The organism is Rhizobium sp. BK049, assembly GCF_014193135.1.
GTDB lineage: Bacteria > Pseudomonadota > Alphaproteobacteria > Rhizobiales > Rhizobiaceae > Rhizobium.
Genome location: NZ_JACHYV010000007.1, coordinates 166072 through 221381 on the forward strand (window position 1 = coordinate 166072; position 55310 = coordinate 221381).

Here is a 55310-nt window from a genome sequence, read left to right on the forward strand (position 1 = left end):
AAGCGTGAAGGTCACCGATGATTTCGCCGGAATGCGCTTCACCGACTATCTATCGCTGCTGAAGATCGAAGGCCGATGGGTGATCGTCAGCAAACTCTATCATTTGCACACATGAAAAGACCGGCCGCTCGCGCGACCAGTCCAATCTATCTTCTCTCAGCTTCTGAGGACGCCGCCGGTGAATTTCGCGACGCTGGCCACTATCTTCTGCGTCAGCGCCTCGAAATCCTCGTCCGTCAGCGTGCGCTCGACCGGCTGGATCTGAACCTCGATCGCTACCGACTTCTTGCCCTCGCCGACCGATGCGCCCTCGAAGATGTCGAAGACGGTGACGCCGGTGACGAGCTTACGGTCGGCGCCGGTCGCAGCCTTGACGATCGCGCCTGATTCCACCGTCTTGTCGACGACGAAGGCGAAGTCGCGCTTGACGGCCTGGAAAGGCGACAGATCGAGCGCCGGCTTGGTGCGGGTCGCCTTCTTTTTCGGCTCCGCCATGGCATCGAGATAGACTTCGAAGCCGCAGAGAGCACCGGAGACATCGAGGGCTTCCAGCGTCAGCGGATGGAATTCACCGAAATAGCCGAGCACGATCTTCGGCCCCATCTTGATCGTGCCGGAGCGGCCGGGATGGTACCATTCGGGGCCGCCCTGCTCGATCTGGATATTGCCCATCGGCAGGCCGCAGGCTTCGATGACGGCGAGCGCATCGGCCTTGGCGTCGAAGACGTCGACCGGCTTGCCGCCGCCCTTGGCGGCGTTCGACCACATGCGGCCGGCGCCTGATAGTGAGGCCGTGCCGCGGCGGATGCCGCCGGCGACGCGGCGCTGGCCTTCCGGCCGGTCGTTTTCATAAGTGCCGGAGACTTCGAAGATGGCGACGTCGGCGTAACCCTTATCGGCATTTCGCTGAGCCGCGGTCAGCAGGCCCGGCAGCAAAGACGGGCGCATGTCCGACATTTCGGCGGCGATCGGATTGGCAAGCTTGAGCGCGGGCGAACCGCCGCCGAACAGCTTTGCCTGATCCTCTGGAATGAAGGACCAGGTCACGGCCTCCAGCATTCCGCGCGCGGCGAGCGCCCGCTTCGCCGTGCGGGTGCGGATCTGCAGCGTCGTCAGGATCCGGCCATTGACGGCGGCATGGCTTTCGAGCGGCGCCGGCTTGATATTGTCGACGCCGTGGATGCGCATGACCTCCTCGACGAGATCGGCCTTGCCGTCGACATCAGGACGCCAGGAGGGAACGGCGACGGAGACCCTCTCGCCGGAGCCTGAGACCGTGAAGCCGAGACGCGTCAGGATCGTGTTGCTTTCCTCATTCGAGACTTCGAGGCCTGTCAGGCGCTTGACCTCCGAATAGGGGAAATCGACAACCTTCGGTTCGTAGCCGCGATAGCCGGCAATCTCGGCCCTGGTAGCGGTGCCGCCGCAGAGTTCCAGCACCAGTTCGGTCGTGCGTTCGAGACCGGGAACCATATATTCCGGATCGACGCCGCGTTCGAATCGGTAGCGTGCGTCCGTGATGATGCCGAGGCTGCGGCCCGACTTGGCAATGTTCATCGGGTCCCAGAGAGCGGATTCGATCAGCACGTCGACGGTGTTGTCGTCGCAGCCGGAATGTTCGCCGCCCATGATGCCGCCGATCGATTCGATGCCGTCCTCGTCTGATATGACGACATTGTTCGGGCCGAGCTTGTATTCGCGCTGGTCGAGCGCCAGTACGGTCTCACCTTCCCTCGCGCGGCGGACGGTGAGATTGCCCTTGATCTTGGCGGCATCGAAGACATGGATCGGCCGGCCCTGATCGAAAGTCATGTAATTGGTGACGTCAACCAGCGCGTTGATCGGGCGCAGGCCGATGGCTGTGAGCCGTTGCTGCATCCAGCGCGGGCTCGGGCCATTCCTGACGCCGCGCACAAGCCGTAACGCGAAACCGGGGCAGAGCCTGGGATCATCGAGATCGAGGGTCAACTTGACCGGCGTCTCGCCTTCGACGGCAAAGGACGGCGCGGGGCGCATCTTCAGCCTGCCGAGACCAGAGGCGGCAAGATCGCGGGCAATGCCGTGGATGGAGGTGCAATCCGGCCGGTTCGGCGTCAGGTTGATCTCGATGACCGGATCGTCGAGATTGATATAGGCGGCGTAACTCTGGCCGACCGGCGCATCCTCGGGCAGTTCGATGATGCCGTCATGACTGTCGGAGATCTGCAGCTCCTTTTCGGAGCACATCATGCCGCGGCTTTCGACGCCGCGAATATTGCCGACGGCAAGCGTGACGTCGATGCCGGGAACGTAGGTTCCGGGTGCGGCGAAGGCACCGACGAGGCCGGCGCGCGCATTCGGGGCGCCGCAGACGACCTGTACCGGCGCGCCGGATCCGGTATCGACCATCAGCACCTTCAGGCGATCGGCCTGCGGATGTTTTTCCGCCGAGAGGACCTTGGCGATGACGAAGGGCTTGAACGCCGCCTTGTCGTCGACATCTTCAACTTCCAACCCGATCTCGGTGAGGCGGGCGCAGATTTCATCCAGCGTGGCATCCGTTTCGAGATGCTCTTTCAGCCAGGAGAGCGTGAATTTCATCGTCCCAAATCTCCGTTCAAGCGCTCAGACCGCCGAACAGTGTCGGCATGTCGAGCGGGCGGAAGCCGTAATGCGTCATCCAGCGGACGTCGGCATTGAAGAAGTCGCGCAGGTCGGGCATGCCGTATTTCAGCATGGCGATGCGATCGAGACCCATGCCCCAGGCAAAACCCTGATATTCGTCCGGATCTAGCCCGCCATAGCGCAGCACGTTCGGGTGGACCATGCCGCAGCCGAGAATCTCCATCCAGTCGGTGCCTTCGCCGAACTTGACGATCGGGCCGGAGCGGTCGCACTGGATATCGACCTCGAAGGAGGGCTCGGTGAAGGGGAAGAAGGACGGGCGGAAACGCATCGTCACGCTTTCGACCTCGAAGAAGGCCTTGCAGAATTCTTCCAGCACCCAGCGGATGTTGGCGACATTGGCCTTCTTGTCGATGACGAGGCCTTCGACCTGATGGAACATCGGCGAATGGGTGGCGTCGCTATCCTGACGATATGTCTTGCCGGGAATGATGATGCGGATCGGCGGCTGCTGCGCTTCCATGGTGCGCACCTGCACCGGCGAGGTATGGGTGCGCAGCACCTTGCGCTCGCCGTTCTCATCCGGATTGAAGAAGAAGGTGTCGTGCATCTCGCGGGCCGGATGGCCTTCGGGAAAATTCAGCGCGGTGAAATTGTAGTAGTCGGTCTCGATATCGGGACCTTCGGCGATCGAGAAACCCATGTCGGCGAAGATCGCGGTGATCTCGTCGACGATCTGGCTGATCGGATGGATGCGGCCGCGCTCGGCGGGCGAGGAGCGCACCGGAAGGCTGACATCGACCGTCTCGGCCTTAAGACGGGCATTGACCGCCGCCATCTTCAGCACCGATTTGCGCTCAGCAATGGCGTCCGTCACCTCGTTCTTCAAGGCGTTGATCGCCGCGCCGCGGGTCTGGCGTTCCTCCGGCGTCATGGTGCCGAGCGTCTTCAAGAGCTCGGAGACAGAGCCCTTTTTGCCGAGGGCGGACACGCGCACGGCCTCGAGCGCGGGCTCATCACCGGCGGCGGAAATTTCGGCAAGCAAGGTGGATTTAAGCTGGTCGATATCTGACATCGTCTTCTTTCCGTCCAGATCAGGCGGCGTTCGAGAGGCGGGCTGGAGAGGCCGGCGCAAGGAGTATAGAGAAAGAAAAACCCGCGCTAGCCCAAACCAGCGCGGGTTTCCCAAAATTCAATAGAGCATAGAGCCTGGGAAGCGCTGGCAGCGCATGTCCCGTGTGGGCGAAGCCCGCTCGAAAGGTACATGCGCCACTTTAAGCAGTTGAGCCAGCTTTGCGCGTTCTTACGAACGCGCGCGGCTCAACGAACCGCGCCTTCAAACTCGTTCGCCGTGCCGGTGTCCTTGAGATATTCAAGGGCCTTCTTAGCGGCAGCAACCAGGGCGCCGAATGCTTCCGGCTCATGGATCGCCATGTCGGAGAGAACCTTGCGGTCGACTTCGATGCCTGCCTTGTTCAGGCCGTCGATGAAGCGGCCATAGGTCAGGCCGAATTCGCGGACGGCAGCGTTGATGCGCTGGATCCAGAGTGCGCGGAAATTGCGCTTGTTGACCTTGCGGTCGCGGTAGGCGTACTGCTTGGCGCGATCGACGGCGGCCTTGGCGGTACGGATGGTGTTCTTGCGGCGGCCGTAGAAGCCCTTCGCCTGTTTCAGAACCTTCTTATGCTTGGCGTGGGCTGCGACGCCTCTCTTTACACGTGCCATTTCATGATCTCCTTAATCTAACGCGTTACCGGAATAGTCTCAGAGACCGTTCGGCAGATAGTTCTTCACGACCTTGCGGCCATCGGGTTCTGCGAGAACCATCGTGCCGCGTGCATCGCGAATGAACTTGTTCGTGCGCTTGATCATGCCATGGCGCTTGCCAGCGGCAGCCGCCTTGACCTTGCCGGATGCGGTGATCTTGAACCGCTTCTTGGCAGCGGACTTCGTCTTCATCTTGGGCATTTTGCTACTCCTTCTGTCCTCCCTGCGCGCTTCATCAAAAAGCCCTCCTCGCGAAGTCCGGTTCTCCGGCCGTCGCAACAAGGTGCGGGAGCGTTTGTTGTTGATCTGCGGCATCAGCGACGAACCGTTCCGCAAGCATTCGAAACTGCCACGGCATGCCCTGCCGGTCAGTTCGGACGCGCGCTTATAACCGCAGCGTCACGAAAGTGCAACGGGGCCGCGGAGGAATCTTCGGCTATGCATGTCGCGCGGAAGTGTGCGGCGGTTCCGGGATAACGACATGCATAAAACAAAGGGGCCGAAGATAGGGTGGCCGAACGCACAAAAGCCGCCCTTGCGGACGGCCTTGGGCAAAAAGTGACTGGCGCTTACTTCGGCGCCAGCACCATCATCATCTGGCGGCCTTCGAGCTTGGGCTCGGCTTCCACCTTGGCGATCTCGGTCGTATCCGCCTTGACCTGCTGCAAAAGCTTCATGCCGAGTTCCTGGTGAGCCATTTCGCGGCCGCGGAATTTCAGCGTCACCTTGACCTTGTCGCCTTCGTCGAAGAAGCGGCCCATCGCCTTCATCTTCACCTCATAATCATGGGTGTCGATGTTCGGGCGCATCTTGATTTCTTTGACTTCGACGATCTTCTGCTTCTTGCGCGCCTCGGCAGCCTTCTTCTGGTTGGCATATTTCAGCTTGCCCAGATCGAGGATCTTACACACCGGCGGTTCGGCATTTGGGGAAATTTCGACAAGATCGAGGCCGGCTTCTTCCGCCATTCTCAAGGCCTGGTCGGTGGGCACGACGCCCATATTCTGTCCGTCAGCCGCGATCAGCTGAACTTTGGGAATGCGGATTTCACGATTCGAGCGCGGTCCGTCCTTCACGGGCGCATCGGTCTTAAAAGGTCTGCGAATGGTCGTATTCTCCTCGCGTTGTTTCAGAACGTTGCAGCCGCGCGCTCCGGATCATCAGGGGCGCAAACCTATCTCGTTATCGCTGCAACGGAGTCAATATCACCCTATAGCGGAAAAATCACCCGCTGTCAGCCTGCCAAGAATCTGTTTTATAGGCCAAAACAACAGGAGTTTCGCCGATGTCCGATCCGATGGCCAATACCCAACCCCAGTTCATGACGGTCGGTGAAGGCGAGGCGGCGCGTGAAATCGCCATGCTCGTCCGCCCCGCCCAAGCCGGCAATACCGTCCCGTCTCTCGTTTGGCTATCCGGCTACCGTTCGGACATGAGCGGCACCAAAGCCCTGGAGTTCGACGGGCTGGCGGGCGAACTCGGGGCCGCCTGCATCCGCTTCGACTATTCAGGCCACGGTCTTTCCGGCGGCAGCTTCCGCGACGGCACGATCTCGCGCTGGCTGGAGGAAGCGCTTGCCGTCATTCGTCATCTTGCGCCAGACAGGATCATTCTCGTCGGTTCCTCGATGGGAGCCTGGATCGCGCTCCGGCTGGCGCAGGAACTCGCCCGACGGGGTGGTCCGAAGCTCGCCGGTATGGTGCTGATCGCGCCGGCGCCCGATTTCACGTCGGAACTGATCGAGCCGAACCTTAAGGCCAAGGAGCGCAAGTCGCTGGCGGAGCGCGGCTATTTCGAAGAGCGCTCGCAATACAGCCCCGAACCGAACATCTATACGCAGGCACTGATCGAGGACGGGCGCAAGAACCGGGTGCTCGACGGCATGATCGAGACGGGCTGCCCGGTGCATATCCTTCAGGGCATGAAAGATCCCGACGTGCCGCATGCGCACGCAATGAAGCTTCTGGAGCACCTTCCCGCCGACGACGTGGTGCTGACCTTCATCCGCGATGGCGACCACCGCCTTTCCCGCCCGGGCGATATCGCCCTTCTGCTCAGCGCCGTCAAAGGCATCATTCGTTCATCAACAAATATGCAGATGCCCATTTGAACAGCACCGACCGAGAAATTCCCCTAACGCAAGCCGCCAACCCGTTGCATTTTAACCATGTTGGCGCGTCGCAACGCTCTCCCAAGAAGTAACGATTGACTCTTCTCGGCCCTCTCCATTAACAATTTGTTAATAATTTAAGGGGCGATCGAGGAAAGGGCGGGCGTGCGATTCAAGGGTATCTTTGTGGCCATGACGGCCGTGTTTGCGATGGCGACTGCCGCCATCCCAGCTCCAAGCAGAAATGCTTCCATGGTAACAGGCAACGCCACCTCTCAGCCGATCGGCCATTATGATTTCTGTCAGACCCACAGCAGTGAGTGCGGCGCGAACCGCAATGCGGGTCCGGTCGAGATGACGCCTGCGAAGTGGTCGCTCGTCCGCTCGGTCAACGCTACGGTCAACAGCACGATCAAACCGATGACCGACAAGGAAATCTACGGCAAGGACGAGGTCTGGGCCTATCCGACGACCGCCGGCGACTGCGAGGATTTCGCGCTCTTGAAGCGCCGCATGCTGATCCAGCGCGGCTTTTCGGCCGCCGACCTGCTGATGACCGTCGTGCGCAAGCCTGACGGTGAAGGCCACGCCGTCCTGACGCTGCGCGCAGCCGACGGCGACTTCGTGCTCGACAATCTCGCAGCCGACGTGAAGCCCTGGTTTGCGACGCCCTACACCTTCGTCAAGCGCCAGTCGAGCTACAATGCCGGCCGTTGGGTCACCATCGAGAACGGCCGCGACCTTCTGGTCGGCGCTCTTCGCTAAGAATTTTCAAGGGGGATGCGGGGGAAAAGGCCGGCGAAAGCCGGCCTTTTGCTTTTTGGAGATTGGAGACGCGTCGTCGTTAGCTTTCGCAGTCCTCGTCCTTCGAGGTCCGTGCTGTGCACCTCATTGAGGGCTGATCGTCTGCGTGCCGCCGGAGATGAGGTGTTGATATGCCGCACCGTCTCCCGGCCCTTCGCTTTGGCTCAGGGCGTTCGTCGCTGCAATCGATTCACTGGATCGATTGCTCGGCTTCGCCGACCGCTCCTCACCCATTCCCAATCAAAATACCGGCGGCGAGTACCAGGCCGCCGCCGAGCACGACCTGGAAGGCGGCGCGCAGGAAGGGGGTTTCCATGTAGCGGTTCTGGATGAAGGCGATTGCCCAGAGCTCGAAGAAGACGATGATGGCGGCAGTGATCGTTGCCGTCCAGAAATGCGGGATCAGATAGGGCAGCGCATGGCCGAGGCCGCCGAGCGCCGTCATGATGCCGCAGGCAAGGCCACGTTTGACCGGCGAGCCCCGGCCGGAGATTTTCCCGTCGTCATGGGCGGCTTCGGTGAAGCCCATCGAGATGCCGGCGCCGACGGAGGCGGAAAGACCGACGAGGAAGGTCTGCCATGTATCCTGGGTAGCGAAGGCTGCGGCAAAGATCGGCGCCAGCGTCGAAACCGAGCCGTCCATCAAGCCGGCAAGGCCCGGCTGCACATAGGTCAGCACGAATTGCCGGTGCGCCGTCTCGTCCTCGTCGCGCCTGATATCCTCAGGCGTATGTTTGTCGCCAAGCATGCGGGCGATGTCTTCGTGCCCCTGTTCGGCGAGTGCGAGGTCGCCGAGCAGCTCACGCGTCGAGGCGTCGGTGGTGCGCTTTGCCGCCTCGACATAAAATCGATAGGCCTGCTCCTCCATCGCCTCGGTCTCCTGCCGCATCGCATCGAGCGACAGGTTGGCTCGCAGCCAGTCCGGCTTGCGTTCGTAAAAGCCCTGCACATGCTCGCGCCGAATCAGCGGGATGCGCTCGCCGAAACGTTGACGATGGATTTCGAACAGCGATTTGCGGTGCGTATCCTCGACCTCGGCCATATCTTCAAAGACCTTGGCCGAAGCCGGAAATTCAGGGCGCAGCTTGTCGGCATAGGCGAGATAGATGCGGGCGTCATCTTCCTCGGAGGCAATCGCAAGGGCGAGAATCTCCTGCTCGGAGAGCGAATCAAAGGATCGTTTCGGCGACCTGAAAAAACGCGCCAGCATAAAGTTCTCCAAAAAATTTAGAATAATTCTAAACCTAGGCAAGGAAGCGATGGTGGTCAAGTGGCCGAGGCGGACCGGCTGACAGATTGCCGCAATCCGCACGAGCGGCTTTGGTTCGCTGAGGTAAAGACTTATATGAGAGACGCCGCATCATGCGGCGCCGGGGTTTATGATGAACAATGACATTCAGGGCCGCCCTGCCCATGTCGCAGCGATCCGCGAAAAGGCGGAGGCCGAGATGCGGACGATAGGGGTCGACGAGGCCTTTATCGGCAGGCTGGTCGAGACTTTCTACGGGCGCGTGCTGGAACATCCCGATCTCGGCCCGGTATTCGATGCGCGGCTTTCCGGCCGCTGGCCGGAGCATATAGAGAAGATGAAGAGCTTCTGGTCGGCCGTTGCCTTCCGCAGCGGCGCCTATGGCGGCAAGCCGGTGCAGGCGCATACCGGCGTTCAGAACCTGACGCCCGATCTCTTTCCGAAGTGGCTGTCGCTGTTCGCCGCAACGCTTGACGAGATCGCCCCCTCGTCGGAAGCCAAGGTCTGGTTCATGGCGACCGCCGAGCGGATTGCCAAAAGCCTGACGCTGTCGCTGTTCTACAATCCCGCTCTCGACGATCCGGCGAAAAAGGCGGGCTGATCACTGCCGAGCGGAAAAGGTCGCGCCAACACTTGCGGCGACCACCAAGGCAGTTCCGGCCATCTGCAGCAGCGTCATCGGCTGGGCCAGAATGACGAAACCGGCGAGTGCCGCGATGGCCGGCTCGAGGCTCATGAGAATGCCGAAAGATGCCGTCGGCATGCGCCGCAAGGCGATCAGCTCCAGCGTGTAGGGAAGCAGCGGCACGAGAACGGCAAGGCCGACCATTTCAACAAGGCCGTAAGCATCGAGCTTCGGGATGGCGCCGGCGATGCCGAAGGGTGTCGCGACAAGAGCGGCGGCCATCAGCGATATGGAAAGCCCCTCCAGCCCCTTGAAGCTCGCGCCGATCTTTTTTGTCAGGACGATATAGATCGCCCATCCGGTTCCGGCGCCGAGTGCAAAAAGAATGCCCTCGATATTGCCGACCCAGCCTTCACCGTCATGAGCAAGCGCCAGAACGCCAAATGCTGCAATGAGAGGCCAGAGGAGACGCCGGCTGAGGCCATAGCCGATGGTCGCAACGAAAAGCGGGCCGAGAAAATCGATCGCTACGGCAAGACCGAGGGGAATGCGCGCGATCGCCGCGAAGAAGCTCATGGTCATCAGCGCTGTCGCCGCGCCGAGGACCAGAGCGCTCGTCCATTGCGCCCTTGTGTAGCTGAAGACGCGCGGCCGCACGACAAGGGCGAGAATGATGGCCGCAAAAGCCAGGCGCAGCCAAGAGGCGCCGGCCGGCCCATAGGTTGAGATGGCTGAGGATGAGAGTGCGGCGCCGAACTGGATCGACGACATGGATAGGAGACACATTAGCCCGCCAGTCGCCACCCCGCCAAATGCTGTTGACGCCTCTGCGGTCAGCGTGCCCGCGCCGGCATTTGCTCTTTCTTCCATACCCGTCCCCTCGCCGATTGTGCGCTGTTCTTACGAAGACGGTCTGCGAGCGACAAATTCAAACTTCTGATCCGGCCAGTAAAAGGCCTTATGCAAGATCAGAGACGGCAGGCCAGGATGACCTCTTCGGCATCCTCCAAACTCATGTCGAACACCTTCCTGCCGATGTCGAAGCTGAAGCCGTTGCGGGCGAAGGCCGAAAGCTCTTTGGCCTTTCGCTTTTCGTCAAGCTCGACGCGGCGGAAGGGGCCGAAGGCGCGTTTGCGGGCAAATATCGCAGCAGCATAGAGATCGTCAGCCTCCTCAAGGGCGGCCCCTACCTTATCACCAGCGACGCCCTTGGCCGCAAGTTTCCGGGCGATGGCGCGCTTCGATCTGCCGCCGCGTAGCTGGGAACGCGTGCTGATCTCGGCATAGGCGCCATCATCGAGCGCCTTGTTGTCATAGGCGAACCTGACGGCGAAATCGGCAAGGGCCTTGAGTTGCGCCGCACCGATATCCTCGAACTTCTCCTTCGCCTTGCGGGTGATCGCGTCAAACAGCTGCTTTTCGGTCATCATCCGCCGCTCCAAGCGATAGATGGCGGAGTTGCGGGCCCAGCTCAGCATGCGAGGCGTCGGAATGTCGGATGGAACGATCTCGTCGGTCATATCAAGCAATCAGGCTTCCAGGCCCTTGAGGACATTGGCGACGTTGAGGCCAATTTCCGGCACGCCGTAACCGCCCTCCATGCAGGTGACGACGGGCAGGCCGGCGGCGGAGATCATCTCTCCCATGCGAATGAAGTCTTCCGACTTCAGCTGGAAAAAGGAGATCGGGTCGCGCTCGAAGGTATCGACGCCGAGCGCCACAACGATCGCCTCGGCGCCGAAAGCCTTGATGCGGGCGAGCGCATCGGCAAGGGCCGAAGACCAGACCTGCCAGGGCGTGTGCGGCGGCATCGGATAGTTGCGGTTGCTGCCCGTACCCTGCCCTTCTCCTTCCTCGTCGGCATGGCCGAGGAAATAGGGAAAGGCAAACATCGGATCGCCATGCAGCGAGGCGGTGAAGACATCGCCTCTGTGATAGAACAGGTCCTGCGTGCCGTTGCCGTGATGGAAATCGACATCGAGCACGGCGATCTTCTTCGCGCCGTGCTCGATGAGCCGCTGGGCCGCGACGCCCGCATTGTTGATGAAGCAATAGCCGCCGAAGAGATCGATGCCGGCATGATGGCCGGGCGGACGGCAAAGCGCAAAGGCGAACCGGTTGCCGGCATTCAGCCAATCCGCTCCGGTGATGGCGCAACGCATGGAGGCGATCGCCGCTTCATAAGAGCCCTTGGTTATGGAGGTGTCGGCGGCATTGGCATAATGGCCGATCGCTCCGACGATATTGTCCGGGACGCGATGGCTGGTGCGACGAACTGGGAAGGAATTGGCGATCGCTTCGCCTTCGAAACCGGCCGCCACCCAGCGATCCCAGACGGTGGCGAGAAAATCGAGATAGGCGGGGTCATGCACCTTTCGGGCCGCTTCCAGCCCATGCGCGTCCGGCGCTGCGACATCGGCAAAACCCGCTTCCTTGACCGCCGCCAGGATCCACTCGGCCCGAAACGGCGCCTCGAAGGGCGTCACCAGCTGGCCGGCATAGAGCTCGGTCCTGGCGTCACGCAGCTTATGGTCTTCGGAATAGATGACGCGCATTTCGGATCCGTCCTTGATTGGAATTCGAGATTTACATGGGTCGGCCGCGACAAAAAAGCCGGCGCGGCGCCCTTGATCGCCAAAGTGAATGACTTCACCCTTCGCGATGTTTTGAGTCCGAAGGAAACTGCCGCATGAAAGTGCTGATGGTCGATGTCGACGGCGTGCTCATCCATGGCCGCCCGGCCGACGGGCTGCCCCACTTCACCTATCTCGAGCGCGATCTCGGCCTGCGACCCGATCTGCTGCAGCAGGAGTTTTTCCAGGTTCACTGGGGCGCCATCATCATCGGCCGCGAAGCACTGGAGCCAACGCTCGCCGGCGTGCTCGCAAAGATCGCGCCCCATCTCAGCGCCGCGGCGCTGATCGACTACTGGTTCGAAAACGATTCCCGGCTCGACCGCAATCTGCTGGCGGATCTCGCCGCTCTCAGGCGAAGCGGTATCACTCTCTTCCTGGCGACGAACCAGGAGCACAGGCGGGCGCATTATCTGATGGAACAGCTGGGCCTTTGCGCCCACTTCGACGACATCATCTATTCGGCAGCACTCGGACACAGCAAACCGTCGCCTGATTTCTTCCGGCTGGCGACCGAACGCGCGGGGGTCCTGCCTGAGGAGATCGCCTTTGTCGACGATATGGCGGCCAACATCGAAGCAGCGCGGCAGTTCGGCTGGAACGCGACGCATTGGACGGCGGGCGTGACGCTTACCGGCGCGTTTCCAATATTCGCAAGGTGAGCATGGGCCACGCGGGCGCAATCAGGCGAGCCGCTTGTAGAACAGCGTGGTGTCGCAGAAGCCGCCTTCCGGCCACAGCGCATAATCCGGGATGACGCCGACGCGCTGCCAGCCGAGGCGCGGGTAGATGGCTTCGGCATCGCTGCCGGTTGCCGTGTCGAGCACGAGCAGGGTTTTACCGCGGGCGGCCGCTTCGCGTTCGGCAGCTTCCATCAACAGGCGTGCGAGACCCTTGCCGCGAGCGGAGCGATGCACCAGGAGCTTTTTCAGGTCGCCGCGATGCGGCTGGTTCGGCATCTGCGCGGCACCCACCTGCACCGTGCCGACGATCCGGCCATCGAGTTTGGCGACCAGCAGTAGACTGCTGCCGGCGGCGACTGCATCTGCAACGTCCAGCCAATAGGGCTCGGCATCTTCCGGTCCATAGGGCTGCATGAAGCCGACGGAAGCGCCGCCCGTGACGCAATCGGCCAGTACCTCCGAGAGGGCCGGAATTGCAGCGTGGGCCTCCTCAGCAGAAAGGATGCGAATGTCAGGCATGGTCTTCTCCTGAAATGAAGGTCGTCATCGGCCGCCGCGATCGAGCACGACGCAATAGCGCGCCGGGGCATTGCCGGGATTATGGAAGGAATGGCCCTCGCCGACGGGCATGAACAGGCAGTCGCCTGGACGCAGCCGGTAGACCGTCTCACCCGCAGTCATCTCCAGCTCGCCATCGAAGAGCCAGACATGCTGTGTCATGTCATGGGATGCCGCATGCGGTGGGAAGCTGACGCGGGCGCCGGGTGGAAATTCGACTTCGACGATATCGACGGCGGAGCCGGTGCCGGGCGCCGATATCGCGCGCCTGAGATAACCGGTTTCCGGATCGCGCCAGACCTGCTGTTCCTGCCGCCGCGCCAGCGGCGAGGCTTGCTGCCCCTCCTCTGCAAAGAAGGCTGAGAGCGACAGGCCGAGCGCGGCGCAGACCCTTGCCAGCAGCGAGGCGGTCGGGCTCGCCTCCGCCCGCTCTATGCGCGAAATCATCGCGCGGCTGACGCCAGACGCCTCGGAAAGCTCATCCAGCGTCAGGCCCTTTTCCAGCCGCAAGGTGCGAATGCGGCTGCCGATCGCCTGTTCGAGTTCCTGTTCCATCGCCGATCCAAGATTCTACTATAAGAGAAATATCTTATCTCATCATGGAATCAAGCGTCTTTTTGATGCGTCGTCGCGCTTGCCTTCACCGCCGTGCCGCCGATATATGGCAGCGGCGCTTGGAGAGCGGAGGACATCATGGACGGCAGCTTGCAGAACATCGAAATCACAGGAAACTTCACGGCCGCCGCCTGGGACCGGATCAAGCCTCTCATGGCCGAGATCGAGCGATTGCCGCTCCTGGAACGGCTTTCGGACGGCACGCTGCCGCCGGAGGTTTTCCGTCACTACATCCTGCAGGACGCAATCTATCTGAAGCATTATGCCCGGTGCCTCGCCATCGTCGCGGCAAAGGCGCCCGACAATGCGCAGGTGCTGCGCTTCCTCGGTTCGGCGCAGAAGGCGATCACCGTCGAACAGGGCCTGCATGCAGGCTTCCTCTCGCAATTCGGCATTTCGAGCGCAGATGTGACGGCCGCAGAGCCCTCGCCTTCCTGCTTCGCCTATACGAATTTCCTTCTGGCGACCGCCTATCATAGGTCCTATGCTGTTGCGCTTTCGGCCATCCTGCCCTGCTTCTGGATCTACATGCATGTCGGCGAAGGCATCAAAGGCAGACCCGCGATCGAAGGCAATGTTTATCAGGCCTGGATCAACACCTATGGCGATCCGCAATTCGCCGCCGGCGCCCGCGAGGTGATCGCACTGACCGATATCGCCGCCCGCGCCGCATCGGAGACGGAGCGCGCCGAAATGATGGCCGTTTTCGTGCGCGCCTCGCAATATGAATGGATGTTCTGGGATTCGGCCTGGCGGCTGGAGAGCTGGCCGGTCTGACGCACGCCGGGCAGACCCGCAAAATAGCGTAAACTCCCGATTAATTACCGCTTTGCGGCAGGGGGCGGCGCTGCTATATGGCGCGCATGAGCACCAATTCGACCACTCCGCTGTCCCATATCCGCAACTTTTCGATCGTGGCCCATATCGACCACGGCAAATCGACGCTGGCCGACCGCCTGATCCAGACGACGGGCGGACTTGCCGAGCGCGAAATGTCCGAGCAGGTGCTCGACAATATGGAGATCGAGCGCGAACGCGGCATCACCATCAAGGCCCAGACCGTGCGCCTGCACTATCAGGCAAACAATGGCGAGAAATACATTCTCAACCTGATCGACACGCCCGGCCACGTCGATTTCGCCTATGAAGTCTCGCGGTCGCTGTCGGCCTGTGAGGGCTCGCTGCTGGTCGTCGACGCCAGCCAGGGCGTGGAAGCGCAGACGCTCGCCAATGTCTACCAGGCGATCGACAACAACCACGAGCTCGTCACCGTGCTCAACAAGATCGACCTGCCGGCCGCAGAGCCCGACCGCATCAAGGAACAGATCGAGGAAGTGATCGGCATCGACGCTTCCGAGGCCGTGCTGATTTCGGCCAAGACCGGCCTCGGCATTCCCGACGTGCTGGAAGCGATCGTCCACAAGCTGCCGGCGCCGAAGAGCCCCGGCGGTGAAAAGGCGCCGCTGAAGGCGCTGCTCGTCGACAGTTGGTACGACACCTATCTCGGCGTCATGGTTCTCGTGCGCGTCATCGACGGCGTGCTGACCAAGGGCCAGACGATCCGCATGATGGGCACCGATGCGAAATACCAGGTCGAACGCGTCGGCGTGCTGACGCCGAAGATGGTCAATGTCGACAGCCTCGGCCCCGGCGAGATCGGCTTCATCACCGCCTCGATCAAGGAAGTGGCCGATACACGCGTCGGCGATACGATCACCGAAGACAAGCGCCCGACCGCCGAAGCCCTGCCGGGCTTCAAGCCGGCGCAGCCGGTCGTCTTCTGCGGCCTCTTCCCTGTCGATGCCGCCGATTTCGAAGACTTGCGCGCGGCCATGGGCAAGCTTCGCCTCAACGACGCGTCCTTCTCCTTCGAAATGGAATCGTCGGCAGCCCTCGGCTTCGGCTTCCGCTGCGGCTTCCTCGGCCTGCTGCACCTCGAAATCATCCAGGAGCGCCTGGAGCGCGAGTTCGACCTCGACCTCATCGCAACAGCGCCTTCCGTCGTCTATCAGCTGACGATGACCGACGGCAGCGAGCGCGAACTGCACAATCCGGCCGACATGCCCGATGTCGTCAAGATTGCCGAAATCCGCGAGCCGTGGATCAAGGCGACAATCATGACGCCGGACGATTATCTCGGCGGCATCCTGAAACTCTGCCAGGACCGCCGCGGCATCCAGACCGAGCTGACCTATGTCGGCACCCGGGCGATGGTGACCTATGAACTGCCGCTGAACGAAGTCGTCTTCGACTTCTACGACCGGCTGAAATCAATCTCCAAGGGCTATGCATCCTTCGATTATCACCTCGAAGGCTACCGTGCAGGCAACCTCGTGAAGATGTCGATCCTCGTCAATGGCGAGCCGGTCGATGCACTCTCGATGCTTGTGCATCGCATGGCAGCTGAAAAGCGCGGCCGCGACATGTGCGAGCGGCTGAAGGAGCTTATTCCGAAGCACATGTTCAAGATCCCAATCCAGGCGGCGATCGGCGGCAACGTGATTGCCCGCGAAACCATCTCGGCGCTGCGCAAGGACGTGACGGCCAAGTGCTATGGCGGCGACGCCACTCGCAAGCGCAAACTGCTCGACAAGCAGAAGGAAGGCAAGAAGCGTATGCGCCAGTTCGGCAAGGTGGAGATTCCGCAGGAAGCCTTCATCGCCGCGCTGAAGATGGGCGACGAATAGCGCTTCTCAATATATCTTATGCGCATATGATTTGCGCATAAGACCGAGGAGAGCGTTATGACTCAGCAGGCGAGAAAAGCAGCGAACCTGTTTCTGGATGAAGGCCTAGTCGCTCAGGCTCGCGAGCTCAAGATCAACATATCCAGGGCGGCGGAAGAAGGTATCGCGAAAGCGATAAAAGCGGAACGCGAGCGGCTGTGGCGGATCGAGAACGCCGAGGCGATCCGGCTCGAAACCGAATATGTCGAAAAACACGGCCTGCCGCTCGCCAAGTACCGTCAGTTTTAGAGCGGTTCAGTTTTTCATTAAAGCGCAGAACCGCTATAAGTCTTGTATTACGCAATTCCTGACGGAAACACTTTTCCTGGAATTGCTTCATGCCACGCTTTCACATCTATCGCCTGAAAAGTGGGAATGTCCTTGCCGTCGACCTTTAAGCCAATCTGCTTGACGATCTGCCTTCACGAGTTATGGTTCCTTTGCATCCAGTCCAGGAATTGACTTGGACGATCTCGCGACTGAACCCACGCTTTCTCATTGAGAATGAACCATACGTAATGGCCACCCAGCGCATGGCGTCTGTCCCGACCTCGGAAATTGGAGAAGCCGTCACAGATCTATCGGGCAAAGGCGATGCCATCATCTGTGCCATGGACTTTCTCTTGCAAGGCTTCTGAGCCCTATCCCCTGCTCATATATTCCTTCACCAACCCCTCATAGGCGTCCATCTCGGGTAGCGCTTCGTAACTATACACCGCGCCGGTTTCAGCAAACGACAGCTTCTCGCTCGTCCATGTCTCGATGAACGGCGTGAACCAGCTCGGGTTATCGAGCATGGTGACGCGCAGATTGACGAACCAGTCCATGCCTTCTGGCCGGGTGAACATCCAGCTCATGCAGTGCGGACAGAAAAAATGCCTGGTGGCGCCGTGCAGGCCGCCGATAACAGGCTCGCCCTTCGTAACCTCGAAACCTTCGCTGGGGATGGCGGCACTCAGCGAATAGGCGCTCGCCGTCATCTTCTGGCAGCCTGTGCAATGGCAGGCCATGGCCAGCAGCGGCGGAGCGCTGATCTTCAAGCGCACCCGGCCGCAGCGGCAGCCGCCTTGCATGGGCAAATTCGGTAATGTCATGATATCTCTCCCCTTCCGTCCTCTGATCTAGAGGAGGCGGCGTCATTGTCGAGGGAGCGCACCGGTGCAAATCTCAAAAGCGGTTTATCGGACGCGCGGGATTGCCGATCACCGTTGCGCCCGCCGGCACATCCTTGGTGACGACGGCGCCCGCACCCACGATCGCACCATCGCCGATCGTCACGCCGCCGAGGATGATGGCGCCACCGCCGACCCAGACATCGCTGCCGATTGAGACCGGTCGGGCGATCTCGATTCCCCTACTGCGAAGCGCCGAATCCTTGTGATGCTCGGCGCAATAAATCTGCACGCCCGGTCCGAACATGGTGCGATCGCCGATCGTCACGCTGCCGGAATCGAGGATGGCGCAGCCGGAGTTGATATAGACGCGCTCGCCGAGGGTGATGTTGATGCCGTAGGAACAATGAAACGGCGCTTCGATAAAGATATCGAGGGCGGCCCGTGCAAAAAGCACCCTGAGGGCGGGGGCTGCGGCGCCGCGCTCGTCCGGCGGCAGCGTATTGTGGGCGTGGACGGCGAGCCGCGCCTGCCGGCGAAGGTGATCGAGTTCGTCATCCAGGCAGCAATACCACTCACCCGCCGCCATCTTCTCGCGTTCGCTTGCCGTCATCGCATCGCTCTTCAAGCCGGGACCTGCGACCGCATCTCGACCTCTTGCCGTTCGATCTGCCCGACCCAGGCGCGGGCGATGGCAAGGCCGGCGGCATCGGCAGCACCAGCATGCCGCGCAGCCAGTTCGGCATAGCTTTCCAGCCAACCAGGCGCGATGCGTTCTATCGTGTCAGGGAATTCCGCCTTCCACTGCTCGACCACCCTTCTGTCGGCCTCGAAATGAAACTGCGTGCCGTAGACGGCGCGGCCGATACGGAAGGCCTGGTTCTCGGCGACAGGGCTGGTCGCGAGACGAACGGCGCCTTTCGGCAGGGAAAAGGTGTCGGCATGCCACTCGAAGATGGTGAATTCGCCGCCAAGCGCCGAGAGCAGCGGATCGGAGCGGCCTTCATCAGTGACGCAGATGCTGTGCCAGCCGAATTCGCGAGCGGCTCCGAGATGGTTGTCGGCGCCATAGGCGCGGGCAAGAATCTGGCTGCCGAGGCAGATGCCGAGCACGGCCTTGCCGACATCGCCGAAGCGGCGCGCGAGCCGGGCGAGCTCCGGCAGATAAGGATGCGTCTCGTCATCCAGCGCGCTCTGCTCGCCGCCGAGAACGACCAGCGCGTCATGACCAGATATGTCCGGCGGTAGGATGCCATCCCGCCAGACCCGAAACCACTCGATCTCAGCACCCGCCTCGTCGAGCGCCGTGGCAAGCGCGCCGAGGCCGGTATTGCGCATATTTTCGACGACTGCGACTCGCATAGGTTCTCCCCGGTGGTCGGCAGTTAGAAACCATGCCGAAGAACGGCGCGCAAGATGCTTGCGCATGCGCGATTGCGTCTGCACGCCGCAAGCGCTTAAATCACGCCAAACGAAAGGAAAACGCCATGACCGAAAAAGCCCGCGTCTCGATCCTCTACTGCACCCAGTGCAACTGGCTGCTGCGCGCCGCCTGGATGGCGCAGGAGCTGCTGAGCACCTTTTCCGACAGTCTCGGCGAGGTGGCGCTGATCCCCGGCACCGGCGGCAATTTCGAAATCCGCGTCAGCGGGGATCTCATCTGGGAGCGTAAGCGCGACGGCGGCTTTCCCGGGCCGAAGGAGCTGAAGCAACGCGTCCGCGACATCATCGAGCCCGGCCGCGATCTCGGCCATGTCGACCGCGTCTCGCACGAAAGCTGACCAAGCAGGCTCAGCGATAGGGCGAGCGGCAGACCCTGTAGACGCCTTCATAGGTGAGGAAGTGATCCGTCCGCGGATTATAGGAACGGTATTCATTGGTGCACCAGGCGATGTGCTTGTTCAGATCCCGTGCCGGCTGCACCTGGCGCACCGGCGGCGGCTCATAGGTCAGCTGCGGCCGTCCCGCCGCGCCCGGCAGGTAATAGGTCGGCCCCGCGCCGCGCGGACGATAATTCGGCTGGACATAAGCCGGGCGATGCCATTGCTGCGGCCCAAAACCGAAGCAGCCGCGAAAATCGCAGAGCGTCGATCCCGTGTTGACCGGCCCGAGACCCGGCTTCGGCGAATCAGCGCCGGCCATGAGAGGCGCGAAAACGGCAAAAAGGCCGGCGAGCAGAAGCGTGCGAGCAGCAGGCATGAGGCATTCCTTTCGAGACTCCCTCTATATAGGGCGCCCGGACCGGAGCGCTATGGCTCCCCTCCGGCCGCTCCCTCGCATGTGATCGGTTGTTTTTTGCAGACTGTCAGGAAAACTTCAAAAACCCAGTTGACAGTCACGAGCCACCCCCTTACATCGCTCTCCGTCGCCCAGATGGCGGAATTGGTAGACGCGCAGGTTTCAGGTACCTGTGCCGCGAGGCGTGGAGGTTCGAGTCCTCTTCTGGGCACCATTTCCTTTTGATCGCTGCCAAGATCAAACATTCAAATCTTTCCAAAATTGCGCACTTGGCCCTGTTGACAGAGGCCATCGACCTGCTTGTCTGGATACCGGTTCCAAGAGTCGGCGCAGGTTGAAGGCCTGTCACGCCGCCATGTGTGATGTCGTCTTGCCGCTACCCGATACGACTGACAAAGCGGTAATGCCGGCTTCCCTGGCGGCGCGAAGAAGCAATTCCCTCAATTCCTCCATCCCGGCCTCTCCCGCGACGGCATCATCGCAAGCCTTCACGGCCGCGACATATTCCTCTCCATCGTCGAATGGCCAATCGATTATCAGCACTTCGGCTGCGTCTCGGAGCGTCTTGACCACCCTACGCTGACCGCCAAGAAAGAGGACAAGAGGTGCAAAATTCGGTGATGCGTTCCATTGCATGACACTTTCTCCCCAAAGGTTAGAATATTAGTAATGAAGCAAGAAGCATGCCGGGGAGCGGAAGGCGCGTTCGTTGCCCGATAGAGCAGCGCTTCATGAATGATTTGGGCAAAAGATGAATGAGCGGTGCGGACGCGGTTCCATCGTTCAGCGCATGGCCTGCGGAAAACTCCGCCGCGTCTTGCAGCATCCCGCAAGCCTCCGGCGGCCAACTCTCAGCCTGCAACTGACCATCATCGCACCGCCGTTTGGTACGATTCTCACCGCACCGGCTGGTAATGGCGGCGGAGCGGAACCTTTTCGCCCATGGTAACGAAGCCGTCGCGGTCGCAGACATACATCAGCGTCGGCATGCCGCCGGAGCGGAAGATTTCGTCATAGCGGCGGCGGATCTGGACGGTCTCGGTGCGGCAATTATAGGATTCCTCTTCCTTCTTGTCCGGCTGCGCCTTGACGCCGGGAAGGCCCTTGTAGGGATAGAGGGGTTGAACAGTCGAATCCACGGATTTCGTCCAGTCGACAGCGAAGGCTGACGGGGCGAGGCCGGACAGGACGCCGAGCGATATCAGAAGCATCATCAACAGCCGCATGGGAATTCTCCTGCCGGCGACAAACCGCTTCTTCCGCATGTAGGAAAATCGACGGCCCGCATCAAGCCGCTGCGGCGGGCGATTTCCTGAAATAGCCTCTGATGATGGGGTGACCGAAAAGACCGGCGAGGATGGCAAAGGCAGCGCCCAGGAAGAACCCGGCGAGGAAGCCGCCGATGATGCCGGCGACCATCAGGATCTTCTTTCCAGGGCCATCGGCCTTGACCGGCGGCTCGGCCGGCGAGATGACGCGGATGTTGCTCTGGCTGAGGTTCTGCTCCTCGCTCGTCTGGCTCGAGCGCTTGAGCACCGTCTCGTAAATATCGCGCGCCGCCGTTGCCTTGCGCTGCAATTCGTTCAGCTCCACCTGCTTGTCCGAGGTCGTCGCCTGCAGCGCCTTCTGAACGGCGAGCTCCTTGGCGACGCTATCCTCGGCAGCCTTGGCCTGCTCGTATTCGCCCTTTGCCGAGGTGGCGAGGCGCTGCAATTCGCCCCTGATTTCGCCTGCTATGCTCTGCAGCGAGGAGCGCGCCGCCTGCAGGCGCGGATGACGCGTGCCCATCTGGCTTTCGAGGCTGCCGACGGCGGCGGCCTGGGCGGCATATTGCTGACGCAAGCTGACGAGCGGCGAGGTGACGCCGCCCTCCGCCTGGCTGCCGGCAACGATGTCTTCGACGCGCAGATTGGCAACGGCATCGGCGCGGGCCTTCGCCTGGATGGTCTTTTCCTGCGCCGTCACCAAGAGCGTGTTCAGTGAGACGAGGCGCTGGTCGGAGATCAGATTGCCTTCGGTCGCGGCCATGTCGTTGTCGGCCCGGAAGGTTTCGACCGCCTGCTCGGCCTCCAGCACCTTCTGACGCAGGTCGGCAAGGCGTCCGTCGAGCGTCGAGGAGGTGTTTTCGTAGAGGCCGTTCGAGGCGCTGTTTTCCTCCTCGGTAAAGGAGGTGACCACCTGGTTGGCAAGCTTCGCGGATTTCTCGGGGTCGTTCGTCGTCGCGGCGAGCGAAACGACATAGGTGCCGGTCTGGCGGGTGATGACAAGCGCCTTCTGCAGGGCGCCGATCACGGCCGCGCCATCCGTCCTGCCGCCGTTGAATTCCGGATCCTGGTCGAGCTTCATCGCCTCGACGACGCGGCGCAGCACATTGCCCGAGGTCAGGATCTGCACCTGGCTGTCGATCAGCGCCGAGATCATCTCCGGCGACGGGCCCGAAGATTGCGCGCCAGCCTCGGCTAGGCCGATCTGACGCGGATCGAAATAAAGGCTGCTGACGGCAGTGAATTTCTGGCCGATCAGCGGCGCCACCACGCCGCCCCCGACGGCTCCAAAAAGGGCCAACACAAACACCACCAGCCGACGGCTCCAGATCGCCGCGATGCTGGAGCGGAGGTCGAGAAGCGCGGCGGCGGGCGCGGATGTGTCCTGCAGCGGCACATTGGCCACAGGCGGTTCTAGGGCCGCAGGCGGTTCGGCGGCAGCGGCGGACGGCGGCTCGGATCGACGGATGTCTGCAACCCGTGCCGACGGTGGCACGAAAGGCGGTGGGGCTGGCTTGGGCTCGGGACGGGCGAAATCATCCGGACGAATAACGGGACTGCGCGGGCGCACGCCTTCCGACGCAGTCGGAGACGGCTCGTAACTGCGCCAGCCGGGCAGCCGGCTTACCCTGTTCCTGTCATATTGACTCATACGCGCACTCGTGTCCCGCCCAGCGTGAAAGACTGAAGCCGAGGTGCTGCGACTTTAGAAATTCTTAGCTAACGGACCGTTAAGATAGGCGCAGCGACGTCGATGTTGCGATTTGCCGTGATTGCGAGGATAGCTATGAGGACGACACGACATCTGGCGGCGCTGCTGCTTGCGGCCGCCCTTATGCCGTCGCCGGCCTTTGCGGCCGGCGCGCCGTGTTATCGCGGCGTCAATCTTTCCGGCGGCGAATATGGCGAGCGCGGCGCCATCTACGGTACGAACTACATCTATCCGAGCGAGCAGACGATCCGCTATTTCGCCGAAAAGGGCATGACGATCATTCGGCTGCCCTTCCGCTGGGAGCGGCTGCAGCCGGCGCTCGGCGGGCGGCTGGACGAGGACGAACTCAAGCGGATCAAGGATACGGTCGGCCTGATCCGAAAGCGGGCCATGGCCGTTCTGCTCGACCCACATAATTTCGGCTATTACGATAAGGCGCAGATCGGCACCGCGCCGGCGACGGACGCTGCTTTCGCCGACTTCTGGGCAAGGCTCGCGGTCGAATTCGCCAATCAGGACGGCATTCTCTTCGGCCTGATGAACGAGCCGCACGACATCAAGGCCACCGACTGGCTCGATGCCGCCAACGCGGCGATCCGCGCCATCCGCGCCGTCGGCGCTCGCAACCTTATTCTGGTGCCGGGTACCGCCTGGAGCGGCGCTCACAGCTGGGAAGAGGATGTGATCGGCGGTGCCAACGGTACTGTCATGCTCGGCGTGCGCGACCCGCTCGATTTCTACGCTTATGAGGTCCATCAATATCTCGACGTCGATTCGTCGGGAACCCATGCCACCTGCGAAGGCGCCGCCACCGCGGTCGAGGCCATCACCGGCGTCACCGCCTGGCTGAAGCGGAACCATAAACGCGGTTTTCTTGGCGAATTCGGCGGTTCCGCCGACAAGGACTGCATGAGCGGCCTGACCAAGATCTACGCGACCATGTCCGGCAATAGCGATGTCTGGCTCGGCTGGTCCTATTGGGCGGCGGGCGAATGGTGGCCGGCGGACGAACCTTTCAACGTTCAGCCGGGCAAGGGCCTTGAGCGACCGCAGATGCGGCTTCTCGCCGCGTCGGCGAAAGCGGACGCTGGCGCCTGCACCGCCGTCAAGCCCATGGGGAATTGAACGTGGCGACAGTCGATCAGAAGGCAGCGACTTTCACGGTGTCGGGCAACCGCCTCGACGCGGCCGGGGGCGCGTCTCGCGTCGATCATGCGGTGCTCTGGCTCGGCCTGTTTTCGATGCTCTATAACGGCATTCTTGCCTTCATCAACCACAACATCATGCCGCTGTCGATGACGCATGTCGCCGCCAGCGAAGGCCTGATTCTGGCAAGCGCGATCATCTACATCCTTCATAAGGGGATCTACGAGACGGATCTGCCGGGCTTCCTGTTCCTGCTGTTCACGCTTGTCGTGACCATCTATGTCAGCGTGCTCAACCGCATGCCGTTCGTCGATCATTTCCGCAACGTGCTGATCATCTTCTGCTTTACCGGCCTCGGCGGCTGGAGCAACGAGAGAACGATGAAGCTGGCCTTCCGCTGGGCAAGCCTTGCGGTGCTGATCTTCCTGATCTTCGAGATCATCAGCGTGCCCTTCTATGTCAGCATCGTGCATCCGTCCAATTATTTCGCCAATACGCGCGGGCTGCTGCCGCTGAGCTACAACACGACAGGCCTGTTCCAGAACGCTCTCGGCTTTCCCGAGCGCTTTTCCTTCGGCATTATCGACCATCGCTCGTCGTCGATTTTTCTCGAACAAGTGTCGCTTGCCAATTTTTGCGGCGTGATCGCTATCTACCTGATTTCCATGTGGGAAAGACTGGGGCGCTGGGACCGGCTGCTCTTCATCAGCACGGCGGTGCTGATCCTGGTGACGAACGATACGCGCACAATGCTGATCTTCTGTTTTGCCTGTATCGTCGGCTATTTCGTCTTTCCGAAGATCCCGAGGAATTTCAATCTGGCGCTAATGCCGCTGATCGTTGCAGCGGGGTTCGTCGTCTATACCCTCAAACCCAATGCGACGGGCGACAATTTCACCGGCCGCATCAACCTGACGATGAAGAAGATCATGGAGCTCGATCCTCTCGCCGTACTCGGGCTTTCGGTCGACAGGGTCGCCGAGTTCGCCGACAGCGGTTATGTCTATCTGATCTACGCGGCGACGATCTTCGGCGTCGTCGCGCTCTGGCTATTCGTCTGCCTCTTCCCAGCCGGCCGTACGGCGGCGCAGCGGCGATGCGCCCATTCACTTTCTCTTTTCATTTTTCTGAATATGATGATCGGGGGGACCGCCGTTTTCTCGATGAAGATTGCCGGCCTCTTGTGGTTCGTCGTCGGGTATATGCGCTTCCACGACAGCCCGCGCATCCGGCAGGGTCGTGCGGCAGATGTACTGAGTTGACCGTAGCGGCACGGTGGAAACCGGCGTCCGCGAGCCCGAGGAGCAAGACGCTTCGATGCTTGTCCAGCTTCAATATCTGCGCGCTGTTGCGGCGCTGATGGTCGTTTATTTCCATGCGATATTGCAGCTTGCCAAGGTCAATCCCGCCATCGACGCCACGGCTTTTCTTTATGGCGAAACGGGCGTCGACATCTTTTTCGTGCTGAGCGGTTTCGTCATGTGGCTGACGACGAGCGGGCGCGCGATCAGCCCCAGCGATTTCGCCCGCCGCCGCCTCAGGAGGATCGTCCCGCTCTATTGGCTGGCAACCTTGTTTTCGGCGGCCGTGGCGCTGGTGGCGCCTTCACTGCTGAAATCCACGGTGTTCGACCTTCCGCATCTCATCGCCTCGCTGATGTTCCTGCCATGGGCCAATGCCGCCGATCCAAGCACGATCACCCCTGTCGTCGTGCCGGGCTGGACGCTGAATTACGAAATGTTCTTCTATTTTGTGTTTGCGTTGCTGCTGCCGCTCTCGGAAGCCCGCCGGATTCCAGCGATGTTCGCCGTCTTTGCCGTGATCCTGATTGCCTGCCGGCTGCTGCCGGAAACGACGGCCACCCGGTTCTACGGTCAGCCCATCATGCTGGAGTTCCTCGCCGGCGTCGTGCTCGGCTGGCTTTACGGGCAGAAGGTCCTTCTGCCGAACCGCTGGGCATGGGCGGCACTGGCCACGGGTTTTGTGTTCCTCTTCGTCAACGAAGCGCTGATGCCGCCGGAGAGCCGGTTCTACGCCTGGGGAATCCCGGCGATCTTCATCATCTACGGGGCAGTTTCCATCGACTTTTCCCGGTTGCCGGTTCTGGCATGGCTGAACTATCTCGGCGACTGCTCCTACAGCATCTACATCACCCACGCCTTCACACTCGCTTTCCTGAGGGTGGCTTCGGACCGCCTGCCGATCGGCATCCTGCAGCAGCCGCTGCTCTTCGTGGTCCTGGCGCTGGTGCTTTCGTCGATCGGCGGCGCAATCGTCCATGAAATCACCACGCCGCGTCGGAAGGTGGCCGTGGCAGGCCGTCCGCCGGCCTAACCCATCGGATTCACTTCCTGTCCTTCACATCCTTGGTTTCCCGCCTCTCGATGTCGCAAATTGCTCATCAGCTTTCAGCGACATGCTTTAGTTTCATTCACTGAAGGCGAGAACACACATCCGTGCGGCGCTGGCGGCACAGCGTTTTGAGCAACATCTCCTAAGCTGATGTCGCGATGAGAGAACTTGCAGGAACGTGATGGTTTATCTTGCAATTTGTCGCATAAATGAAAGTGCGCCGGCCTATTCGCGGCACGGGCTTTGATCTAAGCACGGGCTGCGGCCTCCAAGAGGGAAAAGGGAGAGACATGAAAAGCTATGTATTGACGGTATCCTGCAAGTCGACGCGCGGCATCGTCGCAGCGATTTCGAGCTATCTGGCCGAGAAGGGCTGCAACATCATCGACTCCAGCCAGTTCGACGATCTCGATACCGGCAGGTTCTTCATGCGCGTCAGCTTCATTTCCGAGGAAGGACTTTCCGGTTCCGCAATCAGCGCCGATTTTGCCGCCGTCGCCGCGCCCTTCGAGATGGAATACGACTTCCACGACAGCGAGAGCCGCATGAAGGTGCTGTTGATGGTGTCGCGCTTCGGCCATTGCCTCAATGACCTACTCTACCGCTGGAAGATCGGCGCCCTGCCGATCGACATCGTCGGCGTCGTCTCCAACCATTTCGATTATCAGAAGGTCGTGGTCAATCATGACATCCCCTTCCACCACATCAAGGTGACGAAGGAGAACAAGCCGCAGGCCGAAGCCCAGCTCGTCGACCTCGTCGAGCAGACCGGCACCGAACTGATCGTGCTTGCCCGCTACATGCAGGTTCTCTCCGACCAGCTCTGCAAGCAGATGTCGGGCAAGATCATCAACATCCACCACTCCTTCCTGCCGAGCTTCAAGGGCGCCAATCCCTACAAGCAGGCCTACCAGCGCGGCGTCAAGCTGATCGGCGCAACCGCCCATTACGTCACCGCCGATCTCGACGAAGGTCCGATCATCGAGCAGGACACCGCCCGCATCACCCATGCGCAGTCGCCCGACGACTATGTCTCGATCGGCCGCGACGTCGAAAGCCAGGTGCTGGCGCGCGCCATCCACGCCCATATCCATCACCGCACCTTCATCAACGGCAATCGCACAGTCGTCTTCCCGGCCAGCCCCGGAAGCTACGCCTCAGAACGCATGGGGTGATTCGGCCGAGGCCGCGCCTCTCTTTTGCTGGCGGACAACAATCTCCCGTTGCCTGCCGGCGGCAAGTATTTGATTATCGCGCCTAAGGGGTAATCGAATCATGCTGCGGGAGGGGTGTCATGACCGACGAGGCGCTTGTTGATCGCATGACGCTGCCGCGTCCCGACGTTACCGTTGCTGACGCAGAAGAAATCCTTCTTGCCCATTATAGCCTATCCGGCATTCTCTCCGAACTCGGCAGCCAGCAGGATCGGAACTACCGCCTCGACAGTGATCGCGGCCGATACGTCCTGAAGATCTGCCACGCCGCCTACGAGGCCCGCGAGCTCGAGGCGCAGAATGCCGCGCTCCATCATCTCAAGAGCCGGCAGGACGCGCCACGTGTTCCGAAGGTGATCGCCACGAATGACGGGCGGGAAATTGTCGTCCTTACGGTGCGCGGGCGGGACTATCAGGTCCGGCTGCTGGAATATCTGGAAGGCCAGGGACTGACGGAGATGAGATATCTGGCGCCGGCGTCCGTCGCGGCGCTTGGCGCGCTCTGCGCGAGACTGGCGCAGGCGCTTGCCGATTTCGACCATCCCGGCCTCGACCGTAACCTGCAGTGGGATTTGCGACGCGCCGGCCCTGTCGCGGTACAGCTGCTGTCCGCCATCACCGACAGCGCTGCCCGCGACCGGATCGCCAAAACCATGGTGATGGCCGTTCGCCGCATCCAGCCCTTGGCGCCGTCGCTTCGGCTTCAGGCCGTCCATCACGACGTCACCGGCGACAATGTCGTCGGCCATCGCGACGCCCGTGGCCACACGATCCCTGATGGCGTGATCGATTTCGGCGACATCATCCGCGGCTGGCTGGTCGGCGATCTTGCCGTCACCTGCGCTTCGCTGCTGCATCAGGCGAATGGCGATCCCTTTCATATCCTGCCCGCCGTCACCGCCTATCAGGCGATCTATCCGCTGACCGACGAAGAACTGAAAGCACTGTGGCCGTTGATCGTCGCACGCGCGGTCATCCTCGTCGCCAGCAGCGAACAGCAGATGTCGATCGATCCCGATAACGATTATGTCCGCAGCAATCTCGACCGCGAGCGGGCGATCTTCGATACGGCGATGTCGGTTCCTTTCGAACTCATGGAAGCTGCGATCCTCAAGGCCGCAGGCGCTGATGTCGCCGCCCCGTCGGCATCAGAATGGCTTCCCTTGCTGCCCGATATCGACCCCACCACGATCGCCTATGTCGACCTTGGCGTAGGAAGTGCCCATTTTTCCGCAGGCAACTGGCTGGACGCCGACATGGATTGGCGGCTGCTTGCCCGGGCTGCAACCGAAAACGGGACGGCGGCGACGCGCTATGGTGAATATCGGCTTTCCCGCGCTGCCCTCGGAAACACGAGGGCACAGGCGACCTTCGCCCTGCATGTCGACATCTGCCTTGCTGCAGGAAGTGCGGTCGCAGCGCCCTTTGCCGGCCGCATCGGCTGGAAGGACCACCATCTGACACTGACGGACGACAGCATGACCTTACACCTCGATGGGCTCGACCCTTTGATCGAGGGTGGGGTCGAGGATGGCGCCGTGCTTGCCGCCGGCGATCCGCTCGGTTGGGTTTTCGGAGAGACTTCGTCGCTCGGTGGCCTGCGCCTCCAGCTCTGCAGCGTCGTGGGCCTCGAACCGCCGCTCTTTGCCACGCCGCGCGAGGCAGCCGCCTGGTCGGTGCTCTGCCCTTCGCCTTTATCCCTTCTCAGCCCGGGAGTGGATGCGCCGCAACCGGAGACCGCCGAACTGCTCGTCAGGCGGCAGGCTCATCTCGCCGGCCCCCAGAAGAACTATTATGCCGCGCCGCCGCAGATCGAGCGCGGCTGGAGGGAACATCTGTTCGATGTCGAGGGCCGCGCCTATCTCGACATGGTCAACAATGTCACGATTGTCGGCCACGGCCATCCCAGACTGGCGGCGGCAATCAACGCCCAATGGCTGCGGCTCAATACGAATTCACGCTTCCACTATGCGGCGATTGCGGAGTTTTCCGAGCGTCTCGCGGCGCTCGCGCCTGATGGCCTCGATGCGGTCTTCCTCGTCAACAGCGGCTCCGAGGCGAACGATCTGGCGATTCAACTGGCACAGGCCCATAGCGGCGCCCGCAACATGCTCTGCCTGCTCGAAGCCTATCATGGCTGGTCGGCGGCGAGCGACGCCGTCTCCACGTCGATCGCCGACAATCCGCTGGCGCTGACCACCCGACCGGATTGGGTGCATGCCGCCGTTTCGCCGAATACCTATCGCGGCGCGTTTCGCGGACCCGACACGGCGGCGAGCTACCTGGCCGCCGTCAAGCCGATACTCGAGACGATCGACGCCGGCGGCGAAGGCCTTGCGGGCTTCATCTGCGAATCGGTCTACGGCAATGCCGGCGGCATTCCGTTGCCGGAAGGGTACCTGAAGGAGATCTACGCCGAGGTGCGCGCCCGCGGCGGGCTCTGCATCGCCGACGAGGTGCAGGTCGGTTACGGCAGGCTCGGCCATTATTTCTGGGGCTTCGAACAGCAAGGGGTCGTGCCCGATATCATCACTATCGCCAAGGGCATGGGCAATGGCCATCCGCTCGGCGCCGTCATCACCAGACGGGAGATTGCGCAGTCGGTGGAGAAGCAAGGGCCTTTCTTCTCCTCCACCGGCGGCAGCCCGGTCAGCTGCGTCGCCGGCATGACGGTGCTCGATATCATGGCTGAGGAGAAGCTGCAGGAAAATGTCCGCACGGTCGGCGATCATTTGAAGGCGCGGCTTGCCGCGCTGATCGATCGGCACGCGATCGCCGGCGCCGTCCACGGCATGGGTCTCTATCTCGGCCTGGAATTCGTCCGCGACAGAACGACGCTTGAGCCGGCGACGGAAGAGACGGCGGCGATCTGCGACCGGCTTCTCGAGCTCGGTATCGTCATGCAGCCGACCGGCGATCACCAGAATGTGCTGAAGATCAAGCCGCCGCTCTGCCTCAGTATCGAAGGCGCGGATTTCTTCGCAGACATGCTGGAAAAGGTGCTCCAGGAAGGCTGGTGATCCATGCTTTCGGACGTTAACCAAATCGGTCATTTCGAGGCATCTCGATTTTTAACGATGAGGCCCATTGCCGGAATCGGACAGACTTCCTATTTCTGCTGCGGCGATCGAAAGAGTTTCGATTCTGTCATGCGAATTTTACGAAGAGCTGATATGTTTCCTTCTGTAAGTTCGGGCCAGGATGGAATGAATTTTTTCGGATCGTCGATATTTTGACACGTTTCGGAATATGTTTCCGACAGGCTGTCGAGTAATCTCTACTAAGTTAGTAGATATTGAAGACAGCAATCACCGGCCCCGGGGCTCTTCCGGGACCATCGAGCGCAACGCCAACGAAAGGAACGAGACATGATAGACATCGAAATTCTCGCCACTCTCCTTGGGCGATCTGTGCTTGGCAATGACCGTCCGGGCGCCCTCTCCCGCCCGAACTGTCGAATGTGACGTTCGTCCTCCTTTCAACGGTACCAGACAAGTCAATTCGCCATGGCTGCGCATGCCCGCGCGGCAGGAGTTCTATCTATGAAGAAGCAAGTTATCGAATATGCAGGCGTTCCCGTCGGCATCGTTATCCCCGACGAAGATCGGCTGAAGTTCATCGCCGTGAAATTCCATGTCCACGACCTCGATGAGCAGCGGTTCGGTTCGCCCGACGAGGTGCGGCTGGCCATCCACGACCTGATGACCCGCCGTCATCCGAAGCCGCTTCATGCCTGACGGCATGCGGCCGCTACCGACTTTCGCGGCTTTTCCGATGTGACCGGTCCTGCCAGAAGGGCCGGTCTTGTTTTTTGAGGGCAATTGCAGTCCTATCGGCCGTATCAGCGCCACCAGGACCAGCCCTTGCCCGATCTTATCAATCTGCTCACCGACATCGAAGGCGTTTCCGTCGGCCATGCGACCGACCTCGTGCTGGGATCCGGAGTCACGGTCATTGTCTTCGACGAGCCGGCGGTTGCCTCCGGCGCAGTGCTCGGCGGCGCGCCGGGCGGGCGCGACACCAGCCTGCTCGACCCGTCGATGACCGTCAGCACCGTCGACGCCTTCGTGCTCTCGGGCGGCTCGGCCTTCGGGCTCGACGCGGCCGGCGGCGTGCAGGCGGGGCTGCGTGAGATCGGCCGTGGCTTTGCCGTCGGGCCGGTGCGCATCCCGATCGTCCCACAGGCGATCCTGATGGACCTGCTGAATGGTGGCGACAAGGATTGGGGGCTGCACTCGCCCTATCGCGACATGGGCTATCAGGCGTTGAAAGCAGCCGCCAAGGGCACATTCGCGCTCGGCACCGCAGGCGCCGGTACCGGGGCGACGACAGCCACCTTCAAGGGCGGGCTCGGCTCAGCCAGCGCCGTCAGCAGCGCCGGCCATCGCGTCGCAGCCATTGTCGCAGTCAATGCATTGGGCTCGGCAACGATCGGCGACGGGCCGCATTTCTGGGCGGCACCTTTCGAGCAAGACGGCGAATTCGGCGGGCTCGGCAGGCCCGGCGTGGCCGACCACCGAATGCGGCTTAAGGGCATGAACACGCCGGCGACGACGATCGGCGCCGTCGTCACCGACGCGCAGCTGACGAAGGCCGAGGCGCACCGGCTTTCGCTGGCCGGCCATGACGGCTTTGCCCGGGCGCTGCTGCCGGCGCATCTGCCGCTCGACGGCGATACCGTCTTTGCCGCGTCGACGGCCAAGCATGCCAGGGACGACATAGCCAGCCTGATGGAGCTTTGCCACCTCGCCACGATCGTCATGGCGCGGGCGATCGCCCGTGGTGTCCACGCGGCAACCGCTTTGCCGGTCGAGGGCGCGCAAAAGGCCTGGCGCGACCGCTACCCGAACGCCGATTGATTGGATAGGGTCAAAACCCGGACAGGGCGAATAGGCCGAATGGCGGAGAGACGTGAATGCAGATCCGGGCGCTGATGTATTTCGACGAGCTGGTCAGGACCAATTCCATGCGCCAGGCGGCCGAGAACCTCAATGTCGCGCCGACGGCGATCAGCCGGCAGATCGAGAACCTAGAATATCATTTCGGCGCGCCGCTGGTCGAACGCAGCGCCCGCGGCGTCAAGCTGACGGCGGCCGGCGAGCTTCTCGCTGCCCGCGCCGGCCGGACGCTGCGCGAGCTCGATCACGTGCAGCAGCTGATCGAAGACCTGAAGGGACTGCAGCGCGGCCGTGTCAGCATCTATGCCAATGGCGCCACCGTCGCCAATCTCTTGGCGCCGGCGCTTGCCGAGTTCAGCCTGAAATATCCGCAGCTGCGTTTCACCGTGACGATCACCAGCGCGCGGCAGGCGGTCGATGCCGTCAACAGCGCCGAAGCCGATATTGCGGTGACGCTGTTTGCGGTGACGCTGTTTGCGCCCGTCATATCAGGCACCAAGGTGCGGCTGCGCTCCGAGATCGCCTATGATTTCATTGTCACGCCGCAGCATCCGGCTGCCGCCCTTGCCGAAATCCCCATCCGGGAACTCGCCGATTACCCATTGGCGCTGCCGGATCAATCCTTCGGTTTCCGCCAAGCCTTCGATGCGCTGTTCGAGAAGGAGGGGCTCAGCCTCGATCCCGTCTTCGTCACCAGCTCGCTCGAAATGCTGAAGGAACTGGTGCTCAGCGGGGCTGCGGCGACGCTGCTGCCGGCGCTGACCGTCCGCCGCGAAATCGAAGCGGGCCAGCTCCTGGCCATTCCGCTTGCCGGAAAGACCGGCATCCGCACCCATGTCGATCTCTGCGTCGCGCCGGACCGGCAGCTGTCCTTCGCGGCGACGAAACTGCTCGACTTCATCGAGAGGTTCATGCGCGAGCGCACGGACGGCCGAGCCGGGACCAAAGACTGACGCTTCAAGCTTGCGTTGGCCGCGATTTCATGTGTAGCTTTTTCGGCCACACAGAGCGCACAAAATCGTCATTGTGTGTGCACTTCTGTGGTGCAATCTATTCGCAAAGGCCTTCGTCATCGACGCAAGGCCAGACAAGGGAACCATGATGAACAAGCTTTCGTTTGCGCCTTCGCGTTTCCTCAGGCGGCTTTCCCTCGCTGCCGCGCTTTCGGCCGGTCTGGTGATGACGATCATGACGCCGGCGGAAGCGGCCAAGACCACCCTCACCCTCGGCATGAGCGTCGAGCCGGCCGGCCTCGACCCGACGATCGCGGCACCGGTTGCGATCGGCCAGGTCACCTGGCAGAACGTGTTCGAGGGGCTGGTGACGATTGATCAGACCGGCAAGGTCCAGCCGCAGCTGGCGAAAAGCTGGGAGATCTCTCCCGATGGCCTGACCTATACGTTCAAGCTGCAGACCGGCGTCAAATTCCACGACGGCGAGGCCTTCGATGCCGCGAGCGCCAAGTTTTCGCTCGACCGCGCCCGCGGCGCGGATTCGGTCAATCCGCAGAAACGCTTCTTCGCCTCGATCGCCTCGATCGATACGCCCGATGCCGAAACCCTGGTGCTGCATCTCTCGGCGCCGACCGGCAGCCTGATCTACTGGCTCGGGTGGCCGGCCTCGGTGATTGTCGGGCCGAAGACGGCCGCCGACGACAAGGTGACGCCGATCGGCACCGGCCCCTTCAAATTCGCCAGCTGGGCGAAGGGCGACAGGGTCGAACTGGCCAGGAATGACGACTACTGGGACAAGGATGCGGCCGCCAAGCTCGACAAGGTGACCTTCCGCTTCATCGCCGATCCGCAGGCGCAGGCGGCGGCGCTGAAATCCGGCGATCTCGATGCCTTTCCGGAATTTGCCGCGCCCGAGCTGATGAGTTCCTTCGACGGCGATACCAGACTCATCACCAAGGTCGGCAATACCGAACTCAAGGTCGTCGCCGGCATGAACAATGCGAAGAAGCCCTTCGACGACAGGCGCGTCCGCCAGGCGCTGATGATGGCGATCGACCGCAAGACCGTGATCGAAGGCGCATGGTCCGGCCTCGGCACGCCGATCGGCAGCCACTACACGCCGAACGATCCGGGCTACAAGGACATGACCGGCGTGCTGCCCTATGATGTCGAAAAGGCAAAGGCGCTGCTTACTGAGGCCGGCTACCCCAACGGCTTCACCTTCACGATCAAATCGCCGCAGATGGCCTATGCGCCACGCAGCGCCCAAGTGATGCAGGCGATGTTTGCCGAGATCGGCGTGACGATGAACATCGAGCCGACGGAGTTTCCGGCGAAATGGGTGCAGGACGTCATGAAGGATCGCAACTTCGACATGACGATCGTCGCCCATGCCGAACCGCTCGACATCGACATCTATGCGCGCGATCCCTATTATTTCAATTATAAGAACCCGGCCTTCGACGCGCTGATGAAGAAGGTCCAGGAGACGGCCGATCCTGCGGCGCAGAATGCGATCTATGGGGAGGCGCAGAAGATTCTCGCCGAAGACGTGCCGGCGCTCTACCTTTTCGTCATGCCGAAACTCGGTGTCTGGGACAGGAAGTTGAAGGGACTATGGGAGAACGAGCCGATTCCCTCCAATGTGCTTTCCGGTGTTTCCTGGGACGAGTGAGCGGTAGGCTCGGTAGGGGTGCGATGAGGTGATGGCCTTGGAGAGATCCGACATACATTTGGCCGATATGGCACGCAGCCCTCTCCCTCCCTCACCAGGCCAGTTCAGTCCGGGCCGGCATTGTTTGGTTTTGTTGCCGTATGGTATTCCTGGCATGGGCATCTGCGCGCTGATTGCCTCCTCCCGCCAGCCCCACGCTCCGTCATGCTCGGGCTTGACCCGAGCATCCACACCACATCCATCAACAGCAGTGGCATGGATCCCAGGCTCAAGGTCTGGGGCGGAAAGTGAGGTTAGCGTTCTCGCCAAACTCGCCGCCGGCGCGGCGGGTGCTCCGCGTGAGGGCAAAAGGGGCCTGCCGCGTCCCGCCGCAGTCGTTCTCGACCCCATATGATCACCCTCCTCGCCCGCCGCTTCGCCGGCCTGTTCCTCACACTTCTCATCGTCTCGCTGCTGATCTTCGCGGTCATGGATCTTCTGCCGGGCGACCCCGCCTCGATCATGCTCGGCACCTCGGCAAGCCCGGAGACGCTGGCGGCGTTGCGTCACGAGCTCGGCCTCGACCAGCCGCTCATCCTGCGTTACGGCCAATGGCTCGCCGGCGTGCTGTCGGGCAATCTCGGCCAATCCTACACCTACGGCGTCCCGGTCGCCGGATTGATCGTCGAGCGGCTGGCGGTGACGCTGCCGCTTGCGCTGATGGCAATCGTGCTGTCGGTGGCGATTGCCCTGCCGCTCGGCGCCCTGGCGGCTACGCGCCGCGGCGGTGTCTTCGCCATCATCGCAACGCTCTTTTCGCAGATCAGCATCGCTGTGCCCGCCTTCTGGGTGGCGCTGCTCATGATCATCCTCTTCTCGACGCTGCTCGGACTGATGCCGGCCGGCGGCTTTCCGGGCTGGAGCGCCGGTATTCTACAAGCATTACAGGCGCTTGTGATGCCGGCCGTCGCGCTGGCAATGCCGCAGGCGGGTGTGTTGACGCGTGTCGCACGATCGGCGGTGCTCGACACGATGCATGAGGATTTTGCCCGCACCGCGGTGGCCAAGGGGCTGTCTCGTCAAGCGGTGCTGTGGCGGCATATCGTGCCGAATGCGCTGATCCCGATCCTGACGATGATCGGGCTGCAGTTCACCTTTCTCGTCGCCGGTGCGGTGCTGGTGGAAAACGTCTTCAACCTGCCCGGCCTCGGGCGGCTCGCCGTTCAGGCGCTCTCTCAGCGCGATATTATCGTGATGCAGGACGTCGTGCTGTTCTTCGCAGCCCTCGTCATCGTGATGAATTTCATTGTCGATCTTTCCTATCTCGCGATCGATCCCAGGATGAGAAGGACGGCTTGACGATGGCGTCGTTCTCATCCACCGCCATCGCCGGCCATCGGCGGTTTAAACTTGGTCGGCGAATAAATCTTGTTTCCGGAGCTGCGATCATCGGCCTGCTCGTTGCCATCGCACTGCTGTCGCTCATCTGGACGCCGCTGCCGCCGGCAAAAATGCAGATCGTCCATAAGCTCCAGCCGCCTCTCGCCTTCGGTCTGCTCGGCACCGATCAGTTCGGCCGTGACGTGCTTTCGATGCTGATGGCAGGCTGCTGGAACTCGCTGTCGATCGCCATCACGTCGGTCGTGATCGGCGGATCGCTCGGTTCGATCGCCGGCATTTCGGCAGCGGCGATCCGAGGTCCCTTCGAAACGCTGCTGATGCGCATCTGCGACGTCGTCTTCGCCCTGCCGCCGATCCTGTCGGCGATGATGCTCGGCGCCTTTCTCGGGCCCGGCCGACTGACGGCAATTGCCGCGATTGCCGTCTTCATGATTCCGGTCTTTGCCCGGGTGACGCTGGCAACGGCGCTGCAGGCCTGGAGCCGCGACTATGTGACGGCGGCGCGGGCGATCGGCAATACGCGCCTGACCATTTCACTGCGCCATGTGCTGCCGAATATCATCAGCCAGATCATTGTACACGGGGCGATCCAGCTAGGGCTGGCGATCCTGACCGAAGCGGGCCTCAGCTTTCTCGGGCTCGGCATGGCGCCGCCGGCGCCGACCTGGGGAAGGATGCTTGCCGATGCGCAGACCTATCTGGCGCTCGCCCCCTGGCTGGCGATCCTGCCCGGCCTTGCCATCGCGCTGACCGTGCTCGGCTTCAACATGCTGGGCGACGGGTTGCGCGATCTTCTCGACCCGCGCGAGGCGAGCCGCTGATGTCCTCCCGAAACCAACCGCCGAAGATCCGTGCCATGGCCGAAACCGACCTTACCATCCGCGAGCTCAGACGGCGCTTTGCCGATAAAAGCCTCTCCCCGCTCGAATACTGGCTCTCCCTCGAAGACCATATCGCCGCCTGGGAGCCGTCGATTTCCGCACTTTACCTCTACGATCCGGAAGCGGCGCGCGCGCGGGCGAAAGCTTCGACGGAGCGCTGGGCGAAGGGACAAACGCTCGGTGCGCTCGATGGCATACCGGTAACGCTGAAAGAACTGATCGCGACGAAAGGCCAGCCGGTGCCGCTCGGCACCAGGGCGGTGGATCTCAAACCGGCCGAGGCCGACGCACCGGCGGCCGCGCGGCTGCGCGAGGACGGCGCGGTGATCTTTGCCAAGACCACCTGCCCGGATTACGGCATGCTTTCCTCCGGCCTGTCGAGCTTTCATCCTCTCAGTCGCAATCCCTGGGACAGGATGCAGAACCCCGGCGGATCGAGCGCCGGCGCTGCCGCGGCGGCGGCAGCCGGCTACGGGCCGCTGCATATCGGCACCGATATCGGCGGCTCGGTGCGGCTTCCGGCCGGCTGGACCGGCATCTTCGGCTTCAAGCCGAGCCACGGGCGCATTCCGGCCGATCCCTATTATGTCGGGCGCTGCGTCGGCCCGATGACGCGCACCGTCCAGGACGCAGCCTTTTCGATGGCGACGCTGTCCCGGCCCGACTGGCGCGACGGCACCAGCCTGCCGCCGAACGATTTCGACTGGATGAATCTCGATATCGACATGTCGGGCATGACGATCGGGCTGATGCTCGACGCCGGCTGCGGCCTTGCGGTCGACGACGAGATCGGGGCCTCGGTCGAAGCGGCGGCAAAGCGTTTCGAAGCGGCCGGGGCGACCGTCATCTCCGTTCAACCGGTGCTGACACGCGCGATGCTTGACGGGCTCGACACATTCTGGCGCGCCCGCCTCTGGAGCGAGATCGCCGGCCTGGACGAAGCGCGGCGCGACAGTATCCTGCCCTATATCGGGGATTGGGCGAAGGCCGGTGCCGATATCAGCGGCGTCGATGCAGTCAGAGGCTTCAATCAGACGATCGAAATGCGCAGAAACTGCGGACGGCTGTTTACGACTGTCGACGCCCTGCTTTCACCGACCAACCCGATCATCTCCTATCCGGCCGAATGGGCATCGCCGACCAACGATCCGGCAAGGCCGTTCGAACATATCGCTTTCACCGTGCCATGGAACATGTCGGAGCAGCCGGCCGCCTCGATCAATTGCGGCTTCTCCCGGTCGGGTCTGCCGATCGGACTGCAGATCGTCGGGCCGCGCTTCGACGACATGCGGGTGCTGAGACTGTCGAAAGCCTTCGAGGATTGGACCGGCGGCGTAAAATCCTGGCCGCGGCCACCGGTCACATCATAACGCGGCGATAGCCGGTCGGCTGCTCGTAGAGCCGGCCGATGCGCTCGACGGCGGCCTCGAAATTCTCGCGCGCCACCGTCATGCTGTGACCGTTGGCATGGAGGATGGTTTCCCCATCCTCGAAAATGGCGACGTGCCCCTTCCAGAACGCGAGATCGCCGCGGCGGATTTCGGAGCGGTCGATCGGCTGGCCGAGACCGGCAGCCTGCATGTCGGCATCGCGCGGCGCTTGTCTGCCGACCATCAGCATCGCCAGCTGGACGAGGCCCGAGCAATCGATGCCGAGGCCGGAACGGCCACCCCAGAGATAAGGCGTTTCCAGGAAACGGGCGGCGATATCGACGTAATCGCCCCCGTCGAGCGCGCCGATCGGCTGGACGTGGCGGGCGAAGATCGCCGTTCCATCCTCAAGCACGACATAATGATTGCCGCGCGTTTCCGCCTCGCCGGCGACGTGGATCCGGCTTCCCATCGACAGCACGGCCTGGTGGGGTTTGCGCAGCTCCGGTTCCGGATAGAGGAAGGTGCGCGGCACGGTGACGATGTGGGTCGGCGCCTGCCCGGTTTGCGAGAGCGCCTCTGCCTTGAGATAGCCGACATAGCCGTCGGAGGCAGCTTTTACCCAGCACCAGCCGTCGGCACGATCGAAAACGGTCACCTCCTCGCCGAGGAGCAGTTCCGTATCGATGCCGCGGGCAAGTTCCGGCTCAGGGCGCAGGGCAGCGACGGGAACGGCAACACGCGCTGCGGCGCCTTCCTCGAAGCGCGATGCCTCCACCTTGCCCTTGAGCCCCGCTTCCGCGAGATCCGGCCGATAGGCATGCAGGCGGCGGTCGAGCATCATCATTTATGTTCCTCTCAGATCGCCCTTTTAGATCGGTAGGCGCCGGCCCTGATCTCGCACGAGATCGCCGAGCTTTTCCAGGTAAAGCGCACCGCCGACGGTACGTTTGATGATCACATTACGACGGTCGGCATCGTCGCGCACGCGATCAACCAGGCCCATCTCGCCCATCGTATCCAAGGCGCGGGTAATGACCGGCTTGGTGACGTTGAGCGTGGCGGCAAGCCCGCGCACCGTGTGGGGCGGCGGCACGAGGTAAATATGCAGGAGGATCGCCATCTGGCGCAATGTCAAATCGCGGTCGTCATGACGAACCTGGTCGAGCGCCACGCCATGCCAGAGCCCCAGCGCCTGCGACGCGGTCAGTTCGATCGGCACGGCCCCTCCGGAAATCGTTACGCTAGCGTTTCATTTTCCGGCAGTTGTCGTGGACATGCAAGTGGTGGCGGGAACTGCCGTCCGGCAGGGTGAATAAAATTTTAACGATCGGCCGCCAGGCGCAGTGCGCAACAGAGTCGTGCAAATGCGCCTTAGCATTATCCAGGAGGCGTCAGCGCAGGCTGGTGCGAATATGGTGAAAGAGCGCGCGGATCGCCTGTGCCTCGCCGCCGCCGGGCGAATGTGGCCGTTCGGACGGAGCCCAACCGTAAATATCGAAATGCGCCCAGCTCTTGGTCTTGCTGACGAAGCGCTTGAGGAAAAGCGCGGCGGTGATCGACCCCGCCATGCCGCCGGCCGGGGCATTCGTCAGGTCGGCGAATTTGGCGCGGACATCTTTTTCGTAGCCGGCATAGAGCGGCAGGCGCCAGATCGGATCATCCGTCTCTAGGCTTGCTTCGGTCAGGTCATGGGCCAGATTGGCATCATCGGTGAAGAAGGGCGGAAGATCCGGACCGAGGGCAACGCGGGCAGCCCCCGTCAGCGTCGCCATGTCGATCAAAAGTTCGGGCTCTTCCTCGTCGGCATAGGCAAGCGCATCGGCCAGGATCAACCGGCCCTCGGCGTCGGTGTTGTCGATCTGGACTGTCAGGCCCTTGCGGCTGCGGTAGATGTCGCCGGGGCGGAAGGCATTGGAGGAGATGGCGTTTTCGACGACCGGGACGATGACGCGCAGATCGACCTTCAGCTTGGCGTCCATGATCATCAGGGCCAGTCCCATGACATTTGCCGCGCCGCCCATATCCTTCTTCATCAGCAGCATCGAGGCGGCAGGCTTGATGTCGAGACCGCCGGTATCGAAGCAGACGCCCTTGCCGACGAGCGTTACCTTGCGATGACCCTTCTTGCCCCAGCGCAGCTCAAGAAGACGCGGCGCATCGGCGCTGGCGCGGCCGACGGTGTGAACCAGCGGGAAATTCTGCTTGAGCAGTTCATCGCCCGTGATGACCGATAGTTCCGCCTTGTAATGTCCGGCCAGGGCGCGGAAAGCGGCCTCGAGCTGGTCCGGTCCCATGTCGTTTGTCGGCGTATTGATGAGGTCGCGGGCAAGAAAGACGCCGGCGAGCTGGCGCTTGATGTCGGCGCCGTCGGCATCGCGGGGGATCATCAAGGTCGCTGCCGACGACTTTTCCGATTTGTAGCGATCGAAACGGTAGCTGCCGAGCCCGAAGCCGAGGGCGAGGCGATTTGCCGTCAGCGGCGCGGTCTCAATGTGCCAGTCGCCGGCGGGCAGCGCACGGGCCAGCCTGCCGGTGATGTAGGGCTGTTCGGACGGGTTGGTCCCCAGGCCGAAAAGCGCACCGCCGAGCTGGCCGTCGGAAGTCGGGATCAGCAAAAGCGAACCGCTTTCGGCCTTGTATCCCGCCTTGCGCGCCCAATCGAGCGCAATCGGATCGATCGTGCCGGTCTCGATATGGGCAGGGGTGACGGCAAAGATCGGCAGCGTCGAGCCACCCTTCGTGTTGAAAGGAGTCGGTCTTTCGATGAACTGATAGGGGGCCATGATTGTCCTTTGGCGGTCGTCAGGAATCGTTCCTTAACGGTCTGTTAGGGTTAACAGACTATTGCTGGAGCGAAGATTGCGTCAAACCTTTCCCTGTTCCGCTTCGAGGTCAGGCGCCGATTTCGGAATCAGGAACGCAACATGCCTGCCTCGCGCATCACCATATCCACCAACCGTATCCTGCGGGGCGCAGCAGCTTCGCTGATCATCCTCGCGCTTGCCGGCTGCTCGACGACGGCCAAGGACCGGATGACGACGGGCTCGGTGCCGAAGCTTACCAAGCCGGTCGAAGAGATGGGTGCGACCGAGCTGCGCTTGGCGACGGAGCGGATCGGCCAGGCCTATGAAAAGAACCCGCGCGATCCCGTCAATGGCGTCAACTATGCCAACCTGCTGCGCATGAGCGGCCGCGACGCGCAGGCGCTCGCCGTCATGCAGCAGGTGGCGATCGCCAATCCGGGGGACCGCAATGTGCTGGCCGCCTATGGCAAGGCGCAGGCGGCGGCCGGACAGTTCCAGCAGGCGCTCGACACGATCGGCCGCGCCCAGACACCCGATCGTCCCGACTGGAGGCTGATCTCGGCCGAAGGCGCAATCCTGGACCAGATGGGCCGGGCGAGCGAGGCCCGGCAGCGCTACCGCGACGCGCTCGACATTCAGCCGAACGAACCTTCCATCCTTTCCAACCTCGGCATGTCCTATGTGCTGACCGGCGATCTGCGCACGGCCGAAACCTATCTGCGCTCCGCCGCCGGGCAGCCGACCGCCGACAGCCGCGTCCGGCAGAATCTTGCCCTCGTCGTCGGCCTGCAAGGGCGTTTTGCAGAAGCCGAACAGATCGCGCGGCGGGAGCTTTCGCCGCAGCAGGCCGATGCCAACGTGGCCTATCTCAAGGGTATGCTCTCGCAGCAGAATTCCTGGCAGAAGCTCGCTGCCAAGGACAAGGCGCCGGGCGCCGCCGGTGACAGCAACACCAACTGACCTCGTCATTTTGCCGGAGGACCAGCCCTTCTCCGCCTGAGTTACCTGACGCTGAGGCCCGAAAGAATGAGCCGCAGACCAAGACCGCCCATCACCGCACTGGCGGCCCGGTCGATCCAGCCCTTGGCATGGAGATAGAGCCGCCGCGGGTGGCGGGCCGAAAAGGCGAGTGCCACGATCGAATACCAACCCGCCTCCACCGAGAAGACGCCGACCGGCAATGCGACGAGAAGATCGAGCGGCACCGTCCGCGGCAGAAGCGCCGCAAAAAGGCTGGCGTAGACGATGATGGTCTTCGGGTTGCTGAGCTGCGTCAGCAACGCGGTCATGAAGCTGCGCACGGGCGCACGATGGCCATTGACGGCATCGGAAAGCTCGATCGGCTTTGCGGCGCCTCGCCAGATATTGACGGCGATGTAGAGGAGATAAGCACCGCCCGCCACCTTGAGCAGCACATAGAGCCATTCGAATTGCGACAGCAATGCCGTCAGACCGGCGAGCGCCAGACCGGCGAAAACGACGCCGCCGGCACCCATGCCGAATGCGGCCGCAAGTCCATCCAGCCGCGAACGGGAGATGGCGATCCTGGAGACGACGACGAAGCTCGGGCCGGGGCTCATCGCGCCGACGACCAAGGCTGCCATGATGCTGATGAAAATGCCTGCGGAAGACATCGGACCCTCTCCTTCGGAATCGGATAGCGCTGGGGAAAACGGCGGTCACTTCCGTGCTGCCGACCGCCCCATCCCGTTTACCAGCTATGCCAGCGCCGGTCACGCGGGTCGAAGTGGCCCCTGCGGTTCAGAACCTATCCGCCACCTGGATGCCGGCCGGGCCGAGAATGACCGCGATCAGCACCGGCAGGAAGAACAGGATCATCGGCACCGTCAGTTTCGGCGGCAGGGCGGCTGCCTTCTTTTCCGCTTCGTTCATCCGCTCGTCGCGTCCTTCCTGGGCGAGAACGCGCAGCGCCTGCGCAACCGGCGTGCCGTAGCGGTCCGCCTGGATCAGCGCCTGGGCCACCGAACGCACCAGTTCGAGCTGCGTGCGCGCGGCGAGATTATCGAGCGCCACGCGACGATCCGGCAGGAAGGAGAGTTCGGCGGTGGTCAACACCATCTCCTCGGCAAGCGGCGGCGACTGCTCGCCGAGCTCCTCCGACACGCGACGCATCGCCGCCTCCATCGAGATGCCGGATTCGACGCAGATCAGCATCAGGTCCAGCGCATCCGGCCAGGCGCGCTTGATCGAGTGCTGTCGCTTGCTCATGCGATTGGAGATATAGATATTCGGCGCATAAAAGCCGAGATAGGCGATGCCGATGACGGCGAGCATACGTATGGGCATGCCGCGCTCAGCAAGGCCGCCGAGACCGAAGACCCAGAAGGCGGCGAGCGCGAGGAAGAGAAATGGCAGCAGGAAGCGCGCGACGAGAAAGGTATTCAGCGCATTTTCCGAGCGAAAACCCGCGGCACGCAGCTTGTTGACCGTGTTTTCGTCGACAAGCGCCTTGCGCAGGTTGAAGCGTTCGACAATCTGGCGGACCGAGCGGTTGTTCTGATTTCTGAGCGAAGCCTTGCCGGCGCCCGGTTCGGTGTTCATGCGGGCGCGTTCGCGGGCGCGGATCTGCTCGCGCTCGGTCGAGACAGCTTTCATGCGCTTGCTGAGATCGCCGCGCTCGAAGAAGGGGATGGCGATCGTGTAGAAAGTCGCGAAGACGGCGATCGCGACGAAAACAGCGATCAACATGCTCGGATTGGTCAGCGTTGCGGCAAGATCCTGCGACATGGTGCTTCTCTCCCGCTAGATGTCGAAATTGACCATGTTGCGCATGACGAGGATGCCGATCGACATCCAGATCGCCGAGGCGCCCATGATGAAATGGCCGCGCGGATCGGTGAAAAGGACGATCATGTAGTTCGGCGAGGTGAGGTAAACGAGGGTCGCGACGATAAAGGGCAGAGCACCGATGATGACGGCGGACGCCTTGGCTTCCATCGACAGTGCCGAGACCTTGGCCTTCATCTTCCTGCGCTCGCGCAGCACCTTTGACAGGTTGCCGATCGCCTCGGAGAGATTGCCGCCGGCCTGCGACTGGATAGCGATGACGATCGCGAAGAAGTTGACTTCCTGGAGCGGCATCTGGAGCGTCATGCGGGCGCAGGCGTCGGGAATGCTGAGGCCAACTTGCTGGGCTTCGATCACCCGGCGGAATTCGCTCTTCACCGGCTCAGTGCCTTCAGTCGCGATAAGGCGGATCGCATCGTTGAGCGGCAATCCCGATTTGATCGAGCGGGTGATGACATCGAGCGCATTGGGGAACTCGTTGAGGAACTTGTTCTGGCGGCGCTTGATCAGGAAACCGACGACCCAACGCGGCAGGCCGAGTCCGGCCACGAAAGCGATGCCGATCATGACCATCCACGACGCGCCGATGATGAAAGCCATGAACAGCAGCACCGAAGCGAAAATGGCGCTGAAGAGATAGAACTGCGTCAGCGTGATCGTCAGGCCGGCCTGCACCAGCCGCGATTTCATCGACAGCGTCTTCTTGGTCTTTTCGTTCTGGCGCTTTTCTAGATCCTTCAGGTTGTCCTGCACCGATTTGCGCCGCTTCGACATCTCCTGCACCCGGTCGCGGGCAGCCTTGACCTTGGCGCGGTCGACCTCAGCCGATTTGACACGGTTGATGCGGCTTGCCGATTTCTTGTCGGCCTCGATCCGGGAAAACAACAGGGCATAGGCGACCGCCGCAGCGGATACAGCGGCGAGGACGACGATTGCCAGGACTAGCGGATCGAATCCGAACATCACCCTATTCCTTCGATTTCGCTTCCATCGCGTCGAGGGCAGCGGCCAGGCGCTTTTCCTCGTTGAAGTAACGAGCCCGATCCCAGAAATGCGGTTTGCCGACGCCGGTCGACATGTGCCGGCCGATCAGTCGGCCGCCCGCATCCTCGCCCTCGATCTCGTAGCGCATCAGATCCTGGGTGATGATGACGTCGCCTTCCATGCCGATCACCTCGGTAATCTGTGTGATGCGACGCGAACCGTCGCGCAGGCGTGCCGCCTGGATGATGACGTCGACGGAGGTGGAGATGATCTCGCGGACCGTCTTTGCCGGCAGCGTGAAGCCGCCCATCGCGATCATGGATTCGATACGGCTCAGGCATTCGCGCGGCGTGTTGGCGTGGATCGTGCCCATCGAGCCGTCGTGACCGGTGTTCATCGCCTGCAAGAGGTCGAAGACTTCAGGTCCGCGCACTTCGCCGACGATGATGCGTTCGGGACGCATGCGCAGGCAGTTCTTGACGAGATCGCGCATGGTGATCTCGCCCTCGCCTTCGATATTCGGCGGACGCGTTTCCAAACGCACGACATGCGGCTGCTGCAGCTGCAGTTCGGCCGTGTCCTCGCAGGTGATGACGCGCTCATCCCGGTCGATATAGTTGGTAAGGCAGTTCAGGAGGGTCGTTTTACCGGAGCCCGTGCCGCCCGAGATGATGACGTTGCAGCGCACGCGCCCGATGATCTGCAGCACGGTCGCGCCTTCCGGCGTGATCGCGCCGAAACGGACGAGCTGATCGAGCGTCAGCTTGTCCTTCTTGAACTTGCGGATGGTGAGCGCCGGCCCGTCGATCGACAGCGGCGGCGCGATGACGTTGACGCGCGAGCCATCGGGCAGGCGCGCGTCGCAGATCGGGCTCGATTCATCGACGCGACGGCCGACCTGGCTGACAATGCGCTGGCAGATGGAGAGAAGCTGCGCATTATCGCGGAAGCGGATTTCCGATTCGATCGTCTTGCCGCCAACTTCGATGAAGGTCTGGCCGGCGCCGTTGACCATGATGTCGGCGATGTCGTCGCGCGCCAGCAAGGGCTCCAGCGGACCGTAGCCCAGAACGTCATTGCAGATATCCTCGAGCAGTTCTTCCTGCTCGGAGATCGACATCGCAAAATTCTTGATGGTGATGATGTCGTTGACGATGTCGCGGATTTCCTCGCGCGCGCTTTCGCCATCGAGCTTGGAAAGCTGCGAGAGATCGATCGTGTCGATCAGCGCGGAAAATACCTGCTGTTTGGTATCATAATATTCGTCGGTGCGAACGGGCCGCTTGCGCTGCGGCGCCTGCATCGGCGGCGGCGTCATCTGCTGGCGCAAGGGTTCGCGCTGGGGTTCGACGAGGACGGCAGGAGAAGAAGTCACGGGGGCGGCGGCCGGGGCCGGCGGCGGCGGAGGAGCTATTGCGCCTCCGGCCTTTCCGAAACCTTCGTTTCCGCGTTTTCCAAACATGCCGCTTAATCCGATCTCTTCATTCTACATCTACTTCCGCTTCAGGAGGCCGAGCAGGCCGCCCTTCTTCGCCTTCTTGATGGCGACCCGGCCGGTGACGATGTGCGATATCTGCGAAAAGGTTTCGGCCGTCGGCGACTTCGGATCGACTTCCGAGATCATCCGGCCGCTGTTGGCGGCGTTACCGAAGAGGTTGATGTCAAAGGGAATGATCGCGATCGGATCGGTCTCCAGCGGCTCACAGAAATCCGACGGCGATATCTCCGGACGCTTCGGCATGCCGACCTGATTGAGGATCAGATGCGGCGGCTTGTCATTCGGCCGCATCTTGCGCAGCGCGTCCAGCATGTTTTTGGTGTTGCGCAGGTTGGCAAGGTCGGGAACCGCGGTGATGACCACCTCGTCGACACTCGCCAAAACCGTGCGCGTCCACTCCGACCACGCGTGCGGAACGTCGAGCACGGTGACGGGCGCGCTGCGCTGCAGGACATCGAGCACCGGCTGGAAAGCCTGGCCATCGAAATCATAGGCGCGGTCGAGCAGCGAGGGTGCGGCAAGCAGGGAAAGGTGTTCTGAGCATTTCGTCAGCAGGCGGTCGAGGAAGACCTCGTCGAGCCGATCGGGCGCAAAGACCGCTTCGGCGATGCCCTGTGCCGGATCCTGATCGAAGTCGATATTGGCCGTGCCATAGGGCAGGTCGAGATCGGCGAGGATCGTCTCGGTGGAGAAAAGATGGGAAATACCAAAGGCGCAATTATGCGCAATGGTCGAGGCGCCGGTGCCGCCTTTCGAGCCGATGAAGGCTATGCTGCGGCCGAGCGGCTCGGCTTCCGGATCGACGAAGATCGAGGCCATTGCCGCCAGAATGTCGGGCATGGCAACCGGCTGGACCATATATTCGGAAATGCCGTTGCGGATGAGTTCGCGATAGAGCCCAATATCATTGTAGTAGCCGACGATCACGACCTTGGTCGTCGGATCGCAGACGGCGGCGAGCGGCGCAAGTTCGCCCAGCAGGCTTCCGGAATTGGCTTTGGTCTCGAGGATGATCAGGTTCGGCGTCGGAGCGCCGGCAAACATATTGGCGGCAGCGGCTATGCCGCCGCTGGTGATGCGCATGCTCACCTTCGCCATGCGCCGATCATTGGCGCAGCGTTCCATGACATGCTGCAGGGCCTCGCTTTCGCAAAAAGCGTGAACCGAGATGCGCGGCAACGGCCGCATATTTTCCAGATCCGCCATCCGCACCGCCTCTTCGGCGTGGCGAAGTTCGCTGGGGTTCCTGATTTCGTATTCGATTGCGCTCATCGTCCCGTTCCGCCTCAGAATCCGCTGTCGCTGGCATCTTCGATCGTCGTCGACGTCGTCCGGTATTCCTGGATGGCGTTGTTGCGCCGCTGTGCATCGATCGGCGTCATGCCGCGGGGCGCCACCAGGTCCTCCGGATTGGCGATCTGGGCGGCAAGGTTGTTCTGAGAGGCGCAGCCGAAGTTATAGTAGTTCTGGTTGGCGAAATCGTTGGAGATATCCTTCGGCCACTGGCCGCATTGCGTCGTGACCGCGGTCGTGCCGGTAAAGCTCAACCGGATCGGCGCCGCATCGCCGGCACCGGCAGCGGCATAGGACGTATTGATGATTTTCGAGCTTGCGATCCCTCTCGCCGCCAGCTCGGCGCGGACCTGGTTGCGCAGTTGATAGGCTGCTGCGGAATTGGGCGAACCTTCCGGCGACAGGACGTAAACCGGGCCCGAGGCGCGCGATATGTAGTTTGCAGCAAAGCCGCGGATGAGGTCGCGCTGCGCGATGGTCAGGCGGCGGTCGGTCGAGGCGACGGGTATATCCACCGTCTGCTCGGCCTCGGTGACGATGATCGGATGGCGGGCGCGGTAGTCGTCAGGGATCCCGCCTGTCGTCAGCTGGTCATGCGGACCAGCGCATCCGGACAGGATCGCCGCCGACATGACGGCCGCGGTAAAAAGCACCCTGGAGTAACCGAGGCGGTGTGTCGTCGCATTGATATGGGCCATCGCCTGATCTCTGTTCTGTGCCATTGCTGCCGATCGTGCCCCGCTCATTTGTAGATGAACCCGATCGAGCCGTGGAACTGCGCGTCGGCGACGGGCGCCTCGCGGCGGCCATAGACCTTGTTCACACGGTTGAGGAAGAAAGTTGCACCGTCATTCTCAGGGCTGAAATTGTCATCCGGCCGGTTGAGCTGATTGCGCGCCACCGGACGCACCAGGTAGGGTGTCGCGATGATCACAAGTTCGGTTTCCTGACGTTCGAAACCTTTCTGGCGAAACAGCGTGCCGAGAAGCGGGATCTTGGAGACGCCGGGCGTGCCGCCCATCGTCTGGGAAACATTGTCACGGATGAGGCCGGCCAGGGCGATCGAGCCGCCCGAGGGCAGTTCCACCGAAGTCTCCGCCGAACGGCGCTGATAGGTGGCGTTGCCGCTGCCGGCCACCGGCTCGGAGACGTTGGTCTTGATCTCCAGGCTGATGCGCCCGGACGACAGCACGACCGGTTTGAAGGCAAGATTGATACCGTAGTTGAAGGGAACGACAGTGACGTTGCCGTCGTTGTCGGTCGTCGAATACAGCTGCTGGCCGCCGGAATTGAAGGTCGCCGCCTGGCCGGATATCGCTGTCAACGTAGGCTCTGCAAGCGTCCTGACGACCTTGGCCTGCTCCAGGGCGTTAAGATAAGTCGAAATGTCGTATTTGCCGATCGAGCTTTTGAAGAGCGCCGCCAGGCCGCCGCCGACGGTGGCTGTGGCGCTGTCGGCGCTCGGAGCGCCAAGCTGAGCGACCGTCATGCCGGAGGAATTGGAGACGAGGTTGTCGAAGCCGAGCTGCTTCAGCACCTCGCGGCGAACCTCGGCGATCGTCACCTTGAGGGTGACCTGGTCCTCACCCTGGATCTGCAGCAGGTTGACGACCTGCGACGTCTGGCGGCCTTCGGCGAAGAGCGCCACCGAGCTGTCGCCGCCGGTGCCGGATGCCGTCTCGGTTCTCGTCGTCGCTTCGCCGCCCTTCAGGAAGACCTGCGCCAGATCGGCCGCTTGCGTGGCGTCCTGCGGCGTGCGAACGGTGCCGGTCAGCACAATATTGTCGGAGACGATTTCGACCTTGATGTTGGAGTCGGGAATGAAACGGCGGAGATTGGTTTCAAGGCCCGAGACATCGCGCTCGATCTCGATATCGAGATTGACGATCTCCTGCCCGCCGGCGCCGAAGACAAAGATATTCGTCTGGCCGACCTTCTTGCCGAACAGGTAGATGCGCCGCGAAGTGCGGGTCACGGCATCGGCCATGGTCGGGTCGGAGACGAGGATATCATGGGCATCCTCCGGCAGATCGACGACGACGGCCTTGTTGAGCCCGAGCTTCAGCCGGCGATGGGCGTCGGGGCCGGTCTGCGAGATGCGGACAAGGCTTTCCGCGGCACGCGCCTCACTGACAGCAAGAAGGGGCCCGAAAGAGGCCGGTGCCATGCCGGTCGCGCCGATTGCCAGCGAAAGGCAGCCTGTCAGGAGAAGCTTGGCGCGCCGCGTTGAATTACCCATTTGCACGTCCTTTACTCCGCCTTCGGCGCCGCGCCGGCATCCGTCACGATGGAGCCCGACTTGATGACCTGAATGATCGCGCTGCCGTTGTCGCCGCTCAGCAGATAGTCCGCCGCACTGGTATCCTGCTCCTGCGCATCGGCGACGGAGCGCAGAGCGAGCGAAAGCCGGTCAGCCATCTGCTGGGCAACGGCGAGAACTTTCGTCTGGTCTGGGGTCAGTTCCAGCGTTGCGGTCGTGCCGATCACGGCCTTGGAGCCGTCGTCCTTTTCCTGGATCTGCTGGTCGATGGCGAGAACGCGTACATTGCTCAGCACGGTTTCGGTGATGAGCTTGTTGGCCTCGGTGCCCTTGCGGACCATGATGACATCGACGCGATCGTTCGGCAGGATGAAACCACCGGCGCCCGTTGCTACAGATATCTCGGTGGCGACGGCGCGTTTGCCGGCCGGCAACAGCGAGGACAGGATGCGGCTGCTGGAATCGGCGACTTTTTCGGGCCGAATCGGCTCGCCTTCGAAGATCGGCAGACGCACGACGGCGCCCTGCAGGTCCTTGATAGCATCCGGCTTGTCGGCTTCGGTGATGAAGCCTTGAACGACGCCTTCTTTCGGCCAGGCCATCCAATGCACCGTGTCGTCGCCCAGTCTCGCTCCGACCGGCAGATTTTTGCTCGAAACGAGGATGTTGACGGTAGGTTCTTTCTCGATGACCGACTGCACCTGCGTGACGACGCCACCGCTGCCGGCCATGCGCATTGCCAGGAGCCCGGCTAGGCCGGCTGCCACCAAGGCGACAGCTAGGATTATAAGGCGGGCCGGTTTCATCTATCATTCCTCAAGGCACGATATGTTCGCCCTGCAGAATGCTCCGGAATTGGTATAATTATGGTTAATGGAATGCTTACATTTTAAGTTAATGGGCATTTAAAATGCCGTTATTTCAAGCTTTCCAGCGCAGCGATGAAGAGCGGCGAGGACGGGAAGGCCATGAAGCCGCCGATCGCGATGGCGATGCCGTAGGGGATCTTCTTGGCGAGCAGCAAAGAGTTGGGCACCGGCAGGCCGATCGCAAGGATGGTATTCGACTGCGCCCTCACTAGCAGGATGAGCAGGGTGATGAGCCCGCCGATAATGGCAACATCGGTCATCAGGAAAAGCAGGGATTCGTTCAGGCCGAACCAGAGGGCGGTGGCGCTCAACAGCTTTGCGTCTCCACCGCCCATCACATTGAAGGCAAACAGAGCGAAGCATGCCGTAAAGACGATAGCGCAGGCGGCAAGATGCATGCCGATTGCCTGCAGGCCGAGACCCGCGAACGGCGCCAGTGCGAAGAAGGAGACGATAAAGATCACGGAAACACGGTTCGGGATCGTCATGGTGAACAGATCCGAGAAGGCGGCGAACGCGAGGCAGAGTGGCAATATCATAAAGACTGCAGCTGCGATCATGCTTAAACCCGATCCCGACATGATGCGAAAAGGCTCACGGCCGTTCAGCCTGTGAGCCCGCTCGATGTATCGGCCAACAAAACGGCCGTTATTATGCGGATGCCCTTGGACGGCATTCGGTATTAGCTGCCACTCGCCGTTTGGGCGCTATCCATCTTGGTGCTCAGACCGTTGAACGTGTTGCCGATCTTCTGGCCGAGGGTCGTGGCGCCGGCGATGAGTGCTACGGAAATGAGGGCTGCGATCAGGCCGTATTCGATTGCGGTCGCGCCGGATTCGTCCTTCAGAAAACGGCTAAAAAGCTTGGTCATGGGTACTCCTAACTCCAGTTGATGTTCAGCACGTCCGCCAACTGTTGCCGTTGATCGGATGAACCGCAATCTAATGAATGGGCGTTTCCATCGACTTAAGAAAAAGAGTTAACAGCATGTGAAAGCCGTCAGAGGCTCCTGTATGGTAAGCTTTACCTTATTCATTTCGCTCGATATTTAATGGTTTTAAGAGGTTAACGACGGGATTTATCCTGAGATAGCACAGGCGCCGCACCCAGCCGCAACGTATGCCTACCGGCTCCAGTGCCAAATCAGATCATCCTGCTTCACCGCGAAACAGTATGGTTGGTTTAAAGCTTAATTCACCATTTTTTCCCATTCTATGCGCTATTGCGCTGTGATCGTGAAAGAGGACCCAATGTCATCGAGCGGCAAAACCATTTTCTTTGCCGGCATGATCGCCGTTTCCGGTGTTTCGGGAATTTCCTCGGCCGCAGACGATGACATGCTGCGCGTCTATATGGATCATGCGCGCGTCTTGAAGCTCGACCGCCCCGTCAGCAAGGTCATCGTCGGCAATGCCCAGGTCGCAGACGCGACCGTGGCCGATGCCAAGACCATCGTGCTGACAGGGCGCAGCTTCGGCACCACCAATCTGGTTCTTCTGGATGCCGACGGCAACGCGATCCTGGACGAGCGCATCCTTGTGTCGATAGACGAGGGCAATACGGTGCGCGTCTACCGGCAGACCGAGCGCTCCGTGCTGTCCTGCACACCCAATTGCGAGCAGCATGCGCAGCAAGCGGCCGCCGGCGCCACATCACCCTGATCGGTCCGGCTTGGATCTTCTGCCATTCGTTAAAATCGTCGTATCGGCCTGAAACGGAAAATCAACGAACGGACCCTAGTGTGGCAGGCAGAGATGTCGCTCGGGTCCAGGCAATGACGGTAGTTGATCAGAAGACGGATAGGGAGCGCGCCTTCGCGCCGTACCGTTTCTCCAGGTTTCGCGCTGTCGCCCGCTCGCGCGATGGCGCAGCGGCGATCGAATTTGCCTTGCTTGCCATCCCATACTTCCTGGTGATCTTCGCGATCCTTGAAACCTTCATCGCCTTCGCCGCCGAAGAACTCGTCTCCAACGCCGTCGATACGATGAGCCGCCGGATGCGGACCGGGCAGATCACTTACAATCTCGGCCGTACGACCGATATGAGCCAGACGCAATTCCGCCAGGCGTTCTGCAACGAGATCTCGATCCTGATCAGCTGCTCGACCAGCGAAGCCGCCACGCCGAGCAAGCTTTACCTGGATGTGCAGACGTTCAGCTCCTTCTCGGCCATTCCGACGACGATCCCCAAAGTTTCCAGTGATCGATATGCCGACATCAACACCGCGGCCTTCAAATATACGCCTGGCGGTGCCGGCACAATCAACATGCTGCGCGCCTACTATCGATGGGAAATCATCACGGATCTGGTCCGACCCTATATCACGACGATCCGTCCGTCCGACGGTTCGATGCCGACGCAATATCTGATTATCGCCACCTCGGTCTTCCAGAACGAGCAGTATCCATAATGGCGTTGCGCAACCCGTTCTCCAGACTGGTACAGCAGGCGCGTCGGCTGGCGCGAGAGCGCAAGGGCGCCGGAGCGATCGAATTCGCAATCCTCTTTCCCGTGCTCATCATGCTCTACATCGGCGCTTTCGAGATCACGATCGGCCTCAGCGTCAGCAAGCGCGCGACACGAGCCGCTGGTGCGATTGCCGACCTCGTCACCCAGCAGCAATCCGTCACGAAGAGCGCGCTTGCGCAAATGCCATCGGTGGCAACCGGGATGTTCGTACCTTACAACACGACATCGCTGACACTGAAAATCACCGGAATTTCAATCGACGCCAGTGCCAATGCGAAAGTGCTCTGGTCCTGGGCCCAGGATGGCACGACGCCTTACGCCAAGAATGTGACTGTGAGCGACGTGCCGGCCGACATGAAGACGGCAAATAGCTTCCTTGTTCGGACCGAACTCAGCATCCCCTATAGGATGTTCCTGTTCGCGCCGAACTTCATGCCGGATGGGATGCGCACGATCACCATCAGCCGCAGTTTCTTCTACCGCCAGCGGCAAGGCGACTCGATACCCTGCGGCGACTGCTGACCCCTTCCCCATCTCGAATTTGCCAAGCCAGACGCGGCGCTATATGCGTGGGCTTCAGCCTCCGACGGTCCGGAGGCCGGCGATCGGTCCTTTCGGGGGTAAAATGGCGCGCGCCTTTCTTTTCGTTCTCGATTCCTTCGGCGTCGGTGGGGCGCCTGATGCGGCAGCCTATGGCGACGAGGGCGCCGACACACTCGGCCATATTGCCGAATTCTGCGCGGCCGGTGCCGGAGACCGCGCCGGGCTGCGCAGCGGGCCGCTTTCCCTGCCGAACATGTCGGAACTCGGGCTTCTGCACATCGCCCGGGCGGCCTCCGGCCAATTTCCGGCCGGCATGCCCCTGCCGGAAAAGGTCTATGGCATTTATGGCGCGGCCAGCGAAATCTCCCGCGGCAAGGACACGCCATCGGGCCATTGGGAGATCGCGGGGACACCTGTCAGTTTTGATTGGGGATATTTTCCGACGGAAGGCGATGCCTTTCCCCCGGAGCTGATCGAGGCATTATGCCGGGAGGGCGACATTCTCGGCATTCTCGGTAATTGCCACGCCTCGGGAACGGAAATCATCTCCAGGCTCGGCGAAGAACATATCCGCACCGGCAAGCCGATCTGCTATACGTCCTCGGATTCGGTCTTTCAGGTCGCGGCGCACGAAGCGCATTTCGGCCTGGACCGGCTGCTTGCCTTCTGCCGCACGGCTCGCGCCCTTCTCGATTCCTACAATATCGGCCGCGTCATCGCCCGGCCCTTCATCGGCCAATCCGCCTCCACTTTCCAGCGCACCGGAAACCGGCGCGACTTTTCCGTTCTGCCGCCGGAGCCGACGCTGCTCGACCGGCTGGTCGAGCACAACAGGCACGTACATGCCGTGGGAAAGATCGGCGACATCTTCGCCCATCAAGGCATTTCCAGGGTCATTAAGGCCACCGGCAACGAGGCGCTGATGGATGCGTCGCTCTCGGCAATCGACGAGGCCGAGGAGGGCGATCTCGTCTTCACCAATTTCGTCGATTTCGACATGATCTACGGCCATCGCCGCGACGTGCCCGGTTATGCGGCAGCACTCGAAGCCTTCGATGCGCGTCTGCCTGAGGTCTACAAGAAGTTGAAACCCGGCGATCTCGTCGTGCTGACCGCCGACCATGGCTGTGACCCCACTTGGCGCGGCACAGACCATACGCGCGAACGCGTTCCGGTCATCGCCTACGGCCCCGGCACGCGGTCGCGTTCC

At 61.8% G+C, this 55310-nt stretch carries 57 protein-coding genes, 1 tRNA gene and 1 pseudogene (2 of these 59 only partly in view); 28 read left to right on the forward strand and 31 right to left on the reverse strand.

Annotated features, from left to right (window positions below; translation table 11 throughout):
• A protein-coding gene (locus FHT70_RS10045; RefSeq protein ID WP_011423650.1) for a nuclear transport factor 2 family protein crosses the window boundary here: on the forward strand, nucleotides 1–115 show its 3' portion. Its footprint begins 245 nt before the window's first position; only the last 115 of its 360 coding nucleotides appear in the window; the start codon falls outside the window, past its left edge; it ends in the stop codon at nucleotides 113–115.
• 41 nt (nucleotides 116–156) lie between these two features.
• On the opposite strand, the gene pheT is transcribed toward FHT70_RS10045, so the two are convergent.
• From pheT to infC, 5 genes are all read right to left on the reverse strand, one after another.
• Nucleotides 157–2580 carry a phenylalanine--tRNA ligase subunit beta gene (gene pheT / locus FHT70_RS10050; protein WP_183700669.1) on the reverse strand — a complete coding sequence of 808 codons (2424 nt, stop codon included), beginning with the start codon at nucleotides 2578–2580 and terminating at the stop codon, nucleotides 157–159.
• Nucleotides 2581–2596: 16 nt separating this feature from the next.
• Nucleotides 2597–3679: a phenylalanine--tRNA ligase subunit alpha gene (pheS, locus tag FHT70_RS10055; RefSeq protein WP_183700671.1), complete on the reverse strand. Its 1083-nt coding sequence runs from the start codon at nucleotides 3677–3679 to the stop codon at nucleotides 2597–2599.
• A 245-nt stretch (nucleotides 3680–3924) separates the two neighbouring features.
• Complete coding sequence (gene rplT / locus FHT70_RS10060) at nucleotides 3925–4329, reverse strand: 50S ribosomal protein L20 (RefSeq protein WP_097599537.1); 405 nt, start codon at nucleotides 4327–4329, stop codon at nucleotides 3925–3927.
• A 39-nt stretch (nucleotides 4330–4368) separates the two neighbouring features.
• The gene (rpmI, locus tag FHT70_RS10065) at nucleotides 4369–4572 is read right to left on the reverse strand and encodes a 50S ribosomal protein L35 (protein ID WP_011423646.1); all 204 of its coding nucleotides are present in this window, start codon (nucleotides 4570–4572) and stop codon (nucleotides 4369–4371) included.
• Nucleotides 4573–4940: 368 nt separating this feature from the next.
• Nucleotides 4941–5477, reverse strand: a complete 537-nt coding sequence (gene infC, locus FHT70_RS10070; RefSeq protein ID WP_073990355.1) for a translation initiation factor IF-3 — start codon at nucleotides 5475–5477, stop codon at nucleotides 4941–4943.
• 179 nt (nucleotides 5478–5656) lie between these two features.
• On the opposite strand from infC, the gene FHT70_RS10075 reads away from it, so the two are divergent.
• Nucleotides 5657–6481 (forward strand): alpha/beta hydrolase, encoded by an 825-nt coding sequence (locus FHT70_RS10075; protein ID WP_183700673.1) that lies wholly within the window; start codon nucleotides 5657–5659, stop codon nucleotides 6479–6481.
• Between the two features lie 165 nt (nucleotides 6482–6646).
• Complete coding sequence (locus FHT70_RS10080; RefSeq protein WP_097599539.1) at nucleotides 6647–7246, forward strand: transglutaminase-like cysteine peptidase; 600 nt, start codon at nucleotides 6647–6649, stop codon at nucleotides 7244–7246.
• 265 nt (nucleotides 7247–7511) lie between these two features.
• On the opposite strand, the gene mbfA is transcribed toward FHT70_RS10080, so the two are convergent.
• A complete protein-coding gene (gene mbfA / locus FHT70_RS10085) occupies nucleotides 7512–8495 on the reverse strand; it encodes an iron exporter MbfA (RefSeq protein ID WP_097599540.1) in 984 nt (327 codons plus the stop codon).
• A 172-nt stretch (nucleotides 8496–8667) separates the two neighbouring features.
• Here mbfA and FHT70_RS10090 point away from each other — a divergent pair, with 172 nt between their 5' ends.
• Nucleotides 8668–9135 (forward strand): truncated hemoglobin, encoded by a 468-nt coding sequence (locus tag FHT70_RS10090; RefSeq protein ID WP_183700675.1) that lies wholly within the window; start codon nucleotides 8668–8670, stop codon nucleotides 9133–9135.
• Here the strand turns inward: FHT70_RS10090 and FHT70_RS10095 are convergent, their stop codons facing one another.
• From FHT70_RS10095 to FHT70_RS10105, 3 genes are all read right to left on the reverse strand, one after another.
• Nucleotides 9136–10029: an EamA family transporter gene (locus tag FHT70_RS10095; RefSeq protein WP_183700677.1), complete on the reverse strand. Its 894-nt coding sequence runs from the start codon at nucleotides 10027–10029 to the stop codon at nucleotides 9136–9138.
• 98 nt (nucleotides 10030–10127) lie between these two features.
• The gene (gene recX, locus FHT70_RS10100; RefSeq protein ID WP_183700782.1) at nucleotides 10128–10679 is read right to left on the reverse strand and encodes a recombination regulator RecX; all 552 of its coding nucleotides are present in this window, start codon (nucleotides 10677–10679) and stop codon (nucleotides 10128–10130) included.
• Between the two features lie 9 nt (nucleotides 10680–10688).
• On the reverse strand, nucleotides 10689–11714 hold the full coding sequence (locus FHT70_RS10105; RefSeq protein WP_183700679.1) for a histone deacetylase family protein: 1026 nt from the start codon (nucleotides 11712–11714) through the stop codon (nucleotides 10689–10691).
• Between the two features lie 134 nt (nucleotides 11715–11848).
• On the opposite strand from FHT70_RS10105, the gene FHT70_RS10110 reads away from it, so the two are divergent.
• Nucleotides 11849–12454, forward strand: coding sequence for an HAD-IA family hydrolase (locus FHT70_RS10110; protein ID WP_183700681.1), 606 nt, complete (start codon nucleotides 11849–11851; stop codon nucleotides 12452–12454).
• 21 nt (nucleotides 12455–12475) lie between these two features.
• On the opposite strand, the gene FHT70_RS10115 is transcribed toward FHT70_RS10110, so the two are convergent.
• Together FHT70_RS10115 and FHT70_RS10120 are read right to left on the reverse strand one after the other, a co-directional pair.
• Nucleotides 12476–12994, reverse strand: a complete 519-nt coding sequence (locus FHT70_RS10115) for a GNAT family N-acetyltransferase (RefSeq protein ID WP_085776617.1) — start codon at nucleotides 12992–12994, stop codon at nucleotides 12476–12478.
• Nucleotides 12995–13018: 24 nt separating this feature from the next.
• Entirely contained in the window at nucleotides 13019–13588 is a 570-nt protein-coding gene (locus FHT70_RS10120) for an XRE family transcriptional regulator (protein WP_183700683.1), read from the reverse strand.
• A gap of 138 nt (nucleotides 13589–13726) precedes the next feature.
• On the opposite strand from FHT70_RS10120, the gene tenA reads away from it, so the two are divergent.
• The 4 genes and pseudogenes from tenA (at nucleotide 13727) to FHT70_RS10140 (ending at nucleotide 17012) form a co-directional block, all read left to right on the forward strand.
• A complete protein-coding gene (tenA, locus tag FHT70_RS10125; protein WP_183700685.1) occupies nucleotides 13727–14425 on the forward strand; it encodes a thiaminase II in 699 nt (232 codons plus the stop codon).
• A gap of 77 nt (nucleotides 14426–14502) precedes the next feature.
• The gene (lepA, locus tag FHT70_RS10130) at nucleotides 14503–16335 is read left to right on the forward strand and encodes a translation elongation factor 4 (protein ID WP_085776615.1); all 1833 of its coding nucleotides are present in this window, start codon (nucleotides 14503–14505) and stop codon (nucleotides 16333–16335) included.
• 57 nt (nucleotides 16336–16392) lie between these two features.
• The gene (locus FHT70_RS10135; protein WP_097599547.1) at nucleotides 16393–16623 is read left to right on the forward strand and encodes a type II toxin-antitoxin system CcdA family antitoxin; all 231 of its coding nucleotides are present in this window, start codon (nucleotides 16393–16395) and stop codon (nucleotides 16621–16623) included.
• Between the two features lie 89 nt (nucleotides 16624–16712).
• A pseudogene (locus FHT70_RS10140) lies at nucleotides 16713–17012 on the forward strand (CcdB family protein).
• 3 nt (nucleotides 17013–17015) lie between these two features.
• Here the strand turns inward: FHT70_RS10140 and FHT70_RS10145 are convergent.
• The 3 genes from FHT70_RS10145 to FHT70_RS10155 form a co-directional block, all read right to left on the reverse strand.
• Nucleotides 17016–17468, reverse strand: coding sequence for a GFA family protein (locus FHT70_RS10145; RefSeq protein WP_183700687.1), 453 nt, complete (start codon nucleotides 17466–17468; stop codon nucleotides 17016–17018).
• Nucleotides 17469–17541: 73 nt separating this feature from the next.
• A complete protein-coding gene (locus FHT70_RS10150; RefSeq protein ID WP_183700689.1) occupies nucleotides 17542–18099 on the reverse strand; it encodes a sugar O-acetyltransferase in 558 nt (185 codons plus the stop codon).
• An 11-nt stretch (nucleotides 18100–18110) separates the two neighbouring features.
• A complete protein-coding gene (locus FHT70_RS10155; RefSeq protein ID WP_183700691.1) occupies nucleotides 18111–18848 on the reverse strand; it encodes a type 1 glutamine amidotransferase in 738 nt (245 codons plus the stop codon).
• A gap of 125 nt (nucleotides 18849–18973) precedes the next feature.
• Between FHT70_RS10155 and FHT70_RS10160 the strand changes: the two genes are divergently transcribed.
• On the forward strand, nucleotides 18974–19267 hold the full coding sequence (locus tag FHT70_RS10160) for a SelT/SelW/SelH family protein (RefSeq protein WP_183700694.1): 294 nt from the start codon (nucleotides 18974–18976) through the stop codon (nucleotides 19265–19267).
• A gap of 10 nt (nucleotides 19268–19277) precedes the next feature.
• Here FHT70_RS10160 and FHT70_RS10165 read toward each other — a convergent pair whose 3' ends face one another.
• Nucleotides 19278–19685 (reverse strand): BA14K family protein, encoded by a 408-nt coding sequence (locus FHT70_RS10165; protein ID WP_183700696.1) that lies wholly within the window; start codon nucleotides 19683–19685, stop codon nucleotides 19278–19280.
• A 168-nt stretch (nucleotides 19686–19853) separates the two neighbouring features.
• Here FHT70_RS10165 and FHT70_RS10170 point away from each other — a divergent pair.
• Nucleotides 19854–19938 (forward strand) — tRNA-Leu (locus FHT70_RS10170).
• Nucleotides 19939–20069: 131 nt separating this feature from the next.
• Here the strand turns inward: FHT70_RS10170 and FHT70_RS10175 are convergent.
• From FHT70_RS10175 to FHT70_RS10185, 3 genes are all read right to left on the reverse strand, one after another.
• A complete protein-coding gene (locus tag FHT70_RS10175; RefSeq protein WP_097599552.1) occupies nucleotides 20070–20360 on the reverse strand; it encodes a DUF982 domain-containing protein in 291 nt (96 codons plus the stop codon).
• 260 nt (nucleotides 20361–20620) lie between these two features.
• Nucleotides 20621–20950 (reverse strand): hypothetical protein, encoded by a 330-nt coding sequence (locus FHT70_RS10180; protein ID WP_183700698.1) that lies wholly within the window; start codon nucleotides 20948–20950, stop codon nucleotides 20621–20623.
• A 61-nt stretch (nucleotides 20951–21011) separates the two neighbouring features.
• Nucleotides 21012–22640: a GumC family protein gene (locus FHT70_RS10185; RefSeq protein WP_183700700.1), complete on the reverse strand. Its 1629-nt coding sequence runs from the start codon at nucleotides 22638–22640 to the stop codon at nucleotides 21012–21014.
• 135 nt (nucleotides 22641–22775) lie between these two features.
• Between FHT70_RS10185 and FHT70_RS10190 the strand changes: the two genes are divergently transcribed.
• The 12 genes from FHT70_RS10190 (at nucleotide 22776) to FHT70_RS10245 (ending at nucleotide 38569) form a co-directional block, all read left to right on the forward strand.
• Entirely contained in the window at nucleotides 22776–23825 is a 1050-nt protein-coding gene (locus FHT70_RS10190; RefSeq protein WP_183700702.1) for a glycoside hydrolase family 5 protein, read from the forward strand.
• A gap of 2 nt (nucleotides 23826–23827) precedes the next feature.
• Nucleotides 23828–25108, forward strand: coding sequence for a hypothetical protein (locus tag FHT70_RS10195; RefSeq protein ID WP_183700704.1), 1281 nt, complete (start codon nucleotides 23828–23830; stop codon nucleotides 25106–25108).
• Between the two features lie 55 nt (nucleotides 25109–25163).
• A complete protein-coding gene (locus FHT70_RS10200; RefSeq protein WP_183700706.1) occupies nucleotides 25164–26180 on the forward strand; it encodes an acyltransferase in 1017 nt (338 codons plus the stop codon).
• Nucleotides 26181–26488: 308 nt separating this feature from the next.
• Nucleotides 26489–27373 (forward strand): formyltetrahydrofolate deformylase, encoded by an 885-nt coding sequence (gene purU / locus FHT70_RS10205; protein ID WP_183700708.1) that lies wholly within the window; start codon nucleotides 26489–26491, stop codon nucleotides 27371–27373.
• Nucleotides 27374–27492: 119 nt separating this feature from the next.
• A complete protein-coding gene (locus FHT70_RS10210) occupies nucleotides 27493–30432 on the forward strand; it encodes an aminotransferase (protein ID WP_183700710.1) in 2940 nt (979 codons plus the stop codon).
• 522 nt (nucleotides 30433–30954) lie between these two features.
• On the forward strand, nucleotides 30955–31149 hold the full coding sequence (locus FHT70_RS10215; RefSeq protein ID WP_003544544.1) for a hypothetical protein: 195 nt from the start codon (nucleotides 30955–30957) through the stop codon (nucleotides 31147–31149).
• A 126-nt stretch (nucleotides 31150–31275) separates the two neighbouring features.
• Nucleotides 31276–32271 (forward strand): P1 family peptidase, encoded by a 996-nt coding sequence (locus tag FHT70_RS10220; protein WP_183700712.1) that lies wholly within the window; start codon nucleotides 31276–31278, stop codon nucleotides 32269–32271.
• A gap of 56 nt (nucleotides 32272–32327) precedes the next feature.
• Nucleotides 32328–33263 carry a LysR family transcriptional regulator gene (locus tag FHT70_RS10225; RefSeq protein WP_183700714.1) on the forward strand — a complete coding sequence of 312 codons (936 nt, stop codon included), beginning with the start codon at nucleotides 32328–32330 and terminating at the stop codon, nucleotides 33261–33263.
• A gap of 148 nt (nucleotides 33264–33411) precedes the next feature.
• Nucleotides 33412–34938, forward strand: a complete 1527-nt coding sequence (locus FHT70_RS10230; protein ID WP_183700716.1) for an ABC transporter substrate-binding protein — start codon at nucleotides 33412–33414, stop codon at nucleotides 34936–34938.
• Nucleotides 34939–35328: 390 nt separating this feature from the next.
• Entirely contained in the window at nucleotides 35329–36276 is a 948-nt protein-coding gene (locus tag FHT70_RS10235; RefSeq protein WP_183700718.1) for an ABC transporter permease, read from the forward strand.
• 2 nt (nucleotides 36277–36278) lie between these two features.
• On the forward strand, nucleotides 36279–37139 hold the full coding sequence (locus FHT70_RS10240) for an ABC transporter permease (RefSeq protein WP_183700720.1): 861 nt from the start codon (nucleotides 36279–36281) through the stop codon (nucleotides 37137–37139).
• A gap of 35 nt (nucleotides 37140–37174) precedes the next feature.
• Nucleotides 37175–38569, forward strand: coding sequence for an amidase (locus tag FHT70_RS10245; protein ID WP_183700784.1), 1395 nt, complete (start codon nucleotides 37175–37177; stop codon nucleotides 38567–38569).
• Here FHT70_RS10245 and FHT70_RS10250 read toward each other — a convergent pair.
• From FHT70_RS10250 to FHT70_RS10260, 3 genes are all read right to left on the reverse strand, one after another.
• Nucleotides 38559–39416 carry an NlpC/P60 family protein gene (locus tag FHT70_RS10250; RefSeq protein WP_183700722.1) on the reverse strand — a complete coding sequence of 286 codons (858 nt, stop codon included), beginning with the start codon at nucleotides 39414–39416 and terminating at the stop codon, nucleotides 38559–38561. The genes FHT70_RS10245 and FHT70_RS10250 overlap by 11 nt on opposite strands.
• Nucleotides 39417–39440: 24 nt before the next feature.
• Nucleotides 39441–39791, reverse strand: coding sequence for a MarR family winged helix-turn-helix transcriptional regulator (locus FHT70_RS10255; RefSeq protein WP_011423607.1), 351 nt, complete (start codon nucleotides 39789–39791; stop codon nucleotides 39441–39443).
• Nucleotides 39792–39963: 172 nt separating this feature from the next.
• A complete protein-coding gene (locus FHT70_RS10260; RefSeq protein WP_183700724.1) occupies nucleotides 39964–41355 on the reverse strand; it encodes a M17 family metallopeptidase in 1392 nt (463 codons plus the stop codon).
• A 141-nt stretch (nucleotides 41356–41496) separates the two neighbouring features.
• Here FHT70_RS10260 and FHT70_RS10265 point away from each other — a divergent pair, with 141 nt between their 5' ends.
• On the forward strand, nucleotides 41497–42336 hold the full coding sequence (locus FHT70_RS10265; RefSeq protein WP_183700726.1) for a tetratricopeptide repeat protein: 840 nt from the start codon (nucleotides 41497–41499) through the stop codon (nucleotides 42334–42336).
• A 41-nt stretch (nucleotides 42337–42377) separates the two neighbouring features.
• Here FHT70_RS10265 and FHT70_RS10270 read toward each other — a convergent pair whose 3' ends face one another.
• From FHT70_RS10270 to FHT70_RS10315, 10 genes are all read right to left on the reverse strand, one after another.
• Entirely contained in the window at nucleotides 42378–43010 is a 633-nt protein-coding gene (locus tag FHT70_RS10270; protein WP_183700728.1) for a LysE family translocator, read from the reverse strand.
• Nucleotides 43011–43137: 127 nt separating this feature from the next.
• Nucleotides 43138–44124: a type II secretion system F family protein gene (locus FHT70_RS10275; RefSeq protein WP_097600388.1), complete on the reverse strand. Its 987-nt coding sequence runs from the start codon at nucleotides 44122–44124 to the stop codon at nucleotides 43138–43140.
• A gap of 15 nt (nucleotides 44125–44139) precedes the next feature.
• On the reverse strand, nucleotides 44140–45147 hold the full coding sequence (locus tag FHT70_RS10280) for a type II secretion system F family protein (RefSeq protein ID WP_097600389.1): 1008 nt from the start codon (nucleotides 45145–45147) through the stop codon (nucleotides 44140–44142).
• A 4-nt stretch (nucleotides 45148–45151) separates the two neighbouring features.
• The gene (locus FHT70_RS10285) at nucleotides 45152–46630 is read right to left on the reverse strand and encodes a CpaF family protein (RefSeq protein ID WP_183700730.1); all 1479 of its coding nucleotides are present in this window, start codon (nucleotides 46628–46630) and stop codon (nucleotides 45152–45154) included.
• A gap of 30 nt (nucleotides 46631–46660) precedes the next feature.
• A complete protein-coding gene (locus tag FHT70_RS10290) occupies nucleotides 46661–47938 on the reverse strand; it encodes a CpaE family protein (RefSeq protein ID WP_183700732.1) in 1278 nt (425 codons plus the stop codon).
• A 14-nt stretch (nucleotides 47939–47952) separates the two neighbouring features.
• The gene (locus FHT70_RS10295) at nucleotides 47953–48705 is read right to left on the reverse strand and encodes a CpaD family pilus assembly lipoprotein (protein WP_183700739.1); all 753 of its coding nucleotides are present in this window, start codon (nucleotides 48703–48705) and stop codon (nucleotides 47953–47955) included.
• A complete protein-coding gene (locus FHT70_RS10300) occupies nucleotides 48702–50198 on the reverse strand; it encodes a type II and III secretion system protein family protein (protein WP_085776590.1) in 1497 nt (498 codons plus the stop codon). The genes FHT70_RS10295 and FHT70_RS10300 overlap by 4 nt, the downstream gene beginning before the upstream one ends.
• An 11-nt stretch (nucleotides 50199–50209) precedes the next feature.
• Nucleotides 50210–51025: a Flp pilus assembly protein CpaB gene (gene cpaB / locus FHT70_RS10305; protein WP_183700741.1), complete on the reverse strand. Its 816-nt coding sequence runs from the start codon at nucleotides 51023–51025 to the stop codon at nucleotides 50210–50212.
• Nucleotides 51026–51135: 110 nt separating this feature from the next.
• Nucleotides 51136–51648, reverse strand: a complete 513-nt coding sequence (locus FHT70_RS10310) for a prepilin peptidase (protein WP_183700743.1) — start codon at nucleotides 51646–51648, stop codon at nucleotides 51136–51138.
• Between the two features lie 122 nt (nucleotides 51649–51770).
• Nucleotides 51771–51959, reverse strand: a complete 189-nt coding sequence (locus FHT70_RS10315) for a Flp family type IVb pilin (protein WP_183700745.1) — start codon at nucleotides 51957–51959, stop codon at nucleotides 51771–51773.
• 379 nt (nucleotides 51960–52338) lie between these two features.
• Between FHT70_RS10315 and FHT70_RS10320 the strand changes: the two genes are divergently transcribed.
• From FHT70_RS10320 to FHT70_RS10335, 4 genes are all read left to right on the forward strand, one after another.
• Nucleotides 52339–52749 (forward strand): pilus assembly protein N-terminal domain-containing protein, encoded by a 411-nt coding sequence (locus FHT70_RS10320; protein WP_085776586.1) that lies wholly within the window; start codon nucleotides 52339–52341, stop codon nucleotides 52747–52749.
• A 113-nt stretch (nucleotides 52750–52862) separates the two neighbouring features.
• Entirely contained in the window at nucleotides 52863–53498 is a 636-nt protein-coding gene (locus FHT70_RS10325) for a TadE/TadG family type IV pilus assembly protein (RefSeq protein ID WP_183700748.1), read from the forward strand.
• Nucleotides 53498–54079, forward strand: a complete 582-nt coding sequence (locus tag FHT70_RS10330; RefSeq protein ID WP_097600395.1) for a TadE/TadG family type IV pilus assembly protein — start codon at nucleotides 53498–53500, stop codon at nucleotides 54077–54079. Before FHT70_RS10325 ends, FHT70_RS10330 begins: the two co-directional genes overlap by 1 nt.
• 103 nt (nucleotides 54080–54182) lie before the next feature.
• On the forward strand, nucleotides 54183–55310 hold the 5' portion of the coding sequence (locus tag FHT70_RS10335) for a phosphopentomutase (protein WP_183700750.1). The gene runs 93 nt beyond the window's last position; the window shows 1128 of its 1221 coding nt (coding positions 1–1128); it begins with the start codon at nucleotides 54183–54185; the stop codon falls past the right edge of the window.

What these genes read in the sequence shown, in the direction of transcription:
- FHT70_RS10190 (WP_183700702.1), top strand. Translation starts at nt 22,776, where the DNA reads ATGAGGACGACACGACATCTGGCGGCGCTGCTGCTTGCGGCCGCCCTT.
- pheS (WP_183700671.1), bottom strand. Translation starts at nt 3,679, where the DNA reads ATGTCAGATATCGACCAGCTTAAATCCACCTTGCTTGCCGAAATTTCC.
- FHT70_RS10295 (WP_183700739.1), bottom strand. Translation starts at nt 48,705, where the DNA reads ATGAGCGGGGCACGATCGGCAGCAATGGCACAGAACAGAGATCAGGCG.
- FHT70_RS10175 (WP_097599552.1), bottom strand. Translation starts at nt 20,360, where the DNA reads ATGCAATGGAACGCATCACCGAATTTTGCACCTCTTGTCCTCTTTCTT.
- FHT70_RS10315 (WP_183700745.1), bottom strand. Translation starts at nt 51,959, where the DNA reads ATGACCAAGCTTTTTAGCCGTTTTCTGAAGGACGAATCCGGCGCGACC.
- FHT70_RS10150 (WP_183700689.1), bottom strand. Translation starts at nt 18,099, where the DNA reads ATGACGGCAAGCGAACGCGAGAAGATGGCGGCGGGTGAGTGGTATTGC.
- FHT70_RS10200 (WP_183700706.1), top strand. Translation starts at nt 25,164, where the DNA reads ATGCTTGTCCAGCTTCAATATCTGCGCGCTGTTGCGGCGCTGATGGTC.
- FHT70_RS10275 (WP_097600388.1), bottom strand. Translation starts at nt 44,124, where the DNA reads ATGTCGCAGGATCTTGCCGCAACGCTGACCAATCCGAGCATGTTGATC.
- FHT70_RS10180 (WP_183700698.1), bottom strand. Translation starts at nt 20,950, where the DNA reads ATGCGGCTGTTGATGATGCTTCTGATATCGCTCGGCGTCCTGTCCGGC.
- FHT70_RS10230 (WP_183700716.1), top strand. Translation starts at nt 33,412, where the DNA reads ATGAACAAGCTTTCGTTTGCGCCTTCGCGTTTCCTCAGGCGGCTTTCC.
- FHT70_RS10260 (WP_183700724.1), bottom strand. Translation starts at nt 41,355, where the DNA reads ATGGCCCCCTATCAGTTCATCGAAAGACCGACTCCTTTCAACACGAAG.
- FHT70_RS10160 (WP_183700694.1), top strand. Translation starts at nt 18,974, where the DNA reads ATGACCGAAAAAGCCCGCGTCTCGATCCTCTACTGCACCCAGTGCAAC.
- FHT70_RS10145 (WP_183700687.1), bottom strand. Translation starts at nt 17,468, where the DNA reads ATGACATTACCGAATTTGCCCATGCAAGGCGGCTGCCGCTGCGGCCGG.
- FHT70_RS10245 (WP_183700784.1), top strand. Translation starts at nt 37,175, where the DNA reads ATGGCCGAAACCGACCTTACCATCCGCGAGCTCAGACGGCGCTTTGCC.
- FHT70_RS10185 (WP_183700700.1), bottom strand. Translation starts at nt 22,640, where the DNA reads ATGAGTCAATATGACAGGAACAGGGTAAGCCGGCTGCCCGGCTGGCGC.
- FHT70_RS10270 (WP_183700728.1), bottom strand. Translation starts at nt 43,010, where the DNA reads ATGTCTTCCGCAGGCATTTTCATCAGCATCATGGCAGCCTTGGTCGTC.
- FHT70_RS10250 (WP_183700722.1), bottom strand. Translation starts at nt 39,416, where the DNA reads ATGATGATGCTCGACCGCCGCCTGCATGCCTATCGGCCGGATCTCGCG.
- pheT (WP_183700669.1), bottom strand. Translation starts at nt 2,580, where the DNA reads ATGAAATTCACGCTCTCCTGGCTGAAAGAGCATCTCGAAACGGATGCC.
- FHT70_RS10325 (WP_183700748.1), top strand. Translation starts at nt 52,863, where the DNA reads ATGACGGTAGTTGATCAGAAGACGGATAGGGAGCGCGCCTTCGCGCCG.
- FHT70_RS10120 (WP_183700683.1), bottom strand. Translation starts at nt 13,588, where the DNA reads ATGGAACAGGAACTCGAACAGGCGATCGGCAGCCGCATTCGCACCTTG.
- FHT70_RS10310 (WP_183700743.1), bottom strand. Translation starts at nt 51,648, where the DNA reads ATGATCGCAGCTGCAGTCTTTATGATATTGCCACTCTGCCTCGCGTTC.
- FHT70_RS10115 (WP_085776617.1), bottom strand. Translation starts at nt 12,994, where the DNA reads ATGCCTGACATTCGCATCCTTTCTGCTGAGGAGGCCCACGCTGCAATT.
- FHT70_RS10090 (WP_183700675.1), top strand. Translation starts at nt 8,668, where the DNA reads ATGAACAATGACATTCAGGGCCGCCCTGCCCATGTCGCAGCGATCCGC.
- FHT70_RS10135 (WP_097599547.1), top strand. Translation starts at nt 16,393, where the DNA reads ATGACTCAGCAGGCGAGAAAAGCAGCGAACCTGTTTCTGGATGAAGGC.
- FHT70_RS10095 (WP_183700677.1), bottom strand. Translation starts at nt 10,029, where the DNA reads ATGGAAGAAAGAGCAAATGCCGGCGCGGGCACGCTGACCGCAGAGGCG.
- rpmI (WP_011423646.1), bottom strand. Translation starts at nt 4,572, where the DNA reads ATGCCCAAGATGAAGACGAAGTCCGCTGCCAAGAAGCGGTTCAAGATC.
- rplT (WP_097599537.1), bottom strand. Translation starts at nt 4,329, where the DNA reads ATGGCACGTGTAAAGAGAGGCGTCGCAGCCCACGCCAAGCATAAGAAG.
- FHT70_RS10240 (WP_183700720.1), top strand. Translation starts at nt 36,279, where the DNA reads ATGGCGTCGTTCTCATCCACCGCCATCGCCGGCCATCGGCGGTTTAAA.
- FHT70_RS10320 (WP_085776586.1), top strand. Translation starts at nt 52,339, where the DNA reads ATGTCATCGAGCGGCAAAACCATTTTCTTTGCCGGCATGATCGCCGTT.
- FHT70_RS10265 (WP_183700726.1), top strand. Translation starts at nt 41,497, where the DNA reads ATGCCTGCCTCGCGCATCACCATATCCACCAACCGTATCCTGCGGGGC.
- recX (WP_183700782.1), bottom strand. Translation starts at nt 10,679, where the DNA reads ATGACCGACGAGATCGTTCCATCCGACATTCCGACGCCTCGCATGCTG.
- tenA (WP_183700685.1), top strand. Translation starts at nt 13,727, where the DNA reads ATGGACGGCAGCTTGCAGAACATCGAAATCACAGGAAACTTCACGGCC.
- FHT70_RS10215 (WP_003544544.1), top strand. Translation starts at nt 30,955, where the DNA reads ATGAAGAAGCAAGTTATCGAATATGCAGGCGTTCCCGTCGGCATCGTT.
- FHT70_RS10210 (WP_183700710.1), top strand. Translation starts at nt 27,493, where the DNA reads ATGACCGACGAGGCGCTTGTTGATCGCATGACGCTGCCGCGTCCCGAC.
- FHT70_RS10155 (WP_183700691.1), bottom strand. Translation starts at nt 18,848, where the DNA reads ATGCGAGTCGCAGTCGTCGAAAATATGCGCAATACCGGCCTCGGCGCG.
- lepA (WP_085776615.1), top strand. Translation starts at nt 14,503, where the DNA reads ATGGCGCGCATGAGCACCAATTCGACCACTCCGCTGTCCCATATCCGC.
- FHT70_RS10290 (WP_183700732.1), bottom strand. Translation starts at nt 47,938, where the DNA reads ATGAGCGCAATCGAATACGAAATCAGGAACCCCAGCGAACTTCGCCAC.
- FHT70_RS10105 (WP_183700679.1), bottom strand. Translation starts at nt 11,714, where the DNA reads ATGCGCGTCATCTATTCCGAAGACCATAAGCTGCGTGACGCCAGGACC.
- FHT70_RS10285 (WP_183700730.1), bottom strand. Translation starts at nt 46,630, where the DNA reads ATGTTTGGAAAACGCGGAAACGAAGGTTTCGGAAAGGCCGGAGGCGCA.
- FHT70_RS10330 (WP_097600395.1), top strand. Translation starts at nt 53,498, where the DNA reads ATGGCGTTGCGCAACCCGTTCTCCAGACTGGTACAGCAGGCGCGTCGG.
- FHT70_RS10280 (WP_097600389.1), bottom strand. Translation starts at nt 45,147, where the DNA reads ATGTTCGGATTCGATCCGCTAGTCCTGGCAATCGTCGTCCTCGCCGCT.
- mbfA (WP_097599540.1), bottom strand. Translation starts at nt 8,495, where the DNA reads ATGCTGGCGCGTTTTTTCAGGTCGCCGAAACGATCCTTTGATTCGCTC.
- FHT70_RS10300 (WP_085776590.1), bottom strand. Translation starts at nt 50,198, where the DNA reads ATGGGTAATTCAACGCGGCGCGCCAAGCTTCTCCTGACAGGCTGCCTT.
- purU (WP_183700708.1), top strand. Translation starts at nt 26,489, where the DNA reads ATGAAAAGCTATGTATTGACGGTATCCTGCAAGTCGACGCGCGGCATC.
- cpaB (WP_183700741.1), bottom strand. Translation starts at nt 51,025, where the DNA reads ATGAAACCGGCCCGCCTTATAATCCTAGCTGTCGCCTTGGTGGCAGCC.
- FHT70_RS10235 (WP_183700718.1), top strand. Translation starts at nt 35,329, where the DNA reads ATGATCACCCTCCTCGCCCGCCGCTTCGCCGGCCTGTTCCTCACACTT.
- FHT70_RS10165 (WP_183700696.1), bottom strand. Translation starts at nt 19,685, where the DNA reads ATGCCTGCTGCTCGCACGCTTCTGCTCGCCGGCCTTTTTGCCGTTTTC.
- FHT70_RS10075 (WP_183700673.1), top strand. Translation starts at nt 5,657, where the DNA reads ATGTCCGATCCGATGGCCAATACCCAACCCCAGTTCATGACGGTCGGT.
- FHT70_RS10110 (WP_183700681.1), top strand. Translation starts at nt 11,849, where the DNA reads ATGAAAGTGCTGATGGTCGATGTCGACGGCGTGCTCATCCATGGCCGC.
- FHT70_RS10225 (WP_183700714.1), top strand. Translation starts at nt 32,328, where the DNA reads ATGCAGATCCGGGCGCTGATGTATTTCGACGAGCTGGTCAGGACCAAT.